Raw genomic sequence first — 57,671 nt, 5'->3', positions numbered from 1 at the left:
GCGCCCTCGTGGTCTCGCACCTGGAGGACTGGCTGTCGCTGACGGCCTACGACCAGCCGTGGCGGGACTGGGTGCGCGAGCGGATGGCCCTGCTCACCGCGGATGCGGTGGCCTCGGGCGGCGTCGGCCCCGACCTGGAGCTGGCGGCAGAGGCGTGGCGCTGGCTGGAGGAGACCGAGTTGCTCGCACCCGACCTGGACGCGGTGCCCGGCGGCGCGGTGCCCGAGGAGGACGAGGCTCCGCAGGTGTGGACGCCGGCCTGGCAGTTGGGGCTGCCGCTCGGGCACCTGGCGATCCACCTCTTCTGAAGCCGTGCCTCCGGCGCCGCAGCGGTGCTCAGCCCGCGCCGCCGGCGGGCGAGGAGTGCACGCCCGCACGGTACTTGGGAAGCCGTACCGTGATCCGCATGCCCGCGCCCACACCGGTGTCGATGACCAGCCCGTAGTCGTCCCCGAAGACCTGCCGTAGCCGCTCGTCCACGTTGGACAGACCGATACCGGACGTCGGGCCGCCCTCCCCGCGCAGGATCGCGCGCAGCCGTTCCGGCTCCATGCCGACGCCGTCGTCCTCGATGACCACCTCCGCCTCCGCTCCCGAGTCCTGCGCGCTGATGCTGATGGCGCTGCGGGTGACGGCGCCTTCCAGGCCGTGCTTCACGGCGTTCTCGACCAGCGGTTGCAGGCACAGGAACGGCAGCGCCACCGGCAGCACCTCGGGCGCGATCTGGAGGGTCACCGAGAGCCGGTCGCCGAACCTGGCCCGCACCAGCGCCAGGTACTGGTCGATGGAGTGCAGCTCGTCGGCCAGCGTGGTGAACTCCCCGTGCCGCCGGAACGAGTAGCGGGTGAAGTCGGCGAACTCCAGCAGCAGTTCCCTGGCCCGCTCGGGATCGGTGCGCACGAACGACGCGATGGCGGCCAGCGAGTTGAAGATGAAGTGGGGCGAGATCTGCGCCCGCAGTGCCTTGATCTCCGCCTCGATCAGCCGGGTCCGTGAGCGGTCCAGCTCGGCGAGCTCCAGTTGGACGGAGACCCAGCGGGCCACCTCGTCGGTGGCGCGGGCCAGCACCGCGAAGTCCCGGGTCGCATAGGCCACCAGCGCACCCAGCACCCGCTGGTCGACCACGATCGCCGCGGCCACCCCCCACCGCAGGGGGCAGTCGGGGTCGCCGCAGCCGCAGTCGAAGGCCGCGGAGCGGCCGGTGGCGAGCAGCCCCGCCAGCTTCTCCATCACCTGCCCGGCGTGCTGTTCGCCGCTGCCGTCCCAGGCGAGCACGGCGGAGCGGCCCGTGACGCAGAGCGCGTCGGTGCCCAGCAGGGTGCGCAGCCCGCGCACCGCCTTGCGGGCGGTGTCCTCGCTGAGCCCGGCGCGCAGCGGCGGCGCGGCGAGCGAGGCGGTGTGCAGGGTCTCGAAGGTGGCACGCTCCACGGGCGAGCCCACATCGCTGCGGCCGGCCGGGTGGGCGGTGCGCCGGCCCACCAGGAATCCGCCCGCCAGCAGCAGCGGGCACAGGGCGAGCAGCACGGCGGCGGCGGTCCCGGTCACTGCGGCTCCCGTCCTCGGCCGGCCCTGGCCTGCCGGGCGCCCGGCCCCTGCGGTGCGCCGCCGGCCGCGGCGGCCGCGGTCTGCCGGGCGCCCAGCGACTCGGGCAGGTGCAGGCGGGTCATGGTGGCGCTAGTGTGCGGCGGGATGCTGCCCGGTGTGGCCAGCGAGACCAGCACCATCGCGAGGAACCCCACCGGCACCGACCACACCGCCGGCCAGGCCAGCAGCGTGTGCAGCCAGCCGGTGCGCACCGGGCCGGCTCCGGCGACCGTCAGCGCCACCGCGAGCAGCGCCAACCCGCCGCCCAGCAGCAGCCCCGCCAGCGCTCCGGGCGGGGTGAGCCTGCGCCACCAGATGCCGAGCACCAGCAGCGGGCAGAACGCCGACGCGGACACCGCGAAGGCCATCCCCACCACGTCCGCCACCGGCATCCCGCTCATCAGCAGCGCCCCGCCGAGCGGCACGCCCATCGCCGGCACCGTCGCGACCCGCAGGTGCCGCACCCCGCGGGCCGGCAGCACGTCCTGGCTGAGCACTCCCGCGACGGCCATGGTGAGCCCGGACGCGGTGGACAGGAACGCGGCGAAGGCCCCGCCGGCCACCAGCGCGCCCAGCAGGTCGCCGCCGACCCCGCCGACCGCACGGCCCGGCAGCAGCAGCACCGCGCTGTCCGCGTCCCCGGCACCGGTCAGCTCCGGCGCGTACAGCCTGCCGAGCCAGCCGTAGAGCGGCGGCAGCAGGTAGAACAGGCCGACCAGGGCGAGCACGACCACCGTGGTGCGGCGCGCGGCGCGGCCGTCGGGGCTGGTGTAGAAGCGCACCACGACATGCGGGAGGCCCATGGTGCCCAGGAAGGTGGCGACGATCAGGCCGTAGGTGGCGTAGAGCGGGTGGTCGGCGCGGCTGGTGGCGAGCGGCTGCCCGGCGCCCGCGGCGGTGGGCGCCGCCCCGGGATCCGCGGGGAACACGGGCGGGGCCCCGCCGTCGTGGTGCCAGACGAGCAGGACGAAGACCGCCGGGACCAGCAGCGCGGTGAGTTTCAGCCAGTACTGGAAGGCCTGCACGAAGGTGATGCTGCGCATGCCGCCCGCGGCGACCGCGACCACCACCACGCAGGAGACCAGCACCGCACCGAGCCAGCGCGGCGAGCCGGTGAGCGTGCCCAGCGTCAGCCCCGCGCCCTGGAGTTGGGGCACCAGGTACAGCCAGCCCGTGCCCACCACCAGCATGCTCACCACCCGCCGCACCCGCGCGGACTCCAACCGGCCCTCCGCGAAGTCCGGGAGCGTGTAGGCGCCTGAGCGGCGCAGCGGTGCGGCCACGAAGATCAGCAGGACGAGGTATCCGGCCGTGTAGCCGACCGGGTACCAGAGCATGTCGGGCCCGTGCACCAGCAGCAGGCCGGCGACGCCGAGGAACGAGGCGGCGGAGAGGTACTCGCCGCTGATCGCGGAGGCGTTGAGCGAGGGCCCGACGGTGCGGGAGGCCACGTAGAAGTCGGAGGTGGTCCGGGAGATGCGCAGACCGAAGCCGCCGATGAGGACACTGGCGAGCACCACCGCGCTCACCGCGCTGATCGTGTATGCCTCGTTCATGGCGGTCCGTCGTGGTCGGCGCCGCGCACCAGGCGGGCGAAGTCGCGTTCGTTGCGCTCAGCCCGCCGTATGTACCAGCGGGCCAGCAGCACCAGCAGCGGATAGCAGCAGAACCCGAGCACGGCCCAGACGACGGTGGCGTTGCGCAGTGCGGCGAAGAACAGCGGCAGCGTGACGACGGGCAGGGCGAGCAGCGCGAACGCCGCGAGACCGGCCCGGAGCTGACTGCGCATCAGCGAGCGGACGTAGGCGGCGCCGAGCGTGGTCTGCTCGTCGATCTCCCACTGGGTGCGGTGGCCCGGCAGCCGGTGCACCGTGCGCGGCTCGCCGGTGACCCGCTCACGGCGGGGTGCGGGCTCGGCGCTGGCGGACACGGCGTGGAGTGTAGGCAGGGGGGAGGCGCGAAGGGAAGCCGGGAACACGCGTACGGGGCTGGTCACCACGGTGGCCCGCCTCCCGGGGCCCACCGCCGTGCTCGACCCGCCGCGGTGCGGCCTTCCGCACGGCTCAGCCCTCGCCGCGTCGCATGAGCAGTTCGCGCACCCTGCTCGCGTGCCGCCTGCTGACGGCGAGCTGCGCCCCTGCGATGCGGACGCTCATCCCGCCGCCGTCCAGCCGGAGTTCGTCGATGCGGTGCAGCGCGACCAGGTGGCTGCGGTGGATGCGGACGAACCCGTGGGGCGCCCAGCGCTCCTCCAGCGTGGCCAGCGGGATGCGCACCAGATGGCTGCCGTCCGCGGTGTGCAGCCGTGCGTAGTCGCCCTGGGCCTCGGCGTAGGTGATGTCGGCGACGGCCACCATGCGGGTGACGCCGCCGAGTTCGACGGGGATGCGGTCGCCGACCCCCGTGGGGGTGCGGTCGGTGGGCCGGGTGACCGCGATCTGCTCGGCGACCCGGCCCACCGCCTCGGCGAGGCGCTCCCTGCGCACCGGCTTGAGCAGGTAGTCCACCGCCTTCAGGTCGAAGGCCTGGACGGCGAAGTCCTCGTGGGCGGTGACGAACACGATCAGTGGGGGCCGGGCGAAGCCCGCGAGCAGCCTGGCGACGTCCAGGCCGGTGAGCCCGGCCATCTGGATGTCGAGGAACAGCACGTCGAAGGCGTCCTCGGCGCCCTGCCCCTGGCGGAGCTCGGCGTCCGTGGCCCGGCCGATGCGGCGCAGCGCCTCGGTCGCGTCGGTGGCCTGGGCCACCTGCCCGATCCTGGCATCGGCCCGCAGCAGGTACACCAGTTCGGCGAGTGCTGGTTCTTCGTCGTCCACGGCCAGTACGCGCAGCATGCGGCTGGAGTGTAGGGGCTCCTGGTACGCGCCGGGTGATCATGCCGCTGACCTGGCGAAGGTCCGGGCCCCACGGCGACGGGCGCTGCCGCGGGGCCCGGGTTCGCCCGGCACCACTCGCGCGGCGGGGACCGGAGGATCGGGGAGGACCGGAAGGAGGGGAGAGGAGCCGCAGACAGCCGGCAGGAACCGGAGGGCCGCACGGGCAGGAGCGAACCGGAAGGGCCCGGGGGCCGGCGAGCGCCCTCGCCGGCCGGCTACTTAAGGAGGCGTGACATCCGGCGGTCGGCGAGCAGCTTGCCGCCCGTCTGGCAGGTGGGGCAGTACTGCAGGGCCGAGTCGCTGAACGACACCTCCCGTACGGTGTCCCCGCACACCGGGCACGGCAGTCCGGCCCTTCCGTGCACCCGCAGGCCGCTCTTCTTCTCCGCCTTCAGCCGGCCGGCGGCCACTCCCCCGGCCCGTTCCACCGCCTCGCCGAGCGTGGCGCGCATCGCCTCGTAAAGACCGCGCACCTCCTCGTCGCCGAGGCGCGCCGCCAGCTTGTACGGCGACATCTTCGCGGCGTGCAGGATCTCGTCGCTGTAGGCGTTGCCGATGCCGGCGATCAGGCTCTGGTCGCGCAGGGCGCCCTTGATCTGGCGCCGTTCCCCGGCGAGCAGTTCGGCCAGGCGCCGTTCGTCGAAGTCGGCGGCGAGCGGGTCGGGGCCGAGCCTGGCGATGCCGGGCACCTCGGCCGGGTCGCGCACCGCGTACACGGCCAGGCGCTTCTGGGTGCCCTGCTCGGTGAGGTCGAAACCCTCGCCCGTCTCCAGGGCCACCCGCAGGGCGAGGGGTCCTCTGCCCGGCCGAGGCGCCCCGTCGGGCAGGCGGTCGCGCCACTGCAGCCATCCGGCGCGGGCGAGGTGCACGATCATGTGCAGCCCGTCCGCGTCCAGGTCGAGGAACTTCCCGTGCCTGCGCACCGCCGTGACGGCACGGCCCTCCAGCGCGGTCACCGGCGGGTCGTAGGTCTTCAGGACGCTGACCGCCACCGGCAGCACCCGGACGATGTCGTGATCGATCAGGCGGCCGCCGAGGAAGTCGGCGAGCGCTGCCACCTCGGGGAGTTCGGGCATGGATCCAGAGTGCCACCGCGCCGGGCGGAACGGCCCGCGGCTCCCCGGGGCACCCCGCCCGACCGCTCCCCCGGGCACCCCCGGTCCGACCGCTCCCGGGCACCCCGCTCCCCGGGCCCCTCAGTCCCGCTGGTCCCGCTCGTCCCGCTGGTCCCGCTGGTCCCGCGGTGGCACCACGAACTCGCCCCACACGCACTTGCCGCTGCCGCGCGACTCCACGCCCCACACGTCGGCCATCCGGTCCACCAGCAACAGGCCCCGCCCGGACATGCCGACGCCGCCTGCGTCCCGGCGGCGCGGCAGGGCACTGGAGCCGTCCTCGACCTCCACACGCAGCCGCCGGTCGGTGCCCGTCAGCACACGGAGCGTGACGATGGCCGCGCCCTCGGTGTGCATTAGAGAGTTGGTGATCAGCTCGCCCGCCACCAGCTCGATCTCGTCCGTGCGGTCCTGCGCCCCCCAGGCGTGCACGGCCGCGCGGATCATGTGCCGGGCCTCCCGGAACGCGTCGGGGTCGCCGGGCTCGACGTGCTGCTGGAGCCGGCCGCCGGACTGCGGGGCCCGCACGCCGCTTCGGCGCAGGAGGAGCAGGGCGACGTCGTCCCGGCCGCTCGTCTCGTCCGCGGCGAGGCAGAGCCGGTCGGCGAGCCGCGGCAGATCCGCGGGACCCGTGTCGACCAGCGTCGTCAGCGTCTGCATGCCGTCGTCCAGGTCGCCCCCCGGCTTCTCCACCAGGCCGTCGGTACACAGCACCAGGGTCTCACCCGGGTCCAGCTCCACGGTGCCGACGGGGTACGCGAGCTGGTCGAACTCCGCGGACAGACCGAGCGGCAGCCCGCCCTCCACGGGCAGCCGCCGGCAGGAGCCGTCGGCTGCCCGCAGCAGCGGGTCCAGATGGCCGGCGCGCACGAGCTGGACCACTCCGGTGGTCAGGTCCGCCTCGGCGTACAGGCAGGTCGCGAAGCGTTCGGTGTCGAGTTCCTGCAGGAAGACGGAGGCCCTGGCCATCACGGCGGCGGGGGTGTGGCCCTCGGCGGCGTAGGCGCGCAGCACGATCCTGAGCTGGCCCATCACCGCCGCGGCATGCGTGTCATGGCCCTGTACGTCGCCGATCACGGCACCGACCCGGCCGCCGGGCAGGGGTATGACGTCGTACCAGTCGCCGCCGATGTCGCGTCCCAGGGAGGCCGAGCGGTAGCGGACGGCGATCTCCGCTCCGGCGACCTCCGGGATGGTGCGCGGCAGCATGGCGTGCTGGAGGCCCTCGGCCAGGTCCTTCTCCTGTTCGAAGAACATGGCCCGCTGCAGGCTCTGGGCGATGCTGCTGCTCAGCGCCACCAGCACGTCGCGCTCCTCGTCCGCGAAGCCGATCTTGTCGTGGTAGAGCAGCCCGAGGGCACCGATCGGGCGGGCCTGCGCGATGAGGGGCAGGTAGGCGGCCGCGGTGACGTCCAGATGGGTGAGGCGCGGCCACAGCATCGGGTACGAGGTGGAGAAGTCCTCCGGTGACTCGATGAACCGCGGTTTCAGGGTGCGGACCACCTCGCCCATCGGATACGGCTCGTCGATCCGGGTGGTCCTCGCCCCCAGCACGGGGCCGCCCGCGGGACCCTCCGCCACCAGCCGGATGCGCCCGGCCTCCACCAGGCCCATGACCAGGCCGGCGGTCCCGAGGTGCACCGGGCCCCGGCGGTCGTCGAGCACGTCGATGACGTCCTGGACGGTGCGGGCGTGGGCGAGCGCGGCGGTGGTGTGCTGCACGATGCTGGTCCGGCGCCTGCGTTCCTCGTCACGCCGGCCCCGGTGGCGGCGGGTCGCCTTGTCGTCGAGTTCCTGGGTGGCGTCCCGCACGATGCCGAGGATGCGGCGCGGCCGCCCGCTCTCGTCGCGGTGGATGTACCCCTGGGTGTGCGTCCAGCGCAGGTCGCCGTCGTGGCGCCGGATGCGGAAGTAGGTGCCGTAGTTGTCGGCGCCGTTCTTGAGGGCCTCGGAGATGACGGCGTCGATCCTGGCCGCCTCGGTGGGCGGGAAGAGCGCGCCCAGGTTGAACGCGACCCCGTCGTACTCGCCGGGCCACACGTCCAGCACCTCGTGACCCTGGGTGTCCAGGTGCAGCAGCCCGCTGTCGAGGTCCCAGTCGAAGCTGCCCATGCCGTTGAGCGCCAGGATCGGATCCGGGTTGACGGGCCAGTCGTCCGGGAGTGCCGGCGCCCTCGCTCCCCGCTCAATCATGGAGCCACCTTGCCGCTGGTTGCCGCCTTGTCGCGTCTCTACGGTTCCGTCACTCCCCCACCGGTCCACAGCTCCCCCACCGGTTTGCTCCGATTGTGAATCTTATCCGCCGTTCACACCATATGCCGCCGCAGGTCCGCCGTTCCCCTCACTCCGGAGAGCCCGAAGGCGTGACTGTGCGTCACACTGGGCGTATGCGATGGTTCACGGCCGACGGCTACTGGATGAGCCGGCTGATCTTACAGCGGGGTCTGGCGGCGATCTATCTGGTGGCCTTCCTGGCGGCGGCGCTGCAGTTCAGGGCGCTGATCGGGAGCCGCGGAATGCTGCCGGTACCGGCCTTCGTGGCACGGGTGCCGTTCCGCAGGGCGCCGAGCGTCTTCCACGCGCACTACTCGGACCGCTTCTTCGCGGGCTGCGCCTGGCTGGGCTGCGCCGTGGCGCTCGCGCTGCTCGCGGGCGCCGGCGACGAGGTACCGCTGTGGGCCGCGATGCTGCTGTGGGCACTGCCGTGGGCGCTGTACCTCTCCATCGTGAACGTCGGGCAGACCTGGTACGGCTTCGGCTGGGAGTCGCTGCTGCTGGAGGTGGGGTTCCTCGCGATCCTGCTCGGCAACGACCGCGTCGGGCCGCCGATCGTGGTGCTGTTCCTGCTGCGCTGGGTGCTGTTCCGGGTGGAGTTCGGCGCGGGGCTGATCAAGATCCGCGGGGACGCCTGCTGGCGCAGGCTCACCTGCCTGGACTACCACCACGAGACACAGCCGATGCCCGGCCCGCTGAGCTGGTTCTTCCACCGGCTGCCGGCGCCGCTGCACCGCGTGGAGGTGGCCGCGAACCACGGCACCCAGCTAGTGGTCCCCGTGCTGCTCTTCACCCCGCAGCCCGTCGCCTCCGTCGCGGCCGTACTGATGATCATCACCCAGTTGTGGCTGGTGCTGTCCGGCAACTTCGCCTGGCTGAACTGGCTGACCATCGTGGTCGCGTCGGCCGCACTGGACCTCTCCCCGCTGGTCGGCGACCGCGACCGGCCGGCGGCACCGCTGTGGTACGAGGTCGTGGTGCTCACCGTCGCGGCCGTGCTGGTCGCCCTGAGCTACCGTCCGGCGCGCAACCTGTTCTCCCGGCGGCAGCTCATGAACTTCTCCTTCGACCCGCTGCACCTGGTCAACACCTACGGCGCCTTCGGCAGCGTCAGCAGGGTCCGCATGGAGGTGGTGCTGGAGGGCAGCGCGGAGCCGGCACCGCGGGCGGACGGCGCGTGGCGGGAGTACGAGTTCCGGGGGAAGCCGGGCGATCCCCGGCACTGGCCGCGGCAGTTCGCCCCCTACCACCTGCGGCTCGACTGGATGATGTGGTTCGCCGCGCTCTCGCCCGCCTACGCCCGGCCCTGGTTCGGCGCCCTGGTGGAGCGCCTGCTCAGGGGCGACCGGGACACTCTGCGGCTGCTGCGCCGCTCGCCCTTCCCCGCCGATGCCCCGCCGCGGGCCGTCCGGGCGCGGCTGTACCGCTACCGCTTCACGACGCCGTCCGAACTGCGTACGACGGGTGCCTGCTGGGACCGTACGTATGTGCGCGAGTACTGGCCGCCCACCCCCGCGGAACCCCCGGTCCCGGAGCGGGAGCCCTGAGCCGGGCGGGGGCGGACGCGTGCTCCGCCCGCCGTGCCGCTCACAGTCCGTAGACGCGGGTGGCGGTCCCGGCGAAGACCTGGGCGCGCTCGCCGTCGTCGAGCCCCGCCGTCAGTTGCCGTGCGGTGTCGACGACCTGCCCGTAGCCGGCCGCGAGCGTGCAGACGGGCCAGTCGGAGCCGAACATCACCCGGCCGGGCCCGAAGGCGTCCAGCACGGTCTCGGCGTACGGCCGCAGGTCCTGAGTCGTCCAGGAGGCCCAGTCGGCCTCGGTGACCATGCCGGAGAGCTTGCAGACGGTGTTCGGCAGCGCGGCCAGCGCCCGCACCCCGGTGGCCCAGGGCTCCAGGGCCCCGCCGGCGATCGGCGGCTTGCCGAGGTGGTCCAGCACGAAGGTGAGCCCCGGCAGCTCGGCCGCGGCCCGGGCGCAGGCGGGCAACTGGTGCGGCAGTACCACCAGGTCGTAGACGAGGCCCGCGTCCGCCACCGCCGCCAGACCCCGGCGGACGTCCGGCCGCAGCAGCCACTGCGGGTCGTTCTCGCCCTGCACCTGGTGCCGGATGCCGACCAGGTGCCGCCCGCCGGGCAGCGCGCGCAGCGCGGCCAGCGACTCCTCGGCGTCCGGCCTGGTCAGGTCGGTCCAGCCGACCACTCCCGCGACCAGGTCGCTGCCGTCCGCAAGGGCCAGGAACTCCGGGGTCTCGGCGGCCGCCGTGACCGTCTGCACCAGCACGCCGGCGGTGACGCCCGCGGCGCGCGCCTCGGGCGCCAGGTCGTCGACGGTGAAGTTCCGCCTGATCGGCGCCATGGCCGGTCCGGTGATCCAGTCCTGGTCGCGCACCGACAGGTCCCACACGTGGTGGTGGGCGTCGACGATCGCCCGCGGCGCGGACGCGGGCGGGGCGGGCGGGCCGAGGTCCGGTTCCCCGCCGGGAGGCATTGCGTCCGGCTCTGTCATGGCAGCTCCCATACGACCGGCAGGCCCGCCTCGGCGCCCGCCGGAGAGTAGTCGTGGCCCTCGTCGAGGAGTTCGGCCATCCTCGCCTGCCAGGCGACGTTCACCGGCAGCCGCTCCAGCTCGGCCAGCAGCCGGGCGTAGTCCTCGCACTCCAGGAGGTGGAAGAGGTGGGCACCGCTGCGCCAGATCGTCCACGAGGTGGCGCCCGCGGCGCGGATCGCGGCGACCAGCTCCGGCGGGACCTCGCGGTGGGCGGCCTCGTACGCCGCGATCCGGTCCGCGCGGACCGTGGTGTGCAGCGCGACCCTCATGGCTCCCGCCCCACGACGGCCCCGCCCGGCACCGGCACCTGGGGGGAGAGCAGCCGCTCGGCGCGCAGCTCCGCCCAGAAGTCCGCCGGCACCGCGCTCTCGTACTGGTGCACGCAGTCGCGCACCTCGTGCGCCGAGCGGGTGCCGACCAGTACCGCGGCGACCGCGGGGTGGCCGAGCGGGAAGGCGAGCGCCGCGGCCCGCAAGGTGGTGCCGTGGCGCTCCGCGACGGCCTTCATCCGCAGGGCGCGCTGGAGCAGGTCCTGGGGTGCCGCGGTGTAGTTGTACGTGGCACCCGGCCTCGGGTCGGCGAGCAGCCCGGAGTTGAAGGCGCCACCGACCACGACGGAGGTGCCGCGGCGTTCCGCGGCGGGCAGCAGCTCGGCCAGCGCCCGCTGGTCGAGCAGGGTGTAGCGGCCCGCGCAGAGCACGGCGTCCACGTCGGTGTCGCGGACGAACCGGGTCAGCATGGCGGCCTGGTTCATGCCCGCGCCGATGGCGCCGACCACGCCTTCGGAGCGCAGCCGCTCCAGCGCCGGGTACGCCTCGCGCAGGGCCTGCTCGCCGTGCTCGTCCGGGTCGTGCAGGTAGACGGCGTCGATCCGGTCGGTGCCCAGCCGCTCCAGGCTCTGCGCCAGGCTCCTGCGCACGCCGTCGGCGCTGAAGTCCCACACGCGGCGGTGGGTGGCGGGCACCGCGAAGCCCTGCGCCAGGTCGTCGCCGACCGTGCCGTCGCCGGCCACGGGCTCCAGCAGCCGCCCCACCTTGGTGGAGAGCGTGTACGCAGCGCGCGGCCGGCCGGCGAGAGCCGCCCCGAGCCGCCGCTCGGAGAGGCCGATGCCGTAGTGCGGAGCCGTGTCGAAGTACCGGATCCCGGCGTCCCAGGCGGCTTCCACCGCACCGTGCGCGTCCTCGTCGGCGACCGGCGAGTAGAGGTTGCCGATGGCCGCGGCGCCGAACGCCAGCTCCGTGGCGGCCACCCGGCTGCGGCCGAGGAGCCGGGTCGGCATGCTGGGCACCGCGCTCACCGCCCGGCCGGCCGCAGCCTGAGCCCCTGCATGCCGCCGTCCACCGCGAGGGCGGTGCCGGTGGTGGCGCCGGAGAGCGGGCCCGCCAGGTAGGCGATGGCGGCCGCCACCTCCGCCGCGCTGACCAGGCGGCCGGTGGGCTGGCGGGCCTCCAGTGCGGCACGCTCGGCGAGCGGGTCGTCGGCGGCGTCCAGCAGACGGCCGACCCAGGGGGTGTCGACGGTGCCCGGGGTGACGCAGTTGACGCGGATGCCCTCGCGGACGTGGTCGGCGGCCATCGCGAGGGTCAGCGAGTAGACGGCGCCCTTGCTGGCGCTGTAGAGGGCGCGCTGCGGCAGGCCGGCGGTCGCGGCTATGGAGCAGGTGTTGACGATCGCGGGGCCGCGGCCGGTCTGAGCGGCACGGCGCAGGTGCGGCAGGGCGGCGCGCGTGGTGCGGACGATGCCGAACACATTGACGTCGAACACCCGCTGCCACTCGGCGTCCTCGTTGTCCTCCACCGTGCCCCGTGCCCCGATGCCGGCGTTGTTGACCAGGACGTCGAGGCCGCCGAGTGCGTCGGCGGCATCGCCGACCGCGGCACGCACGGAGGTGTCGTCCGTGACGTCGGCGCGGTGGCCGAGCAGGGACCCGGTGGCGCCGTCCGGCCCTGCCGGGTCCAGGTCGAGCACGGCGACCCGGGCGCCGCGGGCCGCCAGCAGTTCGGCGGTGGCCCGCCCGATGCCGGAGGCGCCACCGGTGACCAGGGCGTTCAGTCCCGCGAACTCCTGGGAGCTGGTCGGGTGCGGCGACGTCATACCGCTGATTCCTTCCGCTGGGCGAGGTCGGCGGCCCAGAAGGTGCCGTCGGGATAGGTGTACTCCGCGATCGACTCGGGCCGCATGGTGGCCGAGAAGCCGGGTGCGGCCGGTGCCCGGTAGTGGCCGTCGGTGATCACGACCGGGTCCGTGAAGTGCTGGTGCAGGTGGTCCACGTACTCGATCACGCGGTCCTCGGTGGAGCCGGTGAGGGCCACGTAGTCGAACATCGACAGGTGCTGCACCAGCTCGCACAGCCCGACGCCGCCGGCGTGCGGGCAGACGGGGACGCCGAACTTGGCGGCGAGCAGCAGGATGGCGAGGTTCTCGTTGACCCCGCCGACCCGGGCCGCGTCGATCTGCAGCACGTCGATGGCCCCCGCCTGGAGGAGCTGCTTGAAGACGATGCGGTTCTGGACGTGTTCGCCGGTGGCCACCTTGACGGGTGCGACCCCCCGGCGGATCGCGGCGTGGCCGAGGATGTCGTCGGGGCTGGTGGGCTCCTCCACCCAGTAGGGGTCGAACTCGGCCAGCGCCCGGGTCCACTCGACGGCCGCGTCGACGTCCCAGCGCTGGTTGGCGTCGATGGCCATCCGGACGTGGGGGCCGACCACGGAGCGCGCCACCCGGCAGCGGCGGACGTCGTCGGCGAGGTCGGCGCCGACCTTCAGCTTGATCTGGGTGAAGCCGTCGGCGACGGCCCTCCTGGCGAGCCGGGTCAGCTTCTCGTCGTCGTACCCCAGCCAGCCCGGCGAGGTGGTGTAGGCGGGGTAGCCGCGCTCCCGCAGCCGGGCGGCGCGCTCCGCCGCTCCTTCGCGGCCCCGGCGCAGCAGGTCGAGCGCCTCGTCGCGGGTGAGCGCGTCGGTGAGGTAGCGGAAGTCGATCTGGCGCACCAGCCACTCGGGCTCGGCGTCCGCGAGGAACTGCCACAGCGGCTTGCCGGCGCACTTGGCGGCCAGGTCCCAGGCGGCGTTGACGACCGCGCCGATGGCCATGTGCATCACGCCCTTCTCGGGCCCGAGCCAGCGCAACTGGCTGTCGCCGGTCAGGTCGCGGGCGAGCGAGCCGGGATCGGCCGCGAGGTCGGCCACCCGCCGTCCGACGACGTGGTCGCGCAGGGAGTCGATCGCGGCGACCTGGACATCGTTGCCACGCCCGATGGTGAAGGTGAAGCCGTGGCCCTCCGGCCCGTCCCCGGCGTCGGTGCGCAGGACGACGTACGCCGCCGAGTAGTCGGGGTCCGGGTTCATGGCGTCGGAGCCGTCGAGCTCCCTGGAGGTGGGGAAGCGGATGTCGTGGGTGTCGACCGCGGTGACGCGGGCGGCGGAGGTGACGTTCTCGGTCACGTAAGGCCCTTTCGGTGTGGGTCAGTCCTGCGCACGGCCGGTAGTGACGCGGGCGATCACCAGGGCGAGCAGAATGATTCCGCCGTAGATGGCCTGGATCCAGTGTGCCGGTACCTGGGCGAGTTGCAGCATGTTGTTGACGACGCCGAGCAGCAGGACTCCGGTCACGGCACCGAACATGGTGCCCTTGCCGCCGTCGAGGCTGATGCCGCCGATGACCGCGGCGGCGAAGACCGTGAAGATCATGTTCTGGCCCTGGTTGGCGCCGATCGCGCCCACGTAGCCGGTGTACATGATGCCGCCGACCGAGGCGAGGACTCCGGCGACGACGTAGACGGCCAGGCGCACCCTGTCCACGCGGATGCCCGCTGCCCGGGCCGCCTCGACGTTGCCGCCGACGGCGTACAACGAACGGCCCCAACGGTGGTACCTCAGCATCACCCCGGCGACGACGAAGGCGATGGCGGCGAGCCACACCGACAGGGGGATCCGCAGGAAGGTGGTGGTGGCCAGGGAGAAGAAGGCGTCCGGCATGTCGAAGAGGGTCTTCCCCTTGGTGGCGCCGACGAGCAGGCCACGCAGCACGATCAGCATGGCGAGGGTGACGATGAACGCGTTGAGTTGCAGCTTGACCACGAGCAGCCCGTTGAAGGTGCCGAGGAGGGCGCCGACCACGAGGATGGCGAGCATGGCCACCCCGGTGGGCAGTTCGGTGCCGAATCCGGCCCCGGTCGCCGGCAGCACGAGCAGCGCGCCGAAGGCGGGCGCGATCCCGACGACCGATTCCAGGGACAGGTCGAACTTGCCGGAGATCAGCACCAGGGACTCGGCGAGCACCACCATGGCGAGCGAAGCGGACGCGGAGAGGATCGAGATCAGGTTGGTCTCGGTGAAGAAGGCGTCGTTGAGGAAGCTGCCGAGGATCAGCAGCACCAGCAGCGCGGGTACCAGGGAGAGTTCGCGGGCCTTGCGCAGCAGGACGGACCTGGCAGCCCCCTCGCGTCCCGCCCGCCCCGGTGCGGGGTTCGGGGCCGACGGGGCCTTGGTGTCAGCCATCGTGTTCAGCTCCTTGTGAGTGCGTGTGCCCTGCGGCGACCCCTTCGATGGAGGCGATCAGCTCGTGGTCGCTCCAGCCCCCCGGGTACTCGGCGACGACGCGGCCGTGGAAGAGGACCAGGACCCGGTCGCAGCGGCGCAGGTCGTCGAGTTCGTCGGAGACGACCAGGACGGCGGTGCCGTCCTCGCGGGCGCTGTCGACGCGCCGCAGCAGGGATTCCTTGGACTTCACGTCCACGCCCGCCGTGGGGTTGATGAGGACCAGCAGCCGGGGGTCGGAGGCGAGGGCGCGCGCCATGACGACCTTCTGCGCGTTGCCTCCGGAGAGGTCGGAGACAGGCTGGTCGGGTCCCTCTGCATGGATGTCGAGCCGTTCGATGAGGTCGGACGCGACGGAACGCCTGCGCTCAGTGCCGACGAAACCGCGGCGGCCGAGGCGGTCCAGAACGCTGAGGGTGGCGTTGTCGCCGACGGTGAGGCCCTTGACGAGGCCCTGTTCGTGCCGGTCGCGGGGTACCCAGCCGACGCCCGCGTGCAGGGCCGCGGTCACGTCGCCGAACGGCAGCGGGCTGCCCTGGAGCGTGGCGGCGCCGGAGGTCGGCCGGTACAGGCCGGTGAACGACTCGGCGAGCTGGATCTTGCCGCTGCCGCTGGATCCCGCGAGCCCGACGACCTCGCCGCGGTGGATGGTGAGGTCGACGTCCTGGTAGGCGTCCGAGGTCAGGTCCCGGGCCTTGAGGAGTACCGGCGCGTCGTCGGGGACGCCGGCGCGGGCCGCGGACTCCTCGCGGGTGACGAGTCCCCCCGCCATGGCCTCCACCAGCGCCGGGCGGTCGAGCTCCGCGACGGGCGCGGTGGTGATCCACCGGGCATCGCGCAGCACGGTGACGGCCTGGCAGACCTCGTAGACCTCCTGCAGATGATGGGAGATGAACAGGAAGGTGACGCCGGACTGCTGGAAGGCCCGCATCCGTGCGAAGAGCCGTTCGATCTCGCGGTTGTCGAGCTGTGCGGTGGGTTCGTCGAGGATGATGAAGCGTGCGCCGGCGCTCAGGGCGCGGGCGATCTCCAGCATCTGCCGGTCCTCGACCTTGAGGTCGGCGGTGCGCGCCTCCGGGTCGACGCGGATGTCCCAGGTGTCGAGTAGCCGTGCGGCCTCGCCGCGCAGGGTACGCCAACTGAAGAAGCCATGGCGGCTGGACGGCTGGCGGTTGATGAACAGGTTCTCCGCGACCGTCAGTTCGGGGACGACGGTGGGGTGCTGGTAGACGCAGGCCACCTTCTGCCGCCAGGCGTCGCGGTCGCCGAGCGGCGGCGCGGGCTCGCCGTCGAAGAGAACGGTGCCCGCGTCCGGCGCCTCGAGCCCGGTGAGCATCCGCACCAGGGTGGACTTGCCCGCGCCGTTGCGGCCGACGAGGGCGTGGGACTCGCCCGGCAGGACGGTCAGCCGGCCGTCCTGGAGGGCGACGGTGGGGCCGTATCGCTTGACGATGCCGGCCGCCTCGACGAGCGGTCGCTGTCCGGTCGTGTCGCTCGTACTCATTTGACCGTGTTGCCCCAGAGCTTGGGGTCGTCGACGTTCTCCTTGGTGACCAGCGGCGCGGGCAGCTCGTCCTCCAGGATGCCGCCCGGCAGCTTGACGATCTTGGAGTCGTGGTCCGTCGGGCCGGGCTTGAACGTCTTCCCCTGCATCGCCGCCTTGATGTAGTACATGCCGTACTTGGCGTAGGTGTCGGCGGGCTGCGAGACGGTGGCGTCGATCTGGCCGCTGCGGATGGCGGCGAACTCCTGCGGGATGCCGTCGTTGGAGATGATCGTGATGTGGCCCTTCTGGCCCGCCTTCTTCAGCAGCCCCTTGGACTTGAGCGTCTGCAGCGTGGGCGCGAGGTAGACGCCGCCCGCCTGCAGGTAGACACCCTTGATGTCCGGGTTGGCGTTCAGAAGGGTGTCGAGCTTCGAGGCGGCGGTGTCCGCATTCCAGTCGGCCGGCACCTCCAGCACCTTGAGCCCGGGGTACTTCTTCTTCGCGCAGGTGCGGAACGCCTCCGAGCGGTCGCGGCCGTTGACGGAGGCGAGGTCGCCCATGACCTGCACCACCTTGCCGGTCTTGACGTGCTGACCCAGGTAGTCGCAGGCCTTCTCGCCATAGGCGACGTTGTCGGCCCGCACCACCATGGCGACCTTGCCCTTCTCGGGCGCGACGTCCACGGCGACGACCGGCACGCCCTTGCGCTCGGCCTGCTTGAGTGCCGCGGAGATGGCGGCGCTGTCGATGGGGGCGACGACCAGGCCCTTGACGTTCTGGGTGAGGGCGTTGTTGACGTCGGTGATCTGCTGCGAGGGGTCGTTGTCGGAGTTGACGGTCTTGAGCGCGTCCACCCCCTCGGACTTCGCCATCTTCGGCACGTAGTCGTTGTACGACTGCCAGAACGGCGAGGTGAGCATGGGCAGGATCACGCCGACCTTGCCGTCGCCCTTGCCGTCACCGCTTCCGGCGGAGGCGCCGGTGTCCTTGGTGCTGCCGCACGCCGTGAGCGCGAGCGCGACGCAGGCGGCCGCAGCCGCCGCCCGCACCGCCCGCGATGTGGTTCGCCTGTTCCGCACTGTCCTGCCGGCCATCTGACGGCACTCTCCTCGCCTAGCGGTGAACGGGGTCGTGGGGACTGAGCGACGCGTCCGCGGACCGGGCGTCCCGTTCCCGGCCGGGACGAATATTTATCAGACCACTTGGGCCCCGCAACACCCTCTGACAGAGATTTCCCTGAGCTTTCCCGCCCGATTGGTCGGGCCACATCCGTGGTGGTCCGACCACCTGGGTGGTTACACTGCGGCGATCCCGGACAACGGAAGGACGTGGAGTGAACGACAGCGCCGAGGGCGCCCCGCAGAAGGGCACGGTGACGCAGCGCGCCATCGAGCAGATCAAGGCGCTGATCGGGGAGGGCCGTCTGGAGCCCGGCGAGCGGCTGCCGACGGAGCGCGACCTGGCGGTGCAGCTCGGCATCTCGCGCAGTTCCATGCGCGAGGCCATCCGCGCCCTGACGGTGATGGGCGTCCTGGAGGCCCGGCACGGTTCGGGGATCTACGTCACCCGACTGGAGGCCGGCGACCTGCTGGAGACCTTCGGCGTGGTGGCGGACCTGTCCCGCGGCGCGGGTCTGGTGGAGCTGATGGAGGTGCGGCGGATCCTGGAGTCCACGGCCACCTCACTGGCCGCGGCGCGGATCAGCAAGGAGCAGCTTGCCGAGGTGGAGGGGCACCTCGCCGCGATGACGGCCACCGACGAGTGGGAGGACATCGTCGCCCACGACCTGGCCTTCCACCGCTCCATCGCCATGGCCGCGGGCAACCCCACCATGGCGGCGATCCTGGAGGGCCTGTCCTCGCGCACCTTCCGCGCCCGGGTCTGGCGCGGCTACCAGCAGGAAGGCGCCTTCGAGCGGACCAGGCGCGAGCACGAGCGGATCCATGCGGCGCTCGCCGCCCGCGACCCGGAGGCCGCACGCGCCGCCGCGGCGGCGCACGTCGCCGGCGTGGAGGAGTGGCTGCGGAGCCGGCTGCCCGGGTGACCGGACGGCGCCCGACCCGCCTGCCCCGGTGAACGGCGGCGCCCGACCCACCCCGCGCCGCTTCGGGCGCCCTCCCCTCGTACGCCACGTCCCTTCGCCCGGCTCACGCTCCGCCCCTTCCGCCTTTCTGGCGTCTTCCCTGGACGCACCGGGCAAGGCACCGTTCGCCCCCCGTCGTGACCACCGGCCTGCGCGGGCCCGCCGGGCGGGGCGCGGGGGACCGCACACTGCGGTCCGCCGGCCGGTGGCCGCGTCCCGGGCCACCGGGGCCCGGGACGCGGCCACCCGCGGCGCGGGGATCAGCCGCGCCGCAGACGCAGGGTCATGAGCTGGAAGGGCCGCAGCGACACCGTCACCGCGTCCCCGGCGCGCTCCGGCCGGGCCGCGTCGGTCAGCTCACGCTCCAGCAGGTCCGTGACGGTCACCGAGGCGACGGGGAAGCCGGCCGTGAGGACGGCCCTCGCACGGCCCCCGTGCGCCTCGTGGAAGCGCACCACCACGTCGCCGCTGCCGTCGTCGGCGAGCTTGACCGCGGTGACCACCACCGCGTCGTTGTCGACGGAGACCAGCGGAGCCACCTCGCCCGCGCCGGTGACCGGGCGCTCGGGGAGGTTGATGCGGTAGCCCTCCCGCACCGCGTCGCCGATCTCCGCACCCGGCACCAGCGCATGCCGGAAGCGGTGCACGCCCTGGTCCGTCTCCGGGTCGGGGAAGCGCGGGGCGCGCAGCAGCGAGGCCCGCAGCGTGGTGGTCGTACCGCCGTCCTCGGTCCTTACGGTGCGCGTCACGTCGTGGCCGTAGGTCGAGTCGTTGACCAGTGCCACGCCCCAGCCGGGTTCGGCGAGGTGCACGAAGCGGTGGTTGCACGCCTCGAACTTGGCGGCCTCCCAACTGGTGTTGGTGTGGGTGGCACGGTAGAAGTGCCCGAACTGCGTCTCGGACGCGTACCGCTCGGCGTGGATGTCGAACGGGAAGGCGAGCTTGAGGAACTTCTCCGTCTCGTGCCAGTCGACCTCGGTGGCGATGTCGAGCCGCTGCTCACCGGGCGCGAGCGAGAGCACCTGGGTGACGCGGGAGTCGCCGAAGCTGCGCACCACCCGCACCGAGGCCCCGCCCCCGTCCGTGTCCGCCGCCACCTCGTCCGCGTCGACGAGGTCCGTGACGGAGTTGCGGTAGAACGCGTCGACGTCCCAGGCGTCCCACTTGTTGGGGAGGTCCGGGTGGAGCTGGAGCAGGTTGGCGCTGCGCCCTGGGGCGACGGCCTCCCGATCTGCCACCAGGTCGTAGGCGGAGACCACCAGGCCCCGTGCGTCGACCTCGACCCGCAGCAGGCCGTTGTCCAGGACGTGGCCGCCGCCCTCGCGCGCGGTGAGCGTCACGGCCGGCCCGGCGTCCGGCGCGGCCGCGCCACCGGCCGGTACGCCGCCGCGGGTGTGCGGGGCGGCGTTGAAGACCAGCGCTGTGCCGCCCTCACCCGCCAGGGCGCGCTGGGCGTCGGTGATGATGCCGGTCAGCTCCTTGGCCAGGCTCTCGTAGGTCCTGCGGGCCTCGCGGTGCACCCAGGCGATGGAGGAGCCGGGCAGGATGTCGTGGAACTGGTGCAGCAGGACCGTCTTCCAGATCCGGTCGAGCTGCTCGTAGGGGTAGGCGAAGCCGGTGCGCACGGCGGCGGTCGCGGCCCACAGTTCGGCCTCGCGCAGCAGGTGCTCGCTGCGGCGGTTGCCCTGCTTGGTCTTCGCCTGGCTGGTGAGGGTGGCGCGGTGCAGCTCCAGGTAGAGTTCGCCGACCCACACCGGCGGCTCGGGGTACTCGGCCTGCGCCTTCTCGAAGAACTCCCTGGGGGTTTCCCAGACGACCCGGGCCGCGCCCTCCAGGTCCCGCATCCGGGCCGCCTTGGCGATCATCTCGCGGGTGGTGCCGCCGCCCCCGTCGCCCCAGCCGGTGGGCGCCAGCGAGTGGCCGGCGCGGCCCTTGTCCTTGAAGTTGCGCACCGCGTGGGCGATCTCGCTGCCCTGCATCGAGCAGTTGTAGGTGTCCACCGGCGGGAAGTGGGTGAAGATGCGGGTGCCGTCGATGCCCTCCCAGCGGAAGGTGTGGTGCGGGAACTTGTTGGTCTGCGACCAGGAGATCTTCTGGGTGAGCAGCCACTTGGCGCCCGCCGCCTTGATGATCTGCGGCAGACCGGCGGCGAAGCCGAAGGTGTCGGGCAGCCACGCCTCCTCGTTGTCGACGCCGAACTCGTCGATGAAGAACCGCTTGCCGTGCACGAACTGCCGTGCCATCGCCTCCGAGCCCGGCATGTTGGTGTCGGACTCCACCCACATCCCGCCGGCCGGCACGAACCTGCCGTCGGCCACGGCCTTCTTCACCTTGGCCCACACCTCGGGCCGGTGCTCCTTGACCCAGGCCCACTGCTGCGCCTGCGACATGGCGAACACGAAGTCCGGCTCGTCCTCCAGCAGCGCCGTCATGTTGGCGGTGGTGCGCGCCACCTTGCGCACCGTCTCGCGCAGCGGCCACAGCCAGGCGGAGTCGATGTGCGCGTGGCCCACCGCGCTGATGCGGTGCGCCGACGGCGCGGCGGGCTTGGCGAGCACCCCTTGGAGGCGGGCGCGGGCCTCGGCCGCGGTGGAGTTCACGTCCTGCAGGTCCACCGCGTCCAGCGCGTGCTCCAGGGCGCGCAGCAGCTCCCAGCGGCGGGGCGAGTCGACGGGCAGTTCGAGCATCAGCTCGCCGAGCACGTCAAGGTCGGTGACCAGCTCCCACACCGTCTCGTCGAAGACCGCGAGATCCATCCTCGTCAGGGTGTACTGGGGCGCGCTGCCTGCGGTGTCCTTCTCGCCGAGCGGGGTGGGCGCGAACGGGCGGTAGCCCATGATGACCGGGTTGGAGGCGGCCTCCACGTGCAGGCGCACCTCCTCGCCGCCCGCCACCGGAGCGCCGATGCGCACCCAGTTGTTGCGCGGGTTGAGGCCCTTCACCGGGGTCCCGTCGGGGCGGTAGACCAGGCCCTCGCACTGGAAGCCCGGCATGTTCTCGTCGAACCCGAGGTCGAGCAGGGCCTCGACGGTGCGGCCCGCCCATGCCTCGGGCACGGTTCCGGTGACCCGGAACCAACTGGTCCCCCACGGGGCGCCCCAGCGGTCGCCCACCGCGATCGGCTGCGGCCGGGCCGCGAGGCCCTCCTCGACGGGCACCGGCTCGCCGGGTGCGTGCCACACCGCCACCTCCAGGGGCACGGACTCCGGGTACACGGCGGGCCTGATGCGTTCGTCGAGGACACGCTTGAGCCGGGACTCGACCAGGGTGCGGTCGTCATGCATGACGGGTGCTCCGTAGTGTTTCGGTGGTGTGTTGCCGGATCGGGTGCGGGCCGGGTGGCACCGCGGGATGTGCCCTGCGGGGGCCGCGTGGCGGTCGGTCTTGACCGGACACGGCGGCCGGACGGATACAGCTCTGCCAGGGACCGTACTGCCCGCGGCGCGGCCCGATCATCCGGCTTCGGACGGATTGCCTGGTCGCGAGGGCCGCAGGAGCCACCCGTGGGCGACCGGCTCGGTGCCGGCGCGGGTTGTTTCAAACGCGCTGCCGTGCGCGTGCCGGGCGGGTACGGCGGTGGGCCGGGCGCCGTCCGCGGCGAGCCGGGCGGAGGCGTGGCGGACGGTGCCGCAGGGCGCGCCAGGGGGTGCCCGGGGGCCGGGTGAGCGGGCGTCATCCCTTGACGGCGCCCTCGTCCACACCGCGGAAGAAGTACCGCTGGAGGCAGGCGAGGAGGACGATCAGCGGTGCCACGGCGGTGACGGTGCCCGCGGCGACCAGGCGCTCGTCGCCCGCGAAGGTGCCGTGCAGGTGGTCGAGCCCGATGGTGAGCGTGAAGCGGCTCGGGTCGCTGAGCACGATCAGCGGCCACAGGAAGTCGTCCCAGGCCCCCATGAACGCGAAGATCGCCACGACCGCGAGGGTGCCCTTCACGGACGGCAGCGCGATCCGGCAGAACCGCTGCCAGGTGGTCGCCCCGTCCATGAATGGATTCCGCAGAAGAAAAGCTGCACCGGAAGCGTATTTGCAGGTGGTGACCGCACCACTGGTAATTTCCCGCCTGCTGCTAATGCGCTTTAGGGGGCTTCTGCACAAGCGCTTTACCCGTAGCGGTTGCGCTAGGCTTGGCGGTCGCGGGAATCCGGTGGAAGGGACACGAGTGGTAGCCAAGCGGTCACCCGCGCGCCGCCCGACGATGAAGGACATCGCACTGCGCGCCGGCGTCTCCGAGAGCGCCGTCTCCTTCGCCCTCAACGACCGGCCGGGGGTCTCCGAGGTGACCCGCGACCGGGTACGCCGGGTCGCCGAGCAGTTGGGCTGGCGGCCGAGCACCGCGGCGCGCGCCCTGTCCGGCGAGGGAGCGGCGACGGTGGGCCTGGTGCTGGCGAGGCCGGCGGCCACGCTCGGTGTGGACTCGTTCTTCCTGCAACTCGTCTCCGGTATCCAGGAGGTGCTGGCGGAGCGTCACCTCGGCCTGCTCTTCCAGGTGGTGGAGGACGTCGAGGCGGAGTGCGAGGTGTACCGCGACTGGTGGGCGGAGCACCGGGTGGACGGTGTGATGGTCGTCGACCCTCGCCTCGACGACCCGCGCCCCGTGCTGCTGGACGAGCTGGACCTGCCCGTCGTCGTCATCGGCGGCGGGCCGGACGGCGGCCGTCCGGGACTGTCCACGGTCTGGGCTGACGACTCCCGTGCCATGGCGTCGGTGGTGGAGCGGCTGCACACCTGGGGGCACCGCGCCATCGTGCACATCGCGGGCCTGGCGGGCCTCGCCCACACCGACCGCAGGATCCGCACCCTGCGCGCCGAGGCCGAACGGCGCGGGCTCACCGGCGTCCGCTCGGTGACCACGGACTACTCGGAGGCGCAGAGCGCGGCCGCCACCCGCCGCGTGCTCGCCTCGCCCGCCCCGCCGACTGCGCTGGTGTACGACAACGACGTGATGGCCGTCGCCGGGGTCGCCGCCGCGGCCGCGCTCGGCTTCTCGGTGCCCGCCGACCTCTCGGTGGTGGCCTGGGAGGACTCGGCCCTGTGCCGCATGGTGCACCCCTTGCTCTCGGCGCTGTCCCGCGACTCGGTGTCCTTCGGCCGCACCGCGGCCCGCGAGCTGCTCGCCCTGCTCGACGGCGGCCCCGCGCGCAGGGTTCCGGTACCGGTGCCGCACCTGATCGAGCGCGAGAGCACCGGCCCGGCACCGGGTGCCTGACCGGCGCGCCTACCGGTGCTCGGGGTTCTCCTGGTCGTACCGGCAGCCGGCGTCCCAGGCCGTGCGCTGGTTGCCGTAGGCCGGTACGCCGCCCGCGTCCTTGAGCAGGCGGGCCAGGTGGAGCAGGTTCCAGGTCATGAAGGCGGTGTTGCGGTTGGTGAAGTCGTTCTCCGGGCCGCCGGAGCCGGGGTCGAGGTAGGACGGGCCCGGGCCGGCCTCGCCGACCCAGGCGGCGTCCGCCTGCGGCGGGATGGTGTAGCCCAGGTGCTGGAGGCTGTAGAGGACGCCCGCCGCGCAGTGCTTGGCACCGTCCTCGTTGCCGGTGATCAGGCAGCCGCCGACACGTCCGTAGTAGGCGTACTGGCCGGCCTCGTTGAACATGCTGGAGCACGAGTACAGCCGCTCGATGACCTTCCTTGCCACCGAGCTGTTGTCGCCGAGCCAGATCGGCCCGGCAAGCACCAGGATGTCCGCCGCCATCACCCGTTGGTAGAGCGGGGGCCAGGCGTCGCTCCGCCAGCCGTGCTCGGTCATGTCCGGCCAGACGCCGGGGGCGATGTCCTCGTCGACGGCCCGTACGAGCTCCGTCCGCACGCCCTGTGCCGACATGATCCGCATGCTGCGGTCCACGAGGCCCTGGGTGTTGCTGCGCTCCGGGGAGCGTTTGAGGGTGCAGTTGATGTAGAGCGCCCGCAGGTCGTCGTAGCGGGCGGGCGGCGCATCGGCGGCGGCCGGCGACGGAGTGGTCATGCAGCGTCCTCCGGGCATCTGGCCGCCGTGCCGTTCACCGCGGCGCAACGCTGACCATGGTGCTGGCCCGGCGATCGGTGCCGCGGCGGCGGGCGCGCCAGGGCCCGAACGACCACCCCGACGGCCGAACACCCGGCGCCGGCTCGCGGCGCCGGTGAGGGCGCCTGCGCCGGCCGGCGCCGCTGCGGTACGTCAGTCGACGCTCGGCAGGATGTGCGGCTCGGCGAGGTCGTCCTCGTAGCCCGCGAGGCGGATCGGGGCCGACCTGGCCCAGACGTCCAGGCTGCCGAGCTTCTCGGGGCCTGTGACGAGGTGCTCCGTGCGTTCCTTCGGGGGCTGTTCGATCGTGGTCTTGTCTGGTGTCACCGCGCACTCCTTCTGTGTCGGGTAACCCTCGGGGCAGGTCCGCCCAGTCTCCGACCGGGCGCCTGACGCCCGGTGGGGCTTGGGACGAGGGCAGCTAGGACGCGGTGGCGCCGGCAGTTCGCTGTGGGGCGGGCCGTGGTGACCGGCCTGTCCCCTGGACGGACCATGGAAATGGATGTGGCCCCGAGAACCGTCCGTCCGCTCTAGATTAACCATGTGAGCGTACGTCCGCTCGATAGCGAAGAATAATCAGGTTATTCGTCCCGGACCATCCGCTTCCATTCGGCCATGATCCTCCGACCGGTGCGGCCCCGCAGGCCGCCCCGGAGGGCATGTGGCCGCCGAGTCCCCTACGACCAGCGGGAGTCGGGCCCGCGCGGGGCCCGGGGGGCTGCTCCGTTGGGGTGACGCTCCTGCCGGGCGCCCGCTTCCTACCAGGCGCCCGGTGCGTAGTCCTTGAGGAAGACCCCGTAGAGGTCCTCGCCCGCCTCGCCCCGCACGATGGGGTCGTAGACCCGGGCCGCGCCGTCGACGAGGTCGAGCGGGGCGTGGAAGCCGGCCTCGGCGAGGCGCATCTTGTCCGGGTGCGGCCGCTCGTCGGTGATCCAGCCGGTGTCCACCGCCGTCATCAGGATGCGGTCGGCCTCGAACATCTCCTGGGCACTGGTCCTGGTCAGCATGTTCAGCGCGGCCTTGGCCATGTTGGTGTGCGGATGGCCCGCGCCCTTGTAGCCGCGCCCGAAGACGCCCTCCATCGCCGAGACGTTCACGATGTAGGCGCGCCGGGCGCCGGCCGCGACGGCCGCCGTCATGGCCGCCCGCAGCCTGCTGATGAGGATGAAGGGCGCGGTGGAGTTGCAGAGCTGCACCTCCAGCAGTTCGACCGGATCGACGTCCTGGACGGCCTGCACCCAACTGTTGCTCTCGTGCAGGTCCGGGACGAGGCCACCGGCGTCGACCGCCGTGCCGGCCGCGATCCTGGCGGGCGTCGCCGAGCCGGAGACCAGGGCCAGTTCCGTGATCTCCCGGGCGCTCAGACCACCGGGCCGGGCCTCGGGCAGCGCCGGCACGGCACCGGAGCCGAAGGACCCGATCACCTCGGCCGCGGGCAGCTCCCCGGCGGGCAGCGGGGCCGACTCGGCGGCCACCAGCTCGCGGTACGCGGCCGGCGAGCGGCGCACGGTCTGGGCGGCGTTGTTGATCAGGATGTCCAGCGGACCCGCGGCGGTGACGGAGTCGGCGAGCGCGACCACCTGGGCGGGGTCGCGCAGGTCGATGCCGACGACCTTCAGCCGGTGGATCCACTCGGCGCTGTCGGGCATCGCCGTGAAGCGCCGTATCGCATCGCCCGGGAAGCGGGTGGTGATCGTGGTGTGGGCACCGTCGCGCAGCAGCCGCAGCGCGATGTACATGCCGATCTTGGCCCGTCCGCCGGTGAGCAGCGCGCGCCTGCCGGTGAGGTCGGTGCGGGCGTCGCGGCGGGCGCGGTTCTCGGCGGCGCACTTCTGGCAGAGCTGGTGGTAGAAGGCGTCCACCTCGACGTAGCGGACCTTGCAGGTGTAGCAGGACCGGGGCCGCCGCAGGACGCCCGCTATCTCGCCCTGCACGGTCGACGACGGCAGGATGCCCTGCGTCTCGTCGTCGATCCGGTCGGCAGAACCGGTGGCGGTGGCCTCGGTGACGGCCTTGTCGTGCGCGGTCTTGGCCGCCCGGCGCTCCTGGCGGCGGCGCTGCTTGACCGTGCGGTAGATCCCGGAGGTGGCGCGGCGCACGGTGATCGCGTCGGGGTGGTCGACCGCCAGATCGTCGAGCTCTTCGAGCACGCTCAGGCAGATGGCGAGCCGCTCGGGGTCGATCCCCGGGCCGTACTCCCCCGGGACCCCGGGCGCAGGCACGGGTGCGGGCGCGGTGCCTCGGGCAGCGCCGTCTGGACGGTGCTGCGGACCGTCGTCTGTCGCCGTCATAACCGCCGCGTGCCCCTTGTCCGCTCGAACTGCCTGGTCGCCGGGCCCCGCAGGCGGCGGACGCGGTCCGCATGACCGGTCGGCCGGGGGCCCTCGGAAACGGCCGCGCACGGGCGTTCCAAAACCGGAACTTTACGTCAGGCACGGCGTGCCATGCCAAATCGTCCCGACGGGAATACCGCCCGGGACCGGAAGCCTTTATTCCGTGTCCACCCACGGTCGGAAGCCCGGGGGATGACACCGGCCCCGGCGTACTCCATTGGCAGTAGGACCCAATGCGTGCTCAGGGACGACGACGCGAAACATAATGCGAGGCATCGTGGAGTACATGGACGCCGACCGTACGCACCACCGGTCAGACCGCCGAGCGCGCTCTGCCCACCGCACACCGGGCCTGATGGGGAGCCCGTCATGAGTGCCCTCGCCCTGTCCGTGCTGCTCTCCCTGGTCTCGGCCGTGGCGTACGCGGGCGGTGCCATCGTCCAGGAGCGGGTCGCCGCCGCCGGGGCGGGTCCCCAGTACGCCCCGCTGCACCGGCCGGTCTGGTGGGCCGCGGTCGGTCTCAACGGCCTGGGCGCCGTACTGCACGTCGCCGCGCTGGCTTTCGGCCCGCTCAGCCTGGTCCAGCCGCTCGGCGCCCTGACCATCGTGTTCGCCCTGCCGATGGCGGCCCTCTTCGTGGGGCGCCGGGCGGGCGCGACGGCCTGGCGCGGCGCGATGATGGCCACCGTCGGCCTGGCCGGCCTGCTGGCCCTGACCAGCGCCGCGGACACCCAGTCGCTCAGTGGGTCGCAGCGCCTGGTCGTGGCCCTGGCCAGTGCGGGCTCGATCGCGGCCCTGACGGTGGCGGCGCACGCGGTGCACCGCCATCCCGCGGTGCGCAGCGTACTGCTGGCCACGGCATCGGGTGCCGCTTTCGGTATCGCGTCGGTGTTCACGAAGACCGTCGCGCTGGACTGGTCGGCCGGCACCACGCCGGCGCTGCTGCTGCCCAGCCTGGCCGTGACCGCCGTCATGGCGGTGGCCGGTGTGCTGCTGTCCCAGGCCTCCTACCGCGGCGCGGGTCTGGCGGCGCCGCTGGCCACCCTGACGGTCGCCAATCCCGTGGTGGCCGCCGCGGTCGGCCTGACCATGTTCGGCGAGAGCTTCCGCCACGGCACCACCGGCACCGCGCTCGCCCTGTGCTGCGGGATCGTCGCGGCGGGCGGCCTGATCCTGCTGACCACGGAGCGCATCCGCGCCAGCGACGCACCGGCCGCCGCGCGTACCGTCCCGGCGGGCGCGGCCGCGGGCGGGCAGCAGCCGGCGCTGGAGGCGGTGGCGCTGACCGTGCCCGCGGATCCGTCGCAGGTGCTCCGGGACCTGGAGCGGATGCAGCGCGAGGAGAGGCTGCCGGCGCTGAGGCGACTGCCACAGGTGCGCGAGCTGAAGGACCTCTCCGAGCTGAGGGACGTCCCGCAGCGGGGCGGTGTGCCCCACCTGCCGCACCAGGCCGGCGCCGCCGAGCGCGGCGCCGGGGGGCGGCTCGCTCCCTGCGGCCGCGGCCGCCTCAGACCTTGACGCCCCCGGCCCGCAGATACGCCAGCGGGTCGATGTCGGAGCCGAACTCGGGCCCGGTCCGCACCTCGAAGTGCAGATGCGGGCCCGTGACGTTGCCGGTGGCGCCCGAGCGGCCGAGCCGCTGGCCGCCCACCACCTTCTGCCCGGTCTTCACGGAGATGGCCGACAGGTGGGCGTACTGGCTGTACCTGCCGTCGGCGTGCCGGACCACCACCTGGTACCCGTACGAGCCGCCCCAGCCGGCGGCGACCACCTGGCCGGCCGCGATGGTCCTGACGGAGGTGCCGGTGGGGACGAGGAAGTCGACGCCCGTGTGGTAGCCCTTCGACCAGGAGCTGCCGTGCTGGTGGTAGGGCGTGCCGATGGAGGCGGCGACCGGCGCGGTCAGGCCGTGGTGCGCGGAGTGCGCGGGGGGATGTGCCCTGGCGGCCGGCTTCGCGGGTTTCGCGGGTTTCGCGGCGGGCTTGGCGGGCTTGGACGGTCTCGCGGCGGGCTTGGCGGGCTCTGCCGCCCTCGCGTCGGATCCAGCGGCCCTGGACGGTGCCTTGCCCTGCTCGTGGGCGTCCTGCTTGTGGGCGTCCTGCTTGTGCTCCGGCTTGTGCTCCCGCGTGTGCTCCGGCTTCGGCTGCTGGGCGGGCGGGGTGTGCCGGTCGGGGCGCTCGGTGCCGGCCGGGCGCGCCGGTAGGGGCTTCCGCGTCCCGTCACGATGGGGTGCGGCGGCGTTCGGACCGCCGAGGGTGAGCCGTTGCCCCGGGATGATCAGATCGGGGTCGGAGCCCACCGTGCCGCGGTTGGCCGAATAGAGCCGCTGCCAGCCGCCGTCGACGCGGTGGTCGTCGGCGATGTCCGAGAGGGTGTCGCCCTGGACCACCGTGTACATCTCGACGGTGCCCGCCCGGGACTGCGGAGTGGTCTCCGGCTTGACGTCCGGGGCCCTGCGCCCGCCCTCGCGTGGGTGCTCGGCGGCCCCCCGGCCGGTGCGCGCGCTCGCCTGCTGCCCGGTGACCGCGGCGCTACGGCGCTCGGTGGCCGCGGTGGCCTGCCGCTCGCCGGCCGCGCTCGCCGGGGCGGCGTTTTGCGCGGGCACGCCGCCTGCCAGGCCCGCGCGCTCCGAGCAGGTGGGCCAGGCACCGGGGCCCTGGCTTCCCAGCACCCGCTCGGCGACCGCGATCTGCTGGTCCTTGCCTGCCTGGTCGGCGCGCGGGGCGTAGGCCCTGCCGCCGTAGGCCTCCCAGGTGGACTGGGTGAACTGCAGGCCGCCGAAGTAGCCGTTGCCGGTGTTGACGTCCCAGTGGCCGCTGGACTCGCAGGCGGCGACCTTGTTCCAGGTGTCCACGTCGGCCGCGTGCGCGGCGGAGGCGCCGATGAGCGGTATCGCGAGGCCGGCGCCGCCCGCGGTGACGGTCAGCGAGGCGCGGTTGAGCCGGTTCGGCTGGTACCTGCGGTGACGACCGCGTACGGCCATGGGGGTCCCCCCGTCGAATGGCCAGGGGCGAGCCCCCGGATCCCACAGCATCGGGCGCGGCAAAGCTACGTGCTGCACACAGGCAGGACAAGAGGGCAATCAGTCGTTCATATCGGGGCTCCGGGCCCGCAACCACCGCACACCAGACACCTCAGCGAGGACGCCTGTCCTGCGGGTTCCCGACCGTCACCGGGTGGGGGCCGGACACGGGCGGCACTGGGTGCCACGGCCGAAAGCGGCACCTTGCTCGGCACGTTGTGCCGGGCGTCGCCTCGTCGAGAGGAACGGCGGCCCACGAGTAATACTGGCCATCACGAGTTCCTTCCTGATACAGGAGTTATGGCAATGAGCAGTTCGGCCCAGATCGGCGTCACGGGGCTTGCGGTGATGGGGCGCAATCTCGCCCGCAACTTCGCACGCAACGGCTACACGGTCGCCGTCCACAACCGCACCCCGTCGAAGATGCGTGCGCTGGTGGAGGAGTTCGGCGGCGAGGGCGAATTCGTGCCGGCCGAGACGCCTGAAGAGCTCGTGGCCGCACTGGAGCGTCCGCGCCGAGTGATGATCATGGTGAAGGCCGGTGACCCCACCGACGCGGTGATCCAGGAGTTCGCCCCGCTCCTCGAACCCGGTGACATGATCATCGACGGCGGGAACGCGCACTTCGCGGACACCCGGCGCCGGGAGCGTGAACTGCGTGAGCGGGGAATCCACTTCGTGGGCACCGGTGTCTCCGGCGGTGAGGAGGGCGCGCTGCACGGGCCGAGCATCATGCCCGGCGGCTCCGCGGAGGCGTACGCCTCCCTCGGCCCGATGCTGGAGAAGATCTCGGCGAAGGCCGCGGACGGTGCGCCCTGCGTGACCCACGTGGGCGCGGACGGCGCGGGACACTTCGTCAAGATGGTCCACAACGGCATCGAGTACGCGGACATGCAGCTCATCGGCGAGGCCTACCAGTTGCTGCGCGACGTGGCCGGATACACCCCCGCGCAGATCGCCGACATCTTCCGCACCTGGAACACCGGCCGCCTCGACTCCTATCTGATCGAGATCACCGCCGAGGTGCTGTCGCACGTCGACGCCCGCACCGGCCGGCCGTTCGTCGACGTGGTGCTCGACCAGGCGGAGCAGAAGGGCACCGGCCGGTGGACGGTGCAGATCGCACTGGACCTGGGCGTGCCGGTGTCCGGCATCGCCGAGGCCGTCTTCGCACGCTCGCTGTCGGGCCACGCCGGACTGCGCGAGGCGTCCCGCGGGCTGGCGGGCCCGTCGGCGCGGCCGCTGGGCGAGAAGGAGGCGGCGGCCTTCGCCGACCGGGTGGAGCAGGCGCTGTACGCGTCGAAGATCGTGTCGTACACGCAGGGCTTCCATGAGATCGCCGCGGGCGGCGAGGAGTACGGCTGGGACATCGACGAGGGGGCCGTGGCCGCGATCTGGCGCGGCGGCTGCATCATCCGCGCGGTGTTCCTCGACCGGATCCGCAGCGCCTACGACGCCCGTCCCGACCTGCCCAGCCTGCTGGCCGACAAGGGCTTCGCGGACGAGATCGCCGCGGCCCAGGACGACTGGCGGGCGGTACTGGTGGCGGCGGTGCAGCAGGGCGTGCCGACGCCCGGCTTCTCGGCGGCGCTCGCGTACTACGACGCGCTGCGCGCCGACCGCCTGCCGGCCGCGCTCACCCAGGGCCAGCGTGACTACTTCGGCGCGCACACCTACAAGCGGACCGACACCGAGGGCACCTTCCACACGCTCTGGGGCGGCGACCGCTCGGAGGTCGAGGCGTAGCTCCCGGCGCTCCCCCGGAGTGCGGTGCCGCCGCTCCTGCCGAGCGCGGTGCCGACTTCCCTGCCGAGCGCGCCCCCAGGCGCGGTCGGGCGGGGGCGCGGTCCCGGGTCAGGACAGGGGCCCCGGCTCCGGTTCGGGCACGGGGTCCGGTCCTGGCGGCTTCGGGACCGGCGAGGGCTCCGGGGAGGGTCGTGGCTCGGGGCCGGGGCCCGGCAGCGGATCCGGGGGCATCGGCTCGGGACGGGGCGCGGGCGGCTCGGGCCGATCGGGACCGGGGGTCGGGCGCGGTGGAACGGGGTCGGGGAACGGATGGGTCATGGTCGGCCTCCAGACCGGTCGTCCGGATGTGAATGCTTCTGGACTCGACCCACGCGTACCCGACGGGTCTGCACCCACGCATGTTCGGAGGTCCCCGGAGTGCGCCCGGGCGCGCAAGGGTGCATACTGCGCGCCCGGGCCGGGCCTCACGCCCGCGGGCCCCGCGGGCCGGGCCTCACGCCCGCGCCACGGCCCCGGGGCCGCGTACCGCCCCTCCGCCCGGGACCGGCTCCGAGGGATCGGTGCCCAGCGCGACGATGCCGTTGCCGCGGTCCACGTGCACGACCCGCGGACGCAGGGTGCGGGCCTCCGCGTCGTCCACCTGGGCGTAGCTGATCACGATCACCAGGTCGCCGGGGTGCACCAGATGCGCTGCGGCGCCGTTGATGCCGAGCACGCCCGAGCCCCGCTCGCCCTCGATGACGTAGGTCTCCAGGCGTGCGCCGTTGGTGATGTCGACGATGTGCACCAGCTCGCCGGGGAGCAGGTCGGCGGCGTCCATCAGGTCGGCGTCGATGGTCACGGAACCCACATAGTGGAGATCCGCCTGGGTCACGGTGGCACGGTGGATCTTGGACTTGAACATGGTGCGCAGCATCGAGGTACTCCCGTAAATTAGGCTCCCTGCCTGCGTTTTTGCAGGTCAGGTGCTCATTCGCAGCTTACAGCGAGCCGTGCGGCGCGTCAGCTCCCCCCGGGTTCCTCGGGGCGCGAGCCGAGCAGGCGCCCACTGGGCCGAGCGCGGGGGGACGGGCGGTCTCCCGGCTCCGCGCGGGCGGAGGCGGGACACCGCCCGTCCGGCGCGAAGGAGCGACGAGGGGGCCGGTCCCCCGCGGGGGACCGGCGGCGCGGGCGCGGCTACTCGGTGCCGAGCATCCGCTTCATCTCCTCGATCTCCGCCGACTGCGAGTCGACGATGGACTGCGCCATCGTCATGGCGGGACCGTAGGCGCCCTTGGTCTGCTCGGTCCTGGCCATCTCGACCGCGCCCCGGTGGTGACCGATCATCATCCTCAGGAACGCGGTGTCGAAGGCGGTTCCGGACAACTCCTTCAGCTCGGCCATGTCGTCGCCCGTCCTCATACCGGGTGCCGACGGGCCGGAGTGGTCCATGCCGGGCATGCTCGGCGTACCGGACGCACCGGTGTCGGAGGCTCCGTCAGGAACCTTCTCGCCCCAGGCCCTCAACCAGCCGGACATGGTCCTGATCTCCGGGTCCTGCGCCTTCCTGATCTTCTCCGCGAGGTCCTTCACACCGTCGGACCCGGCCCGGGACGGGGCGAGTTGGGCCATGGCCACGGCCTGGCGGTGATGCGGGAGCATCCCCCGGGCGAACGAGAGGTCCTGGGCGTTGTGCCCGTCCTGGGACGCGGCGGCCGAAGGGGCGTCGGACATCGAGCCCATGCCGTGCCCGGAGTGGTCGGCGCGGCCTGAGTGACCGGAGTGACCGGAGGGCGAGGACCCCCCTTCGCTGCCGCACGCGGCCAGTACGAGCGCGGCGGTTGCCGCCGCGATAAGCGCGGTCGTCCGGCGGACCGGCGAACGACGATGTGTCATGGGAACACAGCTCCTTGAAGCGCCCCGCGGCTCGGCCGCGGGACGTGAATGAGTGGATGAGTGGATGAAGGGACAGCCCGGAGCACGACACCTGTCCGGTGCCGTGCGGGTGCCTCTAGATCCGCAGGAGCTGCAGTTCGGAGAGATCGGGTGGCGCGCGGCCCGCCACGTCCGCGGGGCCGGTGGCACCCCGCTCGGCCGGGTCGGGACCGGTGGGCACGGCGGAGGCGGACAGCGGCGCGGGCGGGGTGTACGCGGCGGAGGTCCCCCCTGCCGCGCAAGTGCCGCCGGCGTGAACCATCGCCGTATCCCCGGCGTGAACCATCGCCGTACCGCCGGCGTCCATGGCCTCCGCATGCCGGCGAGTACACCTCTCGCCGACCTGCTGGGCGCCGCCGCGGTGGACGGCGGAGTCCGGCCCGACCGGCACCGTCATCATCGTGTGCCGTCCGGATGCGGGCGCACCTGACGGCGACAGCCCGTGCATGGCGATGACTCCGGCCAGGACGGCGAGGACGACCAGCATCCAGCGCACACCCGCAACGGGCCGCAGGGGGTGGTGGATACCGGTCACGGCGCACATCGTACGGGTTCTGCAGCGGGACGCCGGACGCCAGGACACCGAAAGCCAGGACGCCGGACGCCGGACGGGCCGCCGCCCGCACGTGACGCGCCCCTCGACCCGCCTGACTGAATACCCTCAGCACATACAGAAACCCGCGCCGCGTACTCCCCGACCGCCCACGCGGCTGCCCGCCGGTCAGCCGCAGCAGGCGGCGACGCCCGGGGGTACTGCCGGGGCGCGGGCCGCGGCCGTCGCGGGCCTGACGGCACGGACGACAGCGGAGTGCATCACCACCTCGTGCAGGTGCGGGCGGCCGGTGCGGAAATCCGTTGCCGGAGGTCGCCGCACTGCCCCTACTGTGGCGCGGTGAAGACTCAGGTGATCGTTCTCAACGGTGGTTCCAGCGCGGGCAAGTCCGGGATAGCCCGGTGTCTGCAGGCGGTCCTGCCCGACCCGTGGCCGGCCTTCGGGATCGACACGCTGGTCGAGGCCGCACCCGCGTCCATGCGGGCGTCGGATGCGGGGATCGCGTTCGCCGCGGACGGAGGGGTGAGCGTCGGGCCGCAGTTCCGGACCCTGGAAGCGGCGTGGACCGAGGGGATCGCCGCGATGGCCCGTGCGGGCGCCCGGATCATCCTCGACGAGGTCTTCCTCGGCGGAGCGGACTCCCAGCAGCGGTGGCGGAGGGCCCTGGGCGACCTGGGGGTGCTGTGGGTCGGCGTCCGCTGCGACGCTGCGGTCGCCGCGGGCCGCGAACTCGCACGGGGCGACCGGGTCATCGGGATGGCCGCGGCCCAGGCGGATCTGGTCCACCGGGGCGTGGTCTACGACGTGGAGGTGGACACCGCCCGTGCCGAGTCGATCGACTGCGCACGGACCATCGCCGCGCATGTCGGGTGATCGGCGGCCGCACGGTCGCAGTGGAGGCGGCGGACGGATCGTGCCGCCGCGGTAAGGGGCCGCCCTCCCCGGCGGTCGCCCTCCTCGCCGCGGGCCCGGGCGGTGGGGCGCAGCCGGCGCCCGGGGCCCGCACCGCGCAGGGCGACCGGGCGCCCTTCCCGGCCCGGGAGACCGGCCCGCCGCCCACCGGACGTCCGCGATGGCCGCCGCCCGCGGGCGGCTCGCGCCACATGGATGCGCCAGGGGCTCAGCGGCTCAGCGGCAGGCCCTGGAGACACCTTCGAGCCGGTCACGGACCATGATCCGCTGCTCCGGTGTGAACGCCGCTGCCGGCCCGGCCGCCCGGCAGGCGACGGCGATGCGCGCCTCCGCCCGGGCACGCCCGCCCGGCCCCGGTGACACAGAACCGGTGGATGCGCCGATCAGCCGGGGCGGGGCGCCGTCCGGCCGGCCCTTCCCCTTCAGGGCGCCGATCGCCCCGTCGGCACGGCGACCGTGCCGCCCGGGCCGCCGGAGCCTGCCGCCCCGCATCGGTGACGAGCCATCAGGCCCGTTCCAGGTCCTGCCTGCTGCCGGCCGTCTCGTCGGTCGGGGCGTGCACGTGCCGGGAGAGCCGGTCGGACACCTTCGCGGTGGCCACGAAGGAGACCGCGAGCAGGACCACCAGCACGGCGCCGACGGCGAAGATCGTGCCGCTGAGGGCCGGAGCCGCGTCGTGTGCCTCGTCGCGGGCCGAGCCGGAGAGGAAGGCGAGCACGAACAGGACGCCCACCGCGAGCGCCACCTCCACCGCGGCCAGTGACGGGAAGGCCCTCAGGGCCAGCCGGAACACCGACCCCTCCTCCCCGGCGTTCCGCGCCCGGGCGATCCGGGGCATCAGCACGAACTCGTTCACCGCGCCCACCAGGATCATCGCGGCCACCAGGGACACCTTGACCAGCAGGAAGCGGCCGAAGCTGGTGGTGAACAACTCGCCGGGGCTGCCGACGTATGTCCAGGCGAGGAAGAGGCCGCTGATCAGCACGCAGCCCACGGCGGTGAGCGCCAGCGTGCTGAACCTGGTCCATAGTTGCGCCCACGTACCGCCCGCGGCCGGGGTGAGCCGGCGCCGGCCCGCGGCCAGGGCCACCAGCGCGGCGATGCCGCCCACCCAGGTGGAGATGGCGAAGACGTGCAGATGGTCGAGGAGGGAGTCCACGACGTCGTAGGCCGTCTCCTCGGCAGGAGCGGTGGGCAGCAGGGTGACCTGGTAGGCGAGGAACACCGTGACCAGGCCGGCCCAGACCACCGCCGTCAGCCGGGCCCGCACTCTCGGTATCCACAGCAGCATCAGCAGTACGGCCGACACACCCCACAGGACGTACTGGACCAACGCCAGGGTGCCGCTGGAGACCCATTCGCCGGGGCCCGCGGGCACCTGCACGAAGTTCCAGATGCTGCTCGGCTCCAACGCCCGGCCGTACGGTATCTCCTTTCCCTTGACCCGGGCCGCCTTGCCCGCGAGCTGGAAGTAGAGCGACACCAGGAACCAGGTGCCGACCACGGCCAGGTGGAGACCGGTCCGCCGGTGCAGCACGGCCCGGTCCCGGGGGTCGACCGAAGCCCTGCGCAGGACGGGCCTGAGCACGATCAAGTGGAGCATGCAGCCGCCGATCACCCCGATCAGACCGGCGAAGTAGGCCATCTTCGTGATGATCCGCCAGGGAGCCGGGGTGGGGTTGTAGACGTTGGCGAGCACGACATGGGTGAGCAATGGGGACGTCAAAGCCGTACCTCCGGTGGGACAACGACGGAGTGGGGTGGGGGGCAGGCCCTGAACAGTAGCGGATACAACGATTCCGCGAAATATGAAGTAATTGCTACATCAACAAATTTGGTCGCACGGTGGAGGGTCCGAGCGGACGCGGCGGCCGCGCCGGGCGCCCCGGCAGAAGCACCGGCCCTGGGTCATCCGCCGTGGCGGTCCTGCCGGGCCAGCAGGTCGGCCAGCAGGTCGGGGGCTATGTTGCGTCCGGAGACGACGAGGACGACCGGGCGGTCGGTGGGGACGAGTCCCGCCCGCAGGGCGGCCAGCGCGGCGGCGGACGACCCCTCCGCCACCAGGCCCGCGCTCACCGCGAACTCCCTCACCGAGCGCCGGATGGCCGCCTCGTCGACGTAGACGAGCGGGGTGCCGCACTCCCTGATGACGAGGGGCGTGAGCGAGTCGGGCTCGATGTTGCCCACCAGGCCGTCGGCGATGGTGTCGCCGATCGGCACCGGTACCACGTGCCCGGCCGCCACCGCCGCGGAGAGCGCGTGGCAGGCGTCGGACTCCACCCCCACCACCCGGATGTCGCGCGGCTCCCGCCGGGCGCCGAGCGCGACGCCCGCCACCAGCCCGCCCGCTCCGGTCGGGACGACGATGGTGAAGTCCCCGGCGAGTTCCCGCGCCACCTCCCCGACCAGGGTGCTCTGCCCGGCGATGACGTACGGGTTGTTGTACGCGGACACGTAGGTCATGCCCTGCGCGGCCAGGGCGAGCGCATGCCGCTCGGCGCCGTCGTAGTCGTCGCCCTCCCGCACGAGGTCGACCGGGTATCCGCCCAGGGCGCGGAGCTTGGCCCGCGACGCGTTCTTCGGCACCACCACCGTGGCGTCGACACCGAGGAGGCGGGAGGCGTGGGCGATCCCGAGGGCGTGGTTGCCGGCGGACGCCGTCACGACCCGGACGCCCTGGGCGGCGTAGGCGCTCAGCGCGCTGACGGCTCCGCGGACCTTGAACGAGCCGGTGGGCTGGGCCCCTTCGTACTTGAGGTGGACGGGCACGGACAGGCCGGCCGCGTGGAACGGGATGAGGGGGGTGGGCGCGAGGTGCCGTGCCACCGCCCGCCGGGCATGGTCCAGGACGTGCTCGTCGATGCCCGCGGAGCGCGGGGGCATGCCGGATGACTTCATCTCACTCCTCGATGGGGGCCTTCGGCCCGACCGGGCCCGGTCGGGCCCGGTCCGGGGCGCGTGGCACTCAGGCGTCCGGGACGATCTCCTGCCTGAGCCTCGTCAGCAGGGCGTAGGTGTCGACGGCCGGCTCCTTGCCGACCGACATCGCGGCGAGGACGAGCATGTCGGCCAGGAGCATGGCGCACAGGGGTTCGGCGGTCAGGCCGCCCGGTGAGCTCTCGTCGGAGAGGACGACGTCCACCATGTCGACGATCTCCTGGTCCAGCCGCTCCGTCACGAGGACCACCCCGATGCCCATCGCCTTCGCGTGGGCGATCAGCAGCCGCAGGTCGGGAAGGGCCCGGCCGGGGGCGAACACGACGGCGGCGTGCTGGGGGGTCAGGGTCAGCAGCTCGTCGGCCAGGGTGAATCCGGTGGTGCCGCAGGCCCGGGACCGCTTGCCCGCACGGTTGAGCTTGAGCGCGAGGTACCGGGCGCTCAGTTCGTTGGAGCCCCATCCGTAGCAGAACACCTCCCCGGCCGAGACGATGAGCCGCAACGCCTCGGTCAGCCGGGCCACGTCGAGCCCGGCGCCGAACCGCCTGATGCGCTCCCTCGCGTCGTCCACGACGGCCGACGAGGCGTCGGCGAGGTCCTTCGACGCCTGGGAGATCTCCAGACGGGTGCTGATCTGCGGTGCCCCACCGGCGCCGAGGTGTGCCCCGAGGGAGTTCTTGAGGTCCGGAAGGCCCGCGTAGCCGAGTCGTCTTGCGGTGCGCACCACGGTGGCGTCGCTCGTGCCCGTCCTGCGCGCGATGTCGCCCGCGGCGGCCAGCATGACGTCCTGGGGGGCCGCGGCCACCAGATAGCGCGCCACCTTGCGTTCGGTCCTGGTGAGCCGACTCCACTCGTGGTTGACCCGGCTCGCCAGCGAGTGCCCGCTCGGAGGTTCCGTAGTATTCATATCAAGCATTGCCATTTCTGTCGAGAATGCTACGGTACCCGATCTGTTCGAATCCGCCCCGCCACGGCCGCGATGCCGACCTTCCGTCACCCGGCCGCCACGCACTCGGTCGAGGAGTTCCCTTGAGACGGACACACGGCGCCATCGCCACCCCCCACCATCTGGCCACCGAGGCCGGGGAGCGGGCCTACCGGGCAGGGGGCAACGCCATCGACGCCGCACTGGCCGCGGCCACCACGCTCACCGTGGTGTACCCGCACAACACGGCCGTCGGCGGTGACCTGGTGGCCCTCGTACGCGATCCGCGGGGCACGATCGTCTGCGTCAACGCGACCGGCACGGCCCCCGCCGCCCGGAACCCGGCGGAACTGCGCGCCGCACACGGCAGCCGTCTGCCGGCCAAGGGCCCGGACACGATCACGGTGCCGGGTGCGGTGCGCGGCTGGCAGGAGATCCGGCGGCACGGTGCCGCCCTCGCCTGGGCCGACCAGTTCCGGGCGGCCGTCGCCCATGCCGCCGAGGGCGTTCCGGTGGCCCGCTCGCTCGCCGCGGCCTTCGCCGCCGACGGCGAGGTGCTCGCCCGGGACCCGGGCGCCCGGCAGGTGTTCGCGCCCGGGGGCGACTTCCTCGGCGAGGGCCGGCCCCTGGTTCAGGAACGGCTCGCGGAAACGCTTCGGCAGATCGCCGCGAACGGCCCTGACGAGCTGTACGGCGGCCGGGTCGGCGCCACGCTGGCGGCGGGACTCCAGGCGGCGGGATGTCCGCTGACGGTCGACGACCTCAGGGCGTACACCGTCCGCACCACCCCCGCGATCTCGGCGCCCTTCTCGGGCGTCCGGGTCCACACGAGCCCGCCCAACACCCAGGGCTTCGCACTGCTGCGCACGGTACGGGCGCTGACCGAACTGGGCCTTCACACCCCTTCTCCGGGGCTTCCCGCCGGTGTGCTCGCCCGGTTGTTCCTCGACGGCACCGAGGTGCGCGACACCCTGCTCGCCGATCCCGACTTCGCGCCGACCGACGTCCTGGACCACGGCTTCGGCGAACTCGTCCGGCTGCTGCGCTCCCGTGCACCGCGCCGCACCGGGGCCGCGGTCCCCCCGGACTCGGTGTCGGTGCCGCGCGGCGACACCGTCGGTGTGGCCGCCGCGGACTCCCACGGGTACGCCGTCTCCCTCATCCAGAGCGTCTACGGCAGCTTCGGGTCCGCCGTGCTCGAACCCGGGACCGGCATCCTCATGCAGAACCGCGGCACCGCCTTCTCCCTCGATGCGGCCTCGCCGAACGTGCTGCGGCCCGGCAAGCGGCCCAAGCACACGCTGATGCCCGTCCTGGTGACCGAGCAGGACCGCGTCCGCTGGGTCAACTCCACGATGGGCGGCCACGGTCAGCCGCAGATCCACGCCCAGGTGCTCGTCCAACTGCTCGGCGGGCACTCCCCCGCACAGGCGGTCAGCGCTCCGCGGTACGTCGTGGGCCCCAGGAAGCCGGGAGACACCGCGGACACCGTGTACCACGAAGCCGACCTGTCGCCCGCCACGGTCGCCGCACTGGCCGCCGACGACTTCCCGCTGCGCGAGGTCCCGGCCCGTACCGAGTTCCTCGGGCACACCAACGTCGTCTCCGTCGACGCGGACGGGACGCTGACCGCGGGCAGCGACCCGCGCTCCGACGGCTCGGCGGCCGTGGTCGCCCTGCCGGGGGCAGGAGCGGACGCCTCCGGCACACCGGCCGGCAGCTAGACCGGCACCGAGTCCCGTACGGGCCGGACAGTGACGGGCCCGGACGATGACGGGCCCGGACGGTGACAGGGCCGGACGGGCCGCGGTCCGGCGAACCGGCTCCACCTCCCCGGCTCCACCGCCCCCGCACGCACACCCCGCACCCCCAGCGCACACCCCGCCCCCCTCGGCCCGGCCCTGGACCACCTGCGGTCCAGGGCCGGCTGGTTTTGCCTCCACTGCTGCTATAGCCTATAAGCTATTCAGGGAGGAGCACGATGCAGACAGGGCCGTTGAACAGCTATCGGAGCCTCGCGCGGCTCGACCTTGCGGGTCGGAGTTTTCGAGTGCACCGGCTCGATGCCGTCCCCGGCGCCGAACGCCTGCCGATGAGCCTCAAGATCCTTCTGGAGAACCTGCTGCGCCACGAGGACGGCAGTTCCGTGACGGCCGATCAGATCGCGGCGCTGGTGCGCGGCGGTGGCGACGGGGTCGCGGACGCCGTGTCGTTCTCACCGTCGCGGGTCCTCCTGCACGACACCAACGGCGTACCGGTGCTCACGGATCTCGCCGCGCTGCGCGACGCGGTCGCGGCGGCGGGCGGTGACCCGCGCCGCGTCAGCCCGCGCATCCCGAGCCATCTGACCGTCGACCACTCGATCGCCACGGAGGTCTCCGGCCGCCCGGACGCCCTCGACGTCAACGTCGAGCTGGAGTACGCGCGCAACGCCGAGCGGTACCGCTTCCTGAAGTGGGGCGAGCGGCTCGACGGCGTCCACGTCATCCCGCCGGGCGCCGGGATCATGCACCAGATCAACCTGGAGTTCCTGGCCCGGGTGGTCGAGCGGCGCGACGGATGGGCGTTCCCCGACACCTGCGCGGGCACGGACTCGCACACCACGATGGTGAGCGCCCTCGGCACCCTGGCCTGGGGCGTCGGCGGTGTCGAGGCGGAGGTGGCCCTGCTCGGGCAACCGCTGAGCATCGCCGTGCCACCGGTCGTCGGCGTCGAACTGGTGGGCGAACCGTCGCCGGGCGTGACCGCCACCGATCTGGTGCTCACCATCACGCAGACGCTGCGGGGGCACGGGGTGGTGGGCAAGTTCGTCGAGTTCACGGGTGAGGCGATCAGCCGGCTCCCGCTGGCGCACCGGGCGACGATCTCGAACATGTGCCCGGAGTACGGCGCGACCACCGCCATGTTCCCGATCGACCGCACCACGCTGGAGTACCTGCGGCTGACCGGCCGCCGCCCCGATCACCTGGCGGCCGTGGAGACGTACGCGAAGGAACAGGGCCTGTGGCACGATCCGGCCCACCGTCCGCGCTACGACGAGCACCTGCGCATCGACCTGTCGGCGGTGACCGCCTCACTGGCCGGTCCGAGCAGACCCCAGGACCGGTTGCCCCTGGCGGCGGTTCCGGCCGGTGCCGCCGCGGCGATCGAGAACCTGGTCGGCACGCGGTCGCGACGCGCCGCCGCCGCCGGCGCCCCGCGCCCCGGGCAGGGCCGCGGCGAGCGCATGCGCGCCGAGGGCTCCGGCGCGGTCCGCGACGGCGCCGTGGCCATCGCGGCGATCACCTCGTGCACCAACACGTCCAACCCGCACGTCATGATCGCCGCGGGACTGCTCGCCCGCAACGCACGCGCGCGGGGCCTCACCGCGAAGCCCTGGGTGAAGGCGAGCCTCGCGCCCGGGTCCAGGACCGTCACGGAGTACCTCGGCCGCGCGGGCCTGTCCCGGCCGCTCGACGAACTCGGCTTCCACCTCGCCGGCTACGGGTGCATGACCTGCATCGGCAACTCCGGGCCGCTCCTGCCGGACGTCGCCAGGGCCGTCGCAGAACGCGACGTGGTGGTCGCCTCCGTGCTGTCGGGCAACCGGAACTTCGACGGCCGCATCAACAACGACGTCTCCCTGAACTACCTGGCCTCGCCGCCCCTGGTCGTCGCCTACGCGCTGGCCGGCTCGATCACGCACGACCTGCTGCGCGAGCCCCTGGGCAGGGACGCCGACTCGGTGCCCGTCTTCCTCGCCGACCTGTGGCCGAGCGACGCGGAGATAGAGGAGGCCGTGAGCGCCCACCTGGCGCCGGAGCTGTTCGGCGCGGCGTACGCGCGGGTGTTCGAGGGCGACGAGCGCTGGGCCGCCGTGCCCGCCGCGACCGGGGAGCTGTTCGACTGGCCCGCGGACTCCACCTACCTGCGCCGGCCCCCGTTCCTGGACGGGGTCACCGCCGAGGCGCCACCGCCCCGGGATGTCGTCGGCGCCCGCACCCTGGTGCTGCTCGGCGACTCCGTGACCACCGACCACATCAGCCCGGCCGGCCGCATCCCCGCCGCGAGCCCGGCGGGGCGCCTGCTCACGGGCCTCGGGGAGAGCGAGCTCAACACCTACGCCTCGCGCCGCGGCAACTACGACGTCATGGTGCGCGGCGGGTTCGCCAACCCCCGGTTGCGCAACCTGCTCGCGCCGCCGGCGAGCGGCGCGGTGACCCCCGACTTCACCCGCGACGGCGTTCTCGTCCCGGTCCACGAGGCGGCCCGGTCGTACGCCGCCGCCGGAACCCCCCTGCTGGTCGTGGCGGGCAAGGAGTACGGCACGGGCTCGTCCCGGGACTGGGCGGCGAAGGCGACGGCCCTGCTCGGGGTGCGGGCCGTCATCGCACGGTCCTTCGAGCGGATCCACCGCTCCAACCTCGTCCAGCTCGGCGTCCTGCCGCTGCAGTTCGCCGACGGTGAGAGCGCCGAGTCGCTCGGTCTCGACGGGCGCGAGAGGTTCGACGTCCTCGGGATCGGGGAGGCGCTGCGGGCTCCCCGCTCACCCGTGACGGTGCGGGTCACCCCGCACGACGGCGCCCGTGCCCCCTTCTCGTTCACGGTGACGGCGCGGCTGGACACGCCCCAGGAGGCCCGCTACTACGCCCACGGCGGCGTCCTGCCGTACGTCTACCGGCAGTTCCTGCGGGGCGGCCTTGACTGAGCCGCCCGCCGCCCGCGACCGCCTCCCCTCCGACCCGCCCGCGATCGACACGCTGCTGACCGGTCAGGGGCTCTCCTCCGACCAGGGGAGCATCGGTTTCGGCGCCGTCTACCTCGTCACCGCCGGATCGCTGCGGATCCTGTTCGACTGCGGGCACACGGGCCGCAGAAGAGCGCTGCTCGGGGCCCTCGCCCGGCGGGGACTCGGCCCCGGCGTCATCGACGTCCTGGTGCTCTCCCACAGCCACTGGGACCACATCCAGAACGCCGACCTCTTCCGGAGCGCCGACGTCCTGCTGCACCCCGCGGAGGCGGACCACCTCGGCTCCGCGCCCACCGACGATCCGTTCACTCCCCCGTGGTCGGCGGCGATCCTGCGGTCCTGCGCGGTGCGCGACGCCGCGGACGGGCTCGGCATCGCGCCGGGCGTCACCGTCACGGGTCTGCCCGGGCACACGAAGGGCTCGATCGGCCTGACCGTGCACACCGCCGGCGGCACGGCGCTGCTGACGGGCGACGCCGTGTCGTCGGCGCGCGCGCTGCGGGCGGGACGCTGCACCAACGTGCTGGCCGACGAGGCGGACGCGGCACGGTCGGTGGAACTCGTGCGCACCCGGGCCGACCTGGTCTACCCCGGCCACGACCGGCCGTTCACGGTGGTGGACGGGGCCCCCGGCGACTATCTGCTCCCACCCGCCGTGCCCGGCGCGCACGCTCCGGGCACCGGCGGTCTCTCCGCGCCGGCTCCGTGAGCGCCCGCGCCCGTCGCCACGCGCAGGCCCCCCGGCACGGCCGGGACCACCCACGAGAGAGGACCGTCATCATGACCACGGACGCGCCAGGGCCGGACGGCTCGGTGAGCGGAGTCTTCGCCGAGCCCGCACCGGCGTTCTCCTCGGAGCGCCTGAGGCAGGCGCTGCTGAGGCACTGGAACATGTCAGAACCCCGGGTGCGTCCGCTCGACAGCGAACGCGACCTCAACGTTCTCGTCGACCGCGGCTTCGTCCTGAAGATCTCCAACCCCGCCGAGGACCCCGGTGTCGTCGACATGGAGGTGCGGGCGCTGGAGCACGTGCGCGCGTCCGATCCGTCCCTCGCCGTGCCCGCCCTGGTGCCCGCCCAGGCGGGCAAGCCGGTCGTGCGCGTGCACGACGACTCCGGCCGCGCGTGCCTGGTCCGGATGATCACGCTGCTCCCCGGTGCCCCGCTGGAGGGCAAGCGGCTCGGCCCTGAGCTCGCCGAGCGGGTCGGGGACGCCGCCGGCCGGGTCTCGACCGCCTTGCAGGGCTTCTTCCACCCGGCCGCGGGCCGGGCGCTGATGTGGGACATCCGGCGGGCCCCCGAGGTGGTGCGGGCCGGCTCGTGGGCCGGCGCGGAGCGGCTGCACGAACTGGCCGACCGGGTGCGTCCCGCGCTGGACGCCACCCGCACCCTGCCGTCCTGGGTGCAGCACGCCGACGTCACGCTCACCAATGTGCTGGCCGGGCCCGGGGGACGGATCAGCGGGGTGATCGACTTCGGCGACATGCACCACACCGCCGCGGTGTGCGACCTCGCGGTGACCCTCACCTCGGTGCTGCGCGGCACCGACGTGTCGTCCGGCCGGCTCTGGCGCCTGACGGAGGCCGTGCTGCGCGGGTACCAGCGGCACCGCAGGCTGTCCACGGCCGAGGCGTCCGTCCTCGGTGAGCTGGTCATCGCCCGGCTGCTGACCACCCTGGCGGTGTCGGCGGCCCGCCGCGGGCGGCACCGCGACAACCACCGCTACATCACGCAGTACGACGACGGCAGCGAGCAGGTGCTGGGGGTCCTCGCCGCCCTTGAGCCGGCCGGGCTCGCCGACCGGATGACGCGCCTTGCCGGGGCCCGCGACCTCGCCGGTGCCGTGCCGCGGGGCGCGCTGCCGGCGCGGCGGGCCGCGGCGATGGGCGGTCCGCTGTCACCGCTGTTCTACCGGCGCCCGCTCGAACTGGTCCGCGGCGAGGGCCCCTGGTTGTTCGCCGCCGACGGCACGCGGTACCTCGACGGCTACAACAACGTCCCCGTGGTCGGGCACGCGCACCCGGCCGTCACCAACGCCGTGGGCACCCAACTGGCCGCCCTGAACACGCACTCCCGGTATCTGCATCCGGGCATCGTCGAGCTGGCGGAGCGGATCCTGGCCACCGTGCCGGCCCCCCTCGACACCTGTCTGTTCACCACCTCCGGCACCGAGGCCAACGAGCTGGCCTGGCGGCTGGCCGTCGCCGCCACCGGCGGCGACGGTGCGATCGTCGCGGAGCACGCGTACCACGGTGCCTCCGCGTGGATGGCGGACCTCAGCTCGAACGAGTGGCCCAAGGGGTACCGGCCGCGGCGCGTCGCCACCTACCGCGCCCCGCACGGCCCCGCGGCCGACCTGACCGCGGCCGTGGCGGCCGGGCGGATCGAGCGGGCCGGGGCGGCGCTGGCGGCCGGCGGGGCCCGGCCGGCGCTGGTGGCGGCCGACTCGCAGTTCACGTCCGAGGGCATCCTCGACGCGCCCGCCGGGTTCCTCGCCGGTCTCGTCGAGGGCGCCCACGCCGTCGGCGCCTTGAGCCTGGCGGACGAGGTGCAGTCCGGTTACGGGCGCAGCGGCCCGCAGTTGTGGCGCTTCTCGCTGGCGGGGATCACGCCCGACATCGTGACGCTGGGCAAGCCGATGGGGGCCGGATACCCCATCGGTGCGGTGGTCACCCGGCGGGAGATCGCCGAGGTGCTGGCGCGGGACTACGAGTACTTCTCCACCTTCGCCGCGACACCGGTCGCCGCGGCCGCCGGGCACGCGGTCCTCGATGTGCTGGAGGCGACGGGTCTCCCGCAGCGTGCCGTCGAGGTGGGTTCGCTGCTGCGGGAGCGGCTGCGTGCGGTGGCCGCCGCGGAACCGCTGCTGGGCGAGGTACGCGGCACCGGGCTGCTCGCGGGCGTCGACGTGCTCTCCGACGGCGCCCGGCCCTCCGGGGCGCTGGCACGGGAGTTGCTGGACCGCCTGGTGGAGCAGGGCGTGCTGGCGGGCCGTACCGGCCCCCGCGGGGACGTGCTGAAGATCCGTCCGCCCCTGGTGTGGGAGACCGGCCACGTGGAGGCGTTCATGGACGGGCTGGCGAGGGCGCTCGCGGGGCTGGGCCGGGACCCGAGGTGAACCCCGTCCCGGGCGCCGGCCCGGGACGGCCCGCTCGGGACCCGGCCCGCTCGGGACCCGGCCCGCTCGGGACCCGGTCCGTTCGGCCCGGCCCGCTCGGGGGGGGCCGGGCGTCACCCGCGGCGCACGCCGTGGGCGGACGGGAGCCGGGTGGGCCCGGAGTTGACGTTGACGGCGCGTTCGACGCTCACCCGCCCGTCACCGAACCGGAGCACGAGCCGGTCGATGAACGGGCTCTCCAGGAAGTGCCACGTCGCGCTCAGGACGTCCCCGTCGGCCCCCTCCCCGTCGGACCACTGGGCGCCGGCCAGCACGAGCGCGGACTCCTCCTGGTAGGAGTGGTGGAGCCGCCAGGTGCTGACGCCGGTGCGCTGGCGGACCCAGTGGCCGACACCGTGCTCGATGGTGTGCCGTCCGCGCTCGTCCTCGACGACGAGCAGCACGGAGTCGGCACGCACCTCGACGGACAGGGAGCGAACGCCCTGCTCGTTGGCCTCGAAGTCGTAGGTCTCGTGCAGGCCGACCCGGCGCACCGAGGGGTCGAGCCGCTCGGGATCGCGGGCGCCCCGCACCCACCGCCGCACCGCCGCACCCTCCCCGGCGTCCTGCGCGTCGTCCGCCGCGCCGTCGCCGAAGGACGCGCGGAACGCCGTCCTGAGCATGGCGGGCAGGTCGTGGTAGCTGCCGTCCCCCATCGCGCCGGTGACGACGACGACACCGCCGTGGCGGGGGAAGACCATGCACTCCTGTCCGAAGATGCCGGAGGCGTTGTAGATGCCGTCGTCGGTGGTCCAGAACTGATACCCGTAGCCGGAGTCCACCGGGGCGTCCTCGGGGGGCGGCAGGAGTTCCGAGCCGTTCCACCGGCCGCTGACGGCCTTGAGCACGTGCAGGGCCGACGCCTTCTGGGGCCAGCCGGCCGGCAGGACGCGTCTGCCCTGCCACATCCCGTCCTGGAGGTGGAGCACCCCGAAGGAGAGCAGGTCACGCGGCCGCAGTGACAGCCCGTTGCCGCCGCTCGCGACTCCTTCGGGGTCGTGCTCCCACGCGAAGTCGGTGATGCCGAGGGGTTCGAAGAGGCGGGGACGCAGGTACTCGTCCACGGGCACCCCGGACACCTGCTGCACGATGGCGGACAGGACGTGGCTGGTGGTGCTGCTGTACTGGAAGGAGAGGCCCGGGGCCTGGCGGACCGGCTCGTCGAGGAACTCTCCCACCCAGCCCGTGGGGCGCAGCCTCGTCGTCGCCCCGGACAGTCCCCTGCCGTGGCCCGTCTGCATGGTCAGCAGGTCGCGGACCCGCATCCGGCTCAGGTTCTCGCCGGGCGGGCCGGGCAGCCGTCCGGCGAAGAAGGAGACCACCGGGTCGTCCAGTCTCAGCAGCCCTTCGGCCTCGGCGAAGCCGACGGCGGTGCCGGTGAAGCTCTTGGTGGCCGAGTGGGTCTTGTGCTTGAGGTCTGGTTCGTGGGGCCACTGCCACAGGTCGAGCACCGTTCTCCCGTGCCGGTGAACGAGCAGCGAATGCAGCCGCATGCCCCGGGCCGAGAGGTCGCGCAGGAGGGTGTGGATGGGGCGCATGCCGAGGGCCGGCGCTTCGTTCGTCATGGTCACCAAGTCTTGTCGGGCGGCGGGAGCACCCGGCCCTGCCTCGTGCACCTGGTGCGGAGCGGGCGGGCGGCGCCAGTGCTCCGCGCGCACTGCGAACGGTGGAAGGAAGTCGGTGCCGGTGGGCTCGGGCCGGGCGCCGGGCCGACGGGACACCGGGGCCGGGCGCCGGGGCGGCGCACCGGGTCAGGGCACCCCGGTCACAGCACCTGGGAGAGGAAGGAGCGCAGCCGGGGCGTCTGCGGGTCGGCGAGCAGTTGCCGTGCCGGGCCCTCCTCCGCGATCACGCCGCTGTCCATGAACAGGACGCGGTCGGACACCTCCCGGGCGAAGTTCATCTCGTGGGTGACCACCACCATGGTCATACCGGAGGATGTGGCGAGGTCGCGCATGACGTCGAGCACGCCCTTCACCAGCTCGGGGTCGAGGGCCGAGGTGGCCTCGTCGAAGAGCATGATGTCGGGTTCCATGGCGAGCGAGCGCGCGATGGCCACCCGCTGCTGCTGACCCCCGGACAGGCTCCCCGGGCGCGAGGACGCGAGGGAGCGCAGGCCCACCTTCTCGAGCTGTGCGAGGGCACGCTCCTCGGCCTCCTGCCGGGACATCCTGCGCACCCGCCGCAGCGCGACGGTGATGTTGTCGAGCGCGCTCTTGTGCGGGAAGAGGTTGAAGTGCTGGAAGACCATGCCGATACGGGAGCGGACCGCGTTCAGGTCCACCTTGGGGGCGGTGATCACCTGGCCGTGCACCCGGATGGTCCCGGAGGTCGGCGGCGACAGCAGGTTGATGCAGCGCAGCAGCGTCGACTTGCCGGAGCCGGAGGCGCCGATGAGGCACACCGTCTCACCGGGGACGACGGTCGCCGACACGCCCTTGAGGACGTCGACCTTGCCGAAGGACTTGCAGATGTCGAGCAGTTCGACGGCGGGCTCGACGGGGCGGTCCCCGCCCCGCTGCCGCGGCTTCGCGTCGTCGATGGCTGTCTGTTCCATGGTCATGCTCCCGCTTCCATACCGGCCCCGACGGGTGTCAGTGGCTCCTTGCCGACGGGCTCGTCGGCCACCGTGGGGCGCTTGCCCTCCCGCATCCGCCGGTCGAACCGGTTGACGAGATGGGTCAGCGGCACGGTGAACGCGATGTACACCAGGCCGGCCGCGACGAACGAGGACGAGTTGTAGCTGACCGCCTGCGCCTGCTGGGCGATGAAGTACAGCTCGCGCTCCCCCACGGCCAGGCCGAGCAGGTAGACCAGCGAGCTCTCCTTGACGGCGATGATGAACTGGTTGGCGAGCGCGGGGAGCACGTTCCTGATGCCCTGCGGCACGACGATCAGCATCAGCGTCGTCAGGTGGCTCATGCCCAGGCTGCGGCCCGCCTCCATCTGGCCGACCGGCACACTCTGGATGCCGGACCGGAAGATCTCCGCGATGTAGGCCGCGTTGATCAGGCCGATGGCGAGGATCGCGTAGCCCATGGGCGATTCACCGAACGGCCTGATGTCGGCGGAGGGCAGACCGATGCCGATGATGCTGACGGTGACGATGGCGGGCAGTCCGCGGAAGATGTCCACGTAGATCCTGGCCGGCGCCCGCAGCCACCACCGCGTGGCGATGAGCAGCATCGACAGCAGCAGTCCGGCCGTGAGCCCGAGCAGCAGCGAGAGCGACGCGATGATCAGTGTGTTGCGCAGTCCCTCACCCAGGAGCGTGGGCAGCACATGGAGTATCTGGTGGATGTCGAAGAAGGAATGCAGGAAATCGCCCATGGAACACGGTGTCCTTACCTTGGGTCTGCCGTAGCGGCGATCACGCTCGGCGGGCGGTGACCGCCTGGGGCCGGGGCCTGGCCGGTGGCCCGGTCGCTGCCGGTCCACAGGCCGTGCGGCGATGACCGTAACGTAACAGCACCGACAACATTGTCAATATTTGAAGTGGACGTTTCAGGAAGTGAGATTCCGGGCGAGTACGTCGGCCACGAACTCCTGGACCGCGGGCGCGACTCCGACACCCTGGTGCGCGACGCCCGGGACGATGTCCAACCGCACCTTGATCCCGTGGGCCTCGAAGTTGTCGCGCAGCGTCCTCAGCCGTTCGATGCGGGTGCGGCCGGTCTTCTCCACGCCGTCCATCCAGTTGGGCCCGCCGACGTTGTTGATCTCCCACGTCTCCACGTCCTCGGCACCCACCACCATGTGCACCGGGACGCTCCGCAGTGCCTCCAGGTCGATCCCGACACCGAAGCGCTCCTCGAAGTCCGCGGTGCCGATCCACCACGGGAGGGTGTCGTCGAGCTGGGTGATCCGGCCCGGCGCACCGATCGACACGCCCGCCAGCCGGTCGGGGTGCACGTAGAAGAACCGGTGCACGAACTGCCCGCCACCGGAGAACCCGTGCAGGACGAACCTCTCCCGCTGGGCGTTGAACCGCTCGCCGACCTCGTCGACCATGTACAGCAGCTCCTCGTCGAAGCGCATGTCCTGGTACTTGAGGAACTTGAAGTTGTGCAGCTCGCCCGGCTCGCCGATGCCCGCGGGGAACAGCGGCGTGAGGATGATGCAGCGGTGCCGGATGGCGAACTCCTTCCACCGGTCCCGGTAGAGCTCCGCCGACCGGCCGGTGCCGTGCTGGATGACGACGAGCGGCAGCGGGGGCGCCTGGGGCGTGTGGTCCTTGGGCACGTAGAGGGCGTAGGACAGGCGCTGGTCGTGCTGCGAGGCGAAGAAGGGGGTCCCGCCTATGAAGTGGGCGCCCTGGGCGTCGCGTTCGGGGCTCTGAGACATGTGCGCATCCCTTGGGTCGTGATCAAGCCAGGTTTCATATAGCCTATAGGCATGGGGATTGCAGGACCAGATGCGAGCGGGGCGCATATAGGCTGTAGGCCGTACTTGACAACCTGCACCGGTGCCCTCGGCTCTGTATCCTTGCGCTCACCCCGTCCGCCGGAGAAGAGATTGTCAGGTTGATGAGCGTCGATCCTCGCCCCGCCCTCACGAAGAGCGCCTACGCCTACCAGGAGCTGCGCCGCCGCATCCTCGCAGGTGAGCTACGGCAGGGCCGGTCCATCTCCCAGGAGCAACTGGCGATGGAGCTCGGCGTGAGCACCACACCTCTGCGGGAGGCGCTGCGGCGGCTGGACGCCGAGGGGCTCGTCACGATCGACGCCCACCGTGACGCGCGTGTCACCGAGCTGAGTGCCGAGGAGGCCCGCAGCCTCTACGAGGTCCGCGAGCAGCTCGATCCGCTGGCCGCACGGCTGGCGGCCGCCCGGCGCACGGAGTCGGACGCCGCCGCGATCAAAGCGGCCCTGAAGGGGCTGGAGCCACTCAGTGCCTCGGCCGACTTCGAGCACCTGCTCGCCCACCGGGCCTTCCACCGCAGCGTCTACACGGCCTCCCACAACCCCCTGCTGATGTCGCTGCTGGAAGGCCTGTGGGACAAGGCCGACCGCTACCGCCAGCTCCGTCTCCAGGCGGGCCCGGACTCCCCCGAGGACCAGGAGCGGGTCAGGCACGAGCACAACGCGATCGCCGAGGCCGTGATCGCCGGGGACGCGAAGGCCGCGGAGAGCGCCATGAAGAAGCACGTGCGCGCCAGCCTCGGTCAGCGTGCCATCGCCACGCTGACGAGCTGAGCCCCGCGCCGACCAGCCGATCCCCGCGGCCTGCCGATCCCCGCGATCGGCCGGGGACACCGAACCGGCCGGGCTTCGACCCGGCCGGTCCGGTGTCCCGGCCTCACAGCACCGCGAGCGGGTTGGCGGGCGAGCCGGTGCCGCCCTCGACCACCAGCGGCGCCAGGACGAACATGAACGTGTGCCGCTCCTGTGCGGCGCAGACCGCGGCCAGCGGTGCCAGTTCGCAGTTGTCCACGACGGCGAGCCCGTACGCGAAGATGGCGCCGTGCACCGTCCAGGGGATGCCCCAGTCGTTGGGTGCGTGGTCGAGCATGTCCCAGGCGAGCACGGCGCAGTCGTGCTCGCGCAGGAAGCCGAGGCAGGACGCGTGCAGGCCCGGCCGGCGCGGTTCGCCCCGGTCGGTGCGCTCGGTGCCCCAGACCGGGTTCTCCCGGTCCCAGCGGTCACGCCCCGAGTAGACCACCACCGCGTCGCCCGCCGTGACGCCCACCCCCTGGGCCCGTGCCACGGCTGCCAGCTCGTCGCCGTGCACCGGCCGCTCGTGGGTGACGTACGGCTCGCCGCGGAAGGCCGGCACGTCGAGCAGTACGCCGCGGGTGACGATGCCGTCCCGCCAGTGGTCGATCGAGCCCCACCGGCTGCCGCGGGAGGTCAGCTCCGCCTCGGGGTCGCGGCCCTGCCACATCCCGCGCTCGTCCCAGACGTGGCACAGGGCGTCGATGTGGGTGGCCGCGGTGCCGTGGTACTCGATCCCGTAGTAGTCGCCGGCGATGCCCCCGGTGCCCCGGGGGGTCCACGTGGTGTAGTGCGACGCCGGACGGGGGTTGCCGGGGCGCGGCAGGGTCGGGAAGGGCCGGCTCAGCGAGACCGTCCGGCCCGCCCGCACCAGCGCCGCGGCCTCGGCGCGTTTGCGGTCGGTGATCAGGTTGACGGCGCCCACCTGGTCGTCCTCGCCCCAGCGGTGCCAGTTGCTCCGCCCGTACAGCAGGTCGAGGACGTCGTCGCGTTCCCAGACGCGCTGGTCGTCGCCTTCTTCACGCTTCACGTCGCGTACTCCCCGGCGCCTTCAGAAGGCGGTCAGGACGGGCCGGAAGTGCATGACCTCCGGCGGCCCGGCCACGCAGTCCGCGATGAGGCGCCGCCACTCCCTGAAGTCAGCCGAGCCGCGGAACCCCGTGACGTGATCCTCCACCGAGTCCCAGCCGATCTCCAGGCGGTACTCCAGCGGGTCCTCGTGGGACCGCTCCAGGGTCAGGGTGCGGGCCCCCCGCGCGCGCTGGAACAGCGGGGCCGCCGCAGCGACGGCTGCCTCGAAGTCCTTGGCACGGCCTGGCAGCACCGTGATCCGCGCGGCCTCGCGGACCACGGACGCCGGCTCCGCGGACCCGGTGGGGTCCTCCGCGTCGATGCGGGAGCGCTCGCCCGAGGCCACGAGGGTCCTGGTCGTCTCCAGCGACGCGTACGTCCAGAAGATCTTCATGGGCTCGGTGGCCGAGGCGTTCTCGAAGTGGTGGGCGACGTTCGCCGGTACGAGGGTGGTGTCGAAGCACCGCAGCCGGGTCCGCTCGCCGGCGATGTCGACGACGGCCTCCCCCTGGATGACCACGACCGACTCGGTCGCGTTGTGGGTGTGGTGCCCGATCGCCGCGCCCGCCTCGAACTCCGTGATGCCGTTGAGGAACGAGGTGGCACCGCGGGCGGTGGTCACCAGCGGTACGGTACGCGCGCCCGCCCCCCGGTCCCTGGCGGGCAGTTCGTCGGGACGCAGCACCGTCCCCCTGCGTGCTCGGTCGCTCATGACGCCACCGCCGGGCCGATCCACACGGTCTTCACGTTGACGAACTCCTTGATTCCGTACTCGCCCAGTTCACGCCCGTATCCGGACTTCTTGACGCCGCCGAAGGGGAGCCGGGGGTCCGAGGCCACCTGGCCGTTGACGAAGACCGCCCCGGCGTCGATCAGCGGAACGAGCCGCCGGGCCTCGTCGAGGTCGGCGGTCCACAGCGCGGCGCCCAGCCCGAACGCGGTCCTGTTGGCCAGTTCGACGGCCTCCTGCGCACCGCGCACCCGACTCACACCGGCCACGGGGCCGAAGGTCTCCTCGGTGAAGGCGGCCATGTCCGGGCTGACGTGGTCGATGACCGTGGGCGGGTAGTAGAAACCCGGACCCTCGACGGGCCGGCCGCCCAGCCGCAGGACCCCTCCCGCCTCGACGGTGCGGCGCACCTGGTCGTGCAGGGTGTCCCTGAGGTCCCCCCGGGCCAGTGGCCCGATCTCGGTGGCCTCGTCGAGCGGGTCGCCCACGACCAGCGCACCTGCCTTGCGCACCACGAGGTCGACGAAGGTGTCCGCGACGCGCTCGTCCACGATCAGCCGCTTGGCGTTGACGCAGCTCTGGCCGCAGGTGTTGAAACGGGACCGGACGGCCACCGTGGACGCCTCGTCGAGGTCGGCGTCCGCGAGCACGACGAAGGGGTCGGAACCGCCCAGTTCGAGGACGTGCTTCTTCAGATGGGTGCCCGCCTGGCCCGCCACGATGGCGCCCACCTGCGTGGAACCCGTGACGGTGACGCCCGCGATGCGGTCGTCGGCGATCAGGGCGGCCACCGCCCCCGGCTCCACCAGCAGCGAGGTGCACAGTCCTGCCGGAGCGCCCGCCTCACGGACGATCTCCTCCAGCAGCAGGGCACAGGCCGGCACGTTGCTCGCATGCTTGAGTACCGCCCCGTTGCCCGCGGCGAGCGCGGGGGCGAGGAAGCGGAAGAACTGCCAGAAGGGGTAGTTCCACGGCATGACCGCGAGCAGGACGCCGAGGGGCTCGAAGACGACCGTACTCTCACTCGCCGCGGAGGCGACCGGCCGGGGCGCGAGGTAGCGCTCGGCGTGCTCCGCGTAGTGGTCGAGCGTCCACGCCGACTTCTCGATCTCCGCCCGTGCCTCCGCCAGGGGCTTGCCCATCTCACGGGTGATCAGCCGGGCGAAGCGGTCCTCGTCGGCGCGCAGTCCCCGGGCGATGGCGCTCAGCAGCGGCAGCCGCCGTTCGACAGGTGTGGCGCGCCAGGCCCGCTGGGCCGCGGCGGCGGCCGTCAGCACGGCCTCGACCTCCTCGGCGGTGTGCTCGTCGTACTTCTCGACGAGTGCCTGTGTCGCCGGGTTGACGGACAGCGGCATGCCGGCTCCTTTCGGGTGCTGGTCCTGGTCAGTTCCCGAGCGGCGCCGCGGCACGCAGTGCGGCGACGACACGATCGGTGAATGCGGTGGTGCCGAGGCTGCCGCCGACGTCGGGCGTGCGCGATCCCGGCTCCTCTAGTACCCGGTCCACGGCCGACTCGATGGCGGATGCCGCCGTGGTCAGTGCCTCGTCGCCCGCGCGCCGGCCCCGCCAGTCGAGCAGCATGGCGGCCGACAGGACGAGCGACACCGGGTTGGCGGTCCCGCGGCCGGCGATGTCCGGCGCGGAGCCGTGCTGCGCCTGCGCGACCGCCACGTCGTGCCCGGCGTTGAGCGAACCGCCGAGCCCGAGGCTGCCGGAGAGCTCCGCGGCCTCGTCGGAGAGGATGTCGCCGAACATGTTGGTGGTCACCAGCACGTCGAAGGTGTCCGGCCTGCGGATCAGCGCGGCCGCCGCGGCATCGACGATCAGTTCGTCGAGCTCGATCCCGGGGAAGCGCTCCGCGACCTTGCGCACCTCGCGCAGGAAGAGGCCGTCGGAGAGTTTGAGGACGTTCGCCTTGTGCACGGCAGTGACCCTGCCGCGGCGGCGGCCGGCGAGTTCGAACGCGGCCTCGGCGACCCGTGCGCAGCCGCGTGCGGTGATCTTCCGCAGGCTGAAGGCCTGGTCGGCGTCCGGCATGAACTCCCCGCTGCCCGCGTACATGTTCCGGTCGGAGTAGAAGCCCTCGGTGTTCTCACGGACGATCACGAGGTCCATCGGGGCGCGCAGCACGCTCAGGTCCGCCCGCGACCTGCACGGCCGGACGTTCGCGAACAGCTCGAACCTCACCCGCAGCTCCGCCGAGGGGTTGATGCCGCCCTCCGCCCTGGGCGGGTAGTCGTAGTGCGACACAGGACCGAGGATCACCCCGTCCACGGCCGGCACGCGCTCCAGCACACGCCGCGGCAGCGTGGTCCCCTCCTTCGCGAGGGCGGCCAGCCCGATGTCCTCGCTCTCCACGGCGAGGCCGAGCCCGTACACGTCGTCGGCCGCTTCGAGCACCCGCAGGGTGGCGGCCGTGATCTCCGGTCCGATCCCGTCGCCGGGCAGTACGAGCACGTTCATGGCCATCCAGTCTTCCTCCGGCTGTTCGGCGGCGTTCTCGGCGAAGTCCTGGGCCACTGCGCCCTGTCCGCATAGCCTATAGGCTATGGGTAGTTTTTAGACGGTGCGTACTGCGCTGTCAACGCCAGGACTGCGCACCACCGTGGGACGGAGGGGCGCAGGCGGCGGGTGCGGACACCGCGCCGAAGGGCGGGGCGACCTGCCGGGGCGGGCGGCCCCGGCAGATCGCCCCCCGCGGACCGCCCACCGCCGCCGCGAGTGCGAAAGCGCCGCGAGGCCGGGAGCACGGAGCACGAAGGGCATGGCGCCGCCGACCGGGACGACCCGGAAACGCACCACGGGCCCCGGCCCGGTCCACAGTCGGACGGATCGTTGACGCCCTATTCCCTATAACCTATAGTCACGCTCCATCATTGCACCTGGTTGCACATCCCCGCAGTTCAGTCGGTCGGTCCTCCCCCGGCGACTCGAAGGAGAAGCATGAACCGGCACATCATGAGACGACTCGTCAGCGGACTGGCTGTCGCCGTTGCCATGGCCACGTCCGCCACCGCGTGCGGCAGTGGCAGCGACGGCGACTCCGGCTCCGGCTCCTCCGGCACCGCGAAGGACTACGGCCTCGTCCGGTCCGGAACCATCACCGCCGCGGTGACCGCCGGCGACTACCCCTTTGTGGCCCCCGACGCGACCGGCAAGCCGGTGGGCATGCTCGTGGACCTCAACAACATGATCTCCAAGCGGATGGGCCTCAAGATCGTCTACAAGACGACCACCGTCCAGGCGGGCCTGCCCGCGCTGACCAGCGGTCAGTACGACATGATGTCCGTGGGCCTGGTGGCGACGCCGGAGCGCAGGAAGAGCGTGGCCTTCACCAAGCCGATCTTCTGGGGCCAGAACGTCATCGTCGTCCCCGCCGGCTCGAAGGCGAAGGCGCTGGACGACTTCACGGGCAAGCGGGTCGGCGCCGGTGCGAACAGCTCGCAGGCCGACTTCGCGCAGAAGAGCCTCACCAAGTCGCGGCTGGTGTCGGAGGCCACCGACAGTGCGGGCGTCAGTCAACTGCTGGCCGGCAACCTCGACGGGATGGTGCTCGGCTCCACCCACGTGAGCAAGATACTCAAGGAGCACCCCGGCAAGCTCAGGACGGCGCTGACCTCCCCGCAGGACCAGCCGGGCGCGATGGCGGTCAACAAGAAGCTGACCAAGTTCCTCGCCGACTACAACAAGGAACTCACCGTCCTCGCCGACAACGGGACGTTCCTGAAGCTCTACCAGAAGTACTTCCCGGACCTTCCCTACCCGACGCAGATGTACAAGTTCTGGCCGTCGATCCAGAAGCAGGTCGAGGCGCAGGGCGAGAAGACCTCCTAGTACCGGTCCCGGAGGGAGAGCAACCCCCTGGGCGCCACCACCGCCGTCCGCGCGGCGCGACGGCATCGGAGCGGGCAGGGCGCCCTGCCCGCTCCGATGCC

The 57,671-nt window shown here is 72.8% G+C and carries 46 protein-coding genes and 1 pseudogene (1 of these 47 running past the window's edge); 13 read left to right on the top strand and 34 right to left on the bottom strand.

What is annotated here, in order from left to right; genetic code table 11:
• Positions 1 to 308 carry the 3' portion of a hypothetical protein gene (locus tag IE313_RS03255; RefSeq protein ID WP_189929360.1) on the top strand. Its footprint begins 205 nt before the window's first position, so only the last 308 of its 513 coding nucleotides appear in the window; the start codon falls outside the window, past its left edge; it ends in the stop codon at positions 306 to 308.
• Positions 309 to 336: 28 nt separating this feature from the next.
• Here IE313_RS03255 and IE313_RS03250 read toward each other — a convergent pair whose 3' ends face one another.
• From IE313_RS03250 to IE313_RS03225, 6 genes are all read right to left on the bottom strand, one after another.
• Positions 337 to 1,545 carry a sensor histidine kinase gene (locus IE313_RS03250; RefSeq protein WP_189929359.1) on the bottom strand — a complete coding sequence of 403 codons (1,209 nt, stop codon included), beginning with the start codon at positions 1,543 to 1,545 and terminating at the stop codon, positions 337 to 339.
• Entirely contained in the window at positions 1,542 to 3,140 is a 1,599-nt protein-coding gene (locus tag IE313_RS03245; protein WP_189929358.1) for a sodium/solute symporter, read from the bottom strand. The genes IE313_RS03250 and IE313_RS03245 overlap by 4 nt, the downstream gene beginning before the upstream one ends.
• On the bottom strand, positions 3,137 to 3,514 hold the full coding sequence (locus tag IE313_RS03240; protein ID WP_189929357.1) for a hypothetical protein: 378 nt from the start codon (positions 3,512 to 3,514) through the stop codon (positions 3,137 to 3,139). The genes IE313_RS03245 and IE313_RS03240 overlap by 4 nt, the downstream gene beginning before the upstream one ends.
• A gap of 133 nt (positions 3,515 to 3,647) precedes the next feature.
• A complete protein-coding gene (locus IE313_RS03235; protein ID WP_189929356.1) occupies positions 3,648 to 4,418 on the bottom strand; it encodes a LytR/AlgR family response regulator transcription factor in 771 nt (256 codons plus the stop codon).
• Positions 4,419 to 4,675: 257 nt separating this feature from the next.
• A complete protein-coding gene (locus IE313_RS03230) occupies positions 4,676 to 5,536 on the bottom strand; it encodes an Fpg/Nei family DNA glycosylase (protein ID WP_189929355.1) in 861 nt (286 codons plus the stop codon).
• A 120-nt stretch (positions 5,537 to 5,656) separates the two neighbouring features.
• Entirely contained in the window at positions 5,657 to 7,768 is a 2,112-nt protein-coding gene (locus tag IE313_RS03225) for a SpoIIE family protein phosphatase (RefSeq protein ID WP_189929354.1), read from the bottom strand.
• 194 nt (positions 7,769 to 7,962) lie between these two features.
• On the opposite strand from IE313_RS03225, the gene IE313_RS03220 reads away from it, so the two are divergent.
• The gene (locus IE313_RS03220) at positions 7,963 to 9,396 is read left to right on the top strand and encodes a lipase maturation factor family protein (RefSeq protein WP_189929353.1); all 1,434 of its coding nucleotides are present in this window, start codon (positions 7,963 to 7,965) and stop codon (positions 9,394 to 9,396) included.
• A gap of 40 nt (positions 9,397 to 9,436) precedes the next feature.
• Here IE313_RS03220 and IE313_RS03215 read toward each other — a convergent pair whose 3' ends face one another.
• From IE313_RS03215 to IE313_RS03180, 8 genes are read right to left on the bottom strand one after another with little or no spacing between them, the layout of a single operon-like run.
• Positions 9,437 to 10,354, bottom strand: coding sequence for an amidohydrolase family protein (locus IE313_RS03215; protein ID WP_373316910.1), 918 nt, complete (start codon positions 10,352 to 10,354; stop codon positions 9,437 to 9,439).
• Complete coding sequence (locus tag IE313_RS03210) at positions 10,351 to 10,665, bottom strand: L-rhamnose mutarotase (RefSeq protein WP_189929352.1); 315 nt, start codon at positions 10,663 to 10,665, stop codon at positions 10,351 to 10,353. Before IE313_RS03210 ends, IE313_RS03215 begins: the two co-directional genes overlap by 4 nt.
• On the bottom strand, positions 10,662 to 11,675 hold the full coding sequence (locus tag IE313_RS03205) for an aldo/keto reductase (protein ID WP_189929351.1): 1,014 nt from the start codon (positions 11,673 to 11,675) through the stop codon (positions 10,662 to 10,664). The genes IE313_RS03210 and IE313_RS03205 overlap by 4 nt, the downstream gene beginning before the upstream one ends.
• A 14-nt stretch (positions 11,676 to 11,689) precedes the next feature.
• A complete protein-coding gene (locus IE313_RS03200) occupies positions 11,690 to 12,490 on the bottom strand; it encodes an SDR family NAD(P)-dependent oxidoreductase (RefSeq protein WP_189929350.1) in 801 nt (266 codons plus the stop codon).
• Positions 12,487 to 13,836, bottom strand: a complete 1,350-nt coding sequence (locus tag IE313_RS03195) for an L-fuconate dehydratase (RefSeq protein WP_189929349.1) — start codon at positions 13,834 to 13,836, stop codon at positions 12,487 to 12,489. Before IE313_RS03195 ends, IE313_RS03200 begins: the two co-directional genes overlap by 4 nt.
• Before the next feature lie 21 nt (positions 13,837 to 13,857).
• Positions 13,858 to 14,892 carry an ABC transporter permease gene (locus tag IE313_RS03190; protein WP_189929348.1) on the bottom strand — a complete coding sequence of 345 codons (1,035 nt, stop codon included), beginning with the start codon at positions 14,890 to 14,892 and terminating at the stop codon, positions 13,858 to 13,860.
• Positions 14,885 to 16,435 carry a sugar ABC transporter ATP-binding protein gene (locus IE313_RS03185; RefSeq protein WP_189929347.1) on the bottom strand — a complete coding sequence of 517 codons (1,551 nt, stop codon included), beginning with the start codon at positions 16,433 to 16,435 and terminating at the stop codon, positions 14,885 to 14,887. Before IE313_RS03185 ends, IE313_RS03190 begins: the two co-directional genes overlap by 8 nt.
• Positions 16,432 to 17,511, bottom strand: coding sequence for a sugar ABC transporter substrate-binding protein (locus IE313_RS03180; protein WP_189929346.1), 1,080 nt, complete (start codon positions 17,509 to 17,511; stop codon positions 16,432 to 16,434). Before IE313_RS03180 ends, IE313_RS03185 begins: the two co-directional genes overlap by 4 nt.
• Positions 17,512 to 17,750: 239 nt before the next feature.
• Between IE313_RS03180 and IE313_RS03175 the strand changes: the two genes are divergently transcribed.
• Entirely contained in the window at positions 17,751 to 18,461 is a 711-nt protein-coding gene (locus IE313_RS03175) for a FadR/GntR family transcriptional regulator (RefSeq protein ID WP_189929345.1), read from the top strand.
• A 299-nt stretch (positions 18,462 to 18,760) separates the two neighbouring features.
• Here IE313_RS03175 and IE313_RS03170 read toward each other — a convergent pair whose 3' ends face one another.
• Positions 18,761 to 21,784: an alpha-mannosidase gene (locus IE313_RS03170; protein WP_189929344.1), complete on the bottom strand. Its 3,024-nt coding sequence runs from the start codon at positions 21,782 to 21,784 to the stop codon at positions 18,761 to 18,763.
• Between the two features lie 388 nt (positions 21,785 to 22,172).
• A pseudogene (locus tag IE313_RS03165) lies at positions 22,173 to 22,487 on the bottom strand (ABC transporter permease subunit); the annotation flags it as partial.
• 172 nt (positions 22,488 to 22,659) lie between these two features.
• Here IE313_RS03165 and IE313_RS03160 point away from each other — a divergent pair.
• Complete coding sequence (locus IE313_RS03160) at positions 22,660 to 23,706, top strand: LacI family DNA-binding transcriptional regulator (protein WP_189929343.1); 1,047 nt, start codon at positions 22,660 to 22,662, stop codon at positions 23,704 to 23,706.
• 9 nt (positions 23,707 to 23,715) lie between these two features.
• On the opposite strand, the gene IE313_RS03155 is transcribed toward IE313_RS03160, so the two are convergent.
• The 3 genes from IE313_RS03155 to IE313_RS03145 all read right to left on the bottom strand — a co-directional run bounded on the left by IE313_RS03155 (position 23,716) and on the right by IE313_RS03145 (position 26,786).
• Entirely contained in the window at positions 23,716 to 24,456 is a 741-nt protein-coding gene (locus tag IE313_RS03155) for a flavodoxin family protein (protein WP_189929342.1), read from the bottom strand.
• Between the two features lie 192 nt (positions 24,457 to 24,648).
• Complete coding sequence (locus IE313_RS03150) at positions 24,649 to 24,822, bottom strand: hypothetical protein (RefSeq protein ID WP_189929341.1); 174 nt, start codon at positions 24,820 to 24,822, stop codon at positions 24,649 to 24,651.
• 431 nt (positions 24,823 to 25,253) lie between these two features.
• Positions 25,254 to 26,786, bottom strand: coding sequence for an SDR family NAD(P)-dependent oxidoreductase (locus IE313_RS03145; protein ID WP_189929340.1), 1,533 nt, complete (start codon positions 26,784 to 26,786; stop codon positions 25,254 to 25,256).
• Positions 26,787 to 27,197: 411 nt separating this feature from the next.
• Here IE313_RS03145 and IE313_RS03140 point away from each other — a divergent pair, with 411 nt between their 5' ends.
• Entirely contained in the window at positions 27,198 to 28,346 is a 1,149-nt protein-coding gene (locus IE313_RS03140) for a DMT family transporter (RefSeq protein ID WP_189929339.1), read from the top strand.
• On the opposite strand, the gene IE313_RS03135 is transcribed toward IE313_RS03140, so the two are convergent.
• Entirely contained in the window at positions 28,336 to 29,811 is a 1,476-nt protein-coding gene (locus IE313_RS03135) for a transglycosylase family protein (protein ID WP_189929338.1), read from the bottom strand. The two genes, IE313_RS03140 and IE313_RS03135, sit on opposite strands and share 11 nt — an antisense overlap.
• A 345-nt stretch (positions 29,812 to 30,156) precedes the next feature.
• Here IE313_RS03135 and gnd point away from each other — a divergent pair, with 345 nt between their 5' ends.
• On the top strand, positions 30,157 to 31,596 hold the full coding sequence (gnd, locus tag IE313_RS03130; RefSeq protein WP_189929337.1) for an NADP-dependent phosphogluconate dehydrogenase: 1,440 nt from the start codon (positions 30,157 to 30,159) through the stop codon (positions 31,594 to 31,596).
• Between the two features lie 493 nt (positions 31,597 to 32,089).
• Here gnd and panD read toward each other — a convergent pair whose 3' ends face one another.
• The 3 genes from panD to IE313_RS03115 form a co-directional block, all read right to left on the bottom strand.
• Positions 32,090 to 32,512, bottom strand: coding sequence for an aspartate 1-decarboxylase (panD, locus tag IE313_RS03125; RefSeq protein ID WP_189929336.1), 423 nt, complete (start codon positions 32,510 to 32,512; stop codon positions 32,090 to 32,092).
• A gap of 260 nt (positions 32,513 to 32,772) precedes the next feature.
• Positions 32,773 to 33,471 (bottom strand): DUF305 domain-containing protein, encoded by a 699-nt coding sequence (locus tag IE313_RS03120; protein WP_189929335.1) that lies wholly within the window; start codon positions 33,469 to 33,471, stop codon positions 32,773 to 32,775.
• A 115-nt stretch (positions 33,472 to 33,586) separates the two neighbouring features.
• Positions 33,587 to 34,045, bottom strand: coding sequence for a DUF6153 family protein (locus IE313_RS03115; protein ID WP_229924342.1), 459 nt, complete (start codon positions 34,043 to 34,045; stop codon positions 33,587 to 33,589).
• Positions 34,046 to 34,402: 357 nt separating this feature from the next.
• On the opposite strand from IE313_RS03115, the gene cpt reads away from it, so the two are divergent.
• Positions 34,403 to 34,936: a chloramphenicol phosphotransferase CPT gene (cpt, locus tag IE313_RS03110; protein WP_189929333.1), complete on the top strand. Its 534-nt coding sequence runs from the start codon at positions 34,403 to 34,405 to the stop codon at positions 34,934 to 34,936.
• Between the two features lie 544 nt (positions 34,937 to 35,480).
• Here cpt and IE313_RS03105 read toward each other — a convergent pair.
• From IE313_RS03105 to IE313_RS03095, 3 genes are all read right to left on the bottom strand, one after another.
• A complete protein-coding gene (locus IE313_RS03105) occupies positions 35,481 to 36,701 on the bottom strand; it encodes a CopD family protein (RefSeq protein WP_189929332.1) in 1,221 nt (406 codons plus the stop codon).
• A gap of 182 nt (positions 36,702 to 36,883) precedes the next feature.
• Positions 36,884 to 37,873 (bottom strand): threonine ammonia-lyase, encoded by a 990-nt coding sequence (locus tag IE313_RS03100; RefSeq protein WP_189929331.1) that lies wholly within the window; start codon positions 37,871 to 37,873, stop codon positions 36,884 to 36,886.
• Between the two features lie 67 nt (positions 37,874 to 37,940).
• Positions 37,941 to 38,819 (bottom strand): MurR/RpiR family transcriptional regulator, encoded by an 879-nt coding sequence (locus IE313_RS03095; protein ID WP_189929330.1) that lies wholly within the window; start codon positions 38,817 to 38,819, stop codon positions 37,941 to 37,943.
• Positions 38,820 to 38,941: 122 nt separating this feature from the next.
• On the opposite strand from IE313_RS03095, the gene IE313_RS03090 reads away from it, so the two are divergent.
• From IE313_RS03090 to IE313_RS03075, 4 genes are all read left to right on the top strand, one after another.
• Complete coding sequence (locus IE313_RS03090; protein ID WP_229924341.1) at positions 38,942 to 40,561, top strand: gamma-glutamyltransferase family protein; 1,620 nt, start codon at positions 38,942 to 38,944, stop codon at positions 40,559 to 40,561.
• 257 nt (positions 40,562 to 40,818) lie between these two features.
• On the top strand, positions 40,819 to 43,524 hold the full coding sequence (acnA, locus tag IE313_RS03085; RefSeq protein WP_189929328.1) for an aconitate hydratase AcnA: 2,706 nt from the start codon (positions 40,819 to 40,821) through the stop codon (positions 43,522 to 43,524).
• The gene (locus tag IE313_RS03080) at positions 43,517 to 44,275 is read left to right on the top strand and encodes an MBL fold metallo-hydrolase (protein WP_189929327.1); all 759 of its coding nucleotides are present in this window, start codon (positions 43,517 to 43,519) and stop codon (positions 44,273 to 44,275) included. The genes acnA and IE313_RS03080 overlap by 8 nt, the downstream gene beginning before the upstream one ends.
• 71 nt (positions 44,276 to 44,346) lie before the next feature.
• The gene (locus IE313_RS03075; RefSeq protein WP_189929326.1) at positions 44,347 to 46,683 is read left to right on the top strand and encodes an aminotransferase class III-fold pyridoxal phosphate-dependent enzyme; all 2,337 of its coding nucleotides are present in this window, start codon (positions 44,347 to 44,349) and stop codon (positions 46,681 to 46,683) included.
• A 113-nt stretch (positions 46,684 to 46,796) separates the two neighbouring features.
• Here IE313_RS03075 and IE313_RS03070 read toward each other — a convergent pair whose 3' ends face one another.
• The 4 genes from IE313_RS03070 to IE313_RS03055 form a co-directional block, all read right to left on the bottom strand.
• On the bottom strand, positions 46,797 to 48,287 hold the full coding sequence (locus tag IE313_RS03070) for a serine hydrolase domain-containing protein (protein WP_189929325.1): 1,491 nt from the start codon (positions 48,285 to 48,287) through the stop codon (positions 46,797 to 46,799).
• 200 nt (positions 48,288 to 48,487) lie between these two features.
• Positions 48,488 to 49,279, bottom strand: coding sequence for an amino acid ABC transporter ATP-binding protein (locus IE313_RS03065; RefSeq protein WP_189929324.1), 792 nt, complete (start codon positions 49,277 to 49,279; stop codon positions 48,488 to 48,490).
• A gap of 2 nt (positions 49,280 to 49,281) precedes the next feature.
• Positions 49,282 to 50,052 (bottom strand): amino acid ABC transporter permease, encoded by a 771-nt coding sequence (locus IE313_RS03060; protein WP_189929323.1) that lies wholly within the window; start codon positions 50,050 to 50,052, stop codon positions 49,282 to 49,284.
• Between the two features lie 174 nt (positions 50,053 to 50,226).
• Positions 50,227 to 51,066, bottom strand: coding sequence for an alpha/beta hydrolase family protein (locus IE313_RS03055; RefSeq protein WP_189929322.1), 840 nt, complete (start codon positions 51,064 to 51,066; stop codon positions 50,227 to 50,229).
• 182 nt (positions 51,067 to 51,248) lie between these two features.
• Here IE313_RS03055 and IE313_RS03050 point away from each other — a divergent pair, with 182 nt between their 5' ends.
• Entirely contained in the window at positions 51,249 to 51,917 is a 669-nt protein-coding gene (locus IE313_RS03050; protein ID WP_189929321.1) for a GntR family transcriptional regulator, read from the top strand.
• 103 nt (positions 51,918 to 52,020) lie between these two features.
• On the opposite strand, the gene IE313_RS03045 is transcribed toward IE313_RS03050, so the two are convergent.
• The 4 genes from IE313_RS03045 to IE313_RS03030 are packed head-to-tail and all read right to left on the bottom strand — an operon-like array spanning position 52,021 to position 56,256.
• Positions 52,021 to 52,965, bottom strand: coding sequence for a cyclase family protein (locus tag IE313_RS03045; protein ID WP_189929320.1), 945 nt, complete (start codon positions 52,963 to 52,965; stop codon positions 52,021 to 52,023).
• A gap of 21 nt (positions 52,966 to 52,986) precedes the next feature.
• Positions 52,987 to 53,718 carry a cupin domain-containing protein gene (locus tag IE313_RS03040; protein ID WP_189929319.1) on the bottom strand — a complete coding sequence of 244 codons (732 nt, stop codon included), beginning with the start codon at positions 53,716 to 53,718 and terminating at the stop codon, positions 52,987 to 52,989.
• Positions 53,715 to 55,091, bottom strand: coding sequence for an NAD-dependent succinate-semialdehyde dehydrogenase (locus tag IE313_RS03035; protein ID WP_189929318.1), 1,377 nt, complete (start codon positions 55,089 to 55,091; stop codon positions 53,715 to 53,717). The genes IE313_RS03040 and IE313_RS03035 overlap by 4 nt, the downstream gene beginning before the upstream one ends.
• Positions 55,092 to 55,119: 28 nt before the next feature.
• Positions 55,120 to 56,256, bottom strand: a complete 1,137-nt coding sequence (locus IE313_RS03030; RefSeq protein ID WP_229924340.1) for an isocitrate/isopropylmalate dehydrogenase family protein — start codon at positions 56,254 to 56,256, stop codon at positions 55,120 to 55,122.
• Between the two features lie 423 nt (positions 56,257 to 56,679).
• Between IE313_RS03030 and IE313_RS03025 the strand changes: the two genes are divergently transcribed.
• Positions 56,680 to 57,570 (top strand): substrate-binding periplasmic protein, encoded by an 891-nt coding sequence (locus IE313_RS03025; RefSeq protein WP_189929317.1) that lies wholly within the window; start codon positions 56,680 to 56,682, stop codon positions 57,568 to 57,570.
• Positions 57,571 to 57,671 lie beyond the last annotated feature (101 nt).

It is taken from the genome of Streptomyces sulfonofaciens (genome assembly GCF_014656295.1).
Lineage (GTDB): Bacteria > Actinomycetota > Actinomycetes > Streptomycetales > Streptomycetaceae > Streptomyces > Streptomyces sulfonofaciens.
Note: the sequence above shows the minus strand (reverse complement) of the source record. Positions and strands in the feature narration are given on the sequence as shown.

Excerpts from the sequence above, each read along its gene's own strand:
- IE313_RS03170 (WP_189929344.1), bottom strand. The coding sequence starts at position 21,784 with ATGCATGACGACCGCACCCTGGTCGAGTCCCGGCTCAAGCGTGTCCTC.
- IE313_RS03245 (WP_189929358.1), bottom strand. The coding sequence starts at position 3,140 with ATGAACGAGGCATACACGATCAGCGCGGTGAGCGCGGTGGTGCTCGCC.
- panD (WP_189929336.1), bottom strand. The coding sequence starts at position 32,512 with ATGCTGCGCACCATGTTCAAGTCCAAGATCCACCGTGCCACCGTGACC.
- acnA (WP_189929328.1), top strand. The coding sequence starts at position 40,819 with ATGCAGACAGGGCCGTTGAACAGCTATCGGAGCCTCGCGCGGCTCGAC.
- gnd (WP_189929337.1), top strand. The coding sequence starts at position 30,157 with ATGAGCAGTTCGGCCCAGATCGGCGTCACGGGGCTTGCGGTGATGGGG.
- IE313_RS03095 (WP_189929330.1), bottom strand. The coding sequence starts at position 38,819 with ATGAATACTACGGAACCTCCGAGCGGGCACTCGCTGGCGAGCCGGGTC.
- IE313_RS03070 (WP_189929325.1), bottom strand. The coding sequence starts at position 48,287 with ATGACGAACGAAGCGCCGGCCCTCGGCATGCGCCCCATCCACACCCTC.
- IE313_RS03205 (WP_189929351.1), bottom strand. The coding sequence starts at position 11,675 with ATGCCGACCCGGCTCCTCGGCCGCAGCCGGGTGGCCGCCACGGAGCTG.
- IE313_RS03200 (WP_189929350.1), bottom strand. The coding sequence starts at position 12,490 with ATGACGTCGCCGCACCCGACCAGCTCCCAGGAGTTCGCGGGACTGAAC.
- IE313_RS03040 (WP_189929319.1), bottom strand. The coding sequence starts at position 53,718 with ATGAGCGACCGAGCACGCAGGGGGACGGTGCTGCGTCCCGACGAACTG.
- IE313_RS03225 (WP_189929354.1), bottom strand. The coding sequence starts at position 7,768 with ATGATTGAGCGGGGAGCGAGGGCGCCGGCACTCCCGGACGACTGGCCC.
- IE313_RS03235 (WP_189929356.1), bottom strand. The coding sequence starts at position 4,418 with ATGCTGCGCGTACTGGCCGTGGACGACGAAGAACCAGCACTCGCCGAA.
- IE313_RS03065 (WP_189929324.1), bottom strand. The coding sequence starts at position 49,279 with ATGGAACAGACAGCCATCGACGACGCGAAGCCGCGGCAGCGGGGCGGG.
- IE313_RS03185 (WP_189929347.1), bottom strand. The coding sequence starts at position 16,435 with ATGAGTACGAGCGACACGACCGGACAGCGACCGCTCGTCGAGGCGGCC.
- IE313_RS03145 (WP_189929340.1), bottom strand. The coding sequence starts at position 26,786 with ATGACGGCGACAGACGACGGTCCGCAGCACCGTCCAGACGGCGCTGCC.
- IE313_RS03230 (WP_189929355.1), bottom strand. The coding sequence starts at position 5,536 with ATGCCCGAACTCCCCGAGGTGGCAGCGCTCGCCGACTTCCTCGGCGGC.
- IE313_RS03215 (WP_373316910.1), bottom strand. The coding sequence starts at position 10,354 with ATGACAGAGCCGGACGCAATGCCTCCCGGCGGGGAACCGGACCTCGGC.
- IE313_RS03180 (WP_189929346.1), bottom strand. The coding sequence starts at position 17,511 with ATGGCCGGCAGGACAGTGCGGAACAGGCGAACCACATCGCGGGCGGTG.
- IE313_RS03190 (WP_189929348.1), bottom strand. The coding sequence starts at position 14,892 with ATGGCTGACACCAAGGCCCCGTCGGCCCCGAACCCCGCACCGGGGCGG.
- IE313_RS03025 (WP_189929317.1), top strand. The coding sequence starts at position 56,680 with ATGAACCGGCACATCATGAGACGACTCGTCAGCGGACTGGCTGTCGCC.
- IE313_RS03050 (WP_189929321.1), top strand. The coding sequence starts at position 51,249 with ATGAGCGTCGATCCTCGCCCCGCCCTCACGAAGAGCGCCTACGCCTAC.
- IE313_RS03135 (WP_189929338.1), bottom strand. The coding sequence starts at position 29,811 with ATGGCCGTACGCGGTCGTCACCGCAGGTACCAGCCGAACCGGCTCAAC.
- IE313_RS03210 (WP_189929352.1), bottom strand. The coding sequence starts at position 10,665 with ATGAGGGTCGCGCTGCACACCACGGTCCGCGCGGACCGGATCGCGGCG.
- IE313_RS03220 (WP_189929353.1), top strand. The coding sequence starts at position 7,963 with ATGCGATGGTTCACGGCCGACGGCTACTGGATGAGCCGGCTGATCTTA.
- IE313_RS03140 (WP_189929339.1), top strand. The coding sequence starts at position 27,198 with ATGAGTGCCCTCGCCCTGTCCGTGCTGCTCTCCCTGGTCTCGGCCGTG.
- IE313_RS03120 (WP_189929335.1), bottom strand. The coding sequence starts at position 33,471 with ATGACACATCGTCGTTCGCCGGTCCGCCGGACGACCGCGCTTATCGCG.
- IE313_RS03075 (WP_189929326.1), top strand. The coding sequence starts at position 44,347 with ATGACCACGGACGCGCCAGGGCCGGACGGCTCGGTGAGCGGAGTCTTC.
- IE313_RS03060 (WP_189929323.1), bottom strand. The coding sequence starts at position 50,052 with ATGGGCGATTTCCTGCATTCCTTCTTCGACATCCACCAGATACTCCAT.
- IE313_RS03100 (WP_189929331.1), bottom strand. The coding sequence starts at position 37,873 with ATGAAGTCATCCGGCATGCCCCCGCGCTCCGCGGGCATCGACGAGCAC.
- IE313_RS03055 (WP_189929322.1), bottom strand. The coding sequence starts at position 51,066 with ATGTCTCAGAGCCCCGAACGCGACGCCCAGGGCGCCCACTTCATAGGC.
- IE313_RS03155 (WP_189929342.1), bottom strand. The coding sequence starts at position 24,456 with ATGACCACTCCGTCGCCGGCCGCCGCCGATGCGCCGCCCGCCCGCTAC.
- IE313_RS03035 (WP_189929318.1), bottom strand. The coding sequence starts at position 55,091 with ATGCCGCTGTCCGTCAACCCGGCGACACAGGCACTCGTCGAGAAGTAC.